A 57,671-nucleotide genomic window follows, 5' to 3' on the forward strand; every position below is an offset into this window, starting at 1 on the left:
TTACATACCTTCTCCCACCGCAGTACCAAAGCGATAGCCTTTACCATAAACAGTGTGAATTAACTGGCTTTCACCAGCTACTTCTATTTTGCGCCGCAATAGCCGGATTAATGCGGCTATCACGTTACTACTTGGTTGTTCGTCATCTGGCCAAAGATGTTGCATAATCTGCCCATGAGTTAGCAATTGGCCGCTGTGTTCCATAAAATACTGCAGCAATTGGCTTTCTTTTTGGGAGAGTTCAATCACTCGTTCTTGACGATAGGCTACTTGATTGTCAACATCGAGTTCTAAATCAGCTACTACCAAGCGTCCTGTAGGGGTGTTGTAAGTCTCCACACCAGAACGACGCAACAAAGCGCGGACTCGTGCTAATAATTCCCGCAATTCAAAGGGTTTAACTAAATAGTCATCTGCACCCGCATCTAACCCTGCAACACGGTCATCTAAAGTATCTTTAGCTGTGAGAAAGAGTACAGGAGTAGTTTTACCTTGACGGCGTAATTCCTGACAAATTTCTAACCCTGTTTTTCCTGGCAGCATCCAATCTAAAATCAGTAAGTCATAACTACTTGCTTGTGCTAATTGACTACCGCTTGTTCCTTCATAAGCAGCATCTACGCTATAACCCTCACGGCTTAAGACGCGGCTTAAGGGGTCAGTTAGTTCTGTTTCGTCATCAACTAATAAAATTCTCATGCTGCTTGTGGTGAGCATATCGAGATATTCTCAATAGTAATAAACTACCAAGACAAGGACACTTGCTGATGGGATTTTGCCAAAACTGCAAAGTGTCCGTAGCTCAAGATATTAAGGACAATAATGCTGACTGTTGCATTGCCAAAAGGGGAATTACTTAAAAATAGCATCCATCTGCTGCAATCTGTAGGTTTGGACTTTAGCGCTTTTTTAGATTCAGGGAACCGCCAACTACAAATTGTTGATGCTAGTGGACAAGCGAAAGGATTGCTAGTTAGGGGCCAGGATGTACCTGTTTATGTGGAATATGGTCAGGCACAAGTGGGTATTATTGGTTATGATGTGCTGCGAGAAAAGCAACCACAAGTTGCACAATTAGTAGATTTGCATTTTGGACATTGTCGGATGTCTGTAGCAGTTCAAGCATCCAGTCCTTATAAATCGCCTTTAGATTTACCCGCACACGGTCGGGTGGCTTCTAAGTATGTCAATTGTGCGCGTGAATATTTTCAAAGTTTGGATTTACCAGTAGAAATCGTACCTTTGTATGGTTCCGTGGAGCTAGGGCCGATTACTGGAATGTCGGAAGCGATTGTGGATTTGGTTTCAACCGGACGAACTTTGCGAGAAAACGGTTTAGTTGAGATTACAACTTTGTATGAAAGTACAGCCAGATTAATTGCCCATCCCTTAAGCTATCGCCTGAATACAGGTAATTTACACCAATTAGTAGAAAAACTGCGATCGCACATTCTCAGTACGGTCTAAGCGACTGGGGATTGGGCATAGGGCATGGGGCATTGGGCATTGATAATTGGTATTTTTCCCCTGCTTCCTCATCCCCCATCCTGCGGGTACTCCTACTCTGCGAGAAGGGCTACGCCCAACGGAGAACTCGCAAAGTGCCGCAAAGCGTCTACATCTCCCTACTTTCCCCAATCCCCAGTCCCCGATCCCCTTACAGATGCATCTCACGGAAGTTACTCAAATATCAAGATCCATAGGAGACTAGAGAAAGAAAAATACAACGTATATAGCGGGTCTTGACGCAGCAAATGCTGCTAATAGTTAAGGAGGATTTATGCGTGCAGTGCTGATGGCAGGCGGTTCGGGAACGCGGCTTCGTCCGTTAACGTGTGATTTGCCCAAACCGATGGTGCCGATTTTAAATCGGCCAATTGCTGAACATATCATCAATCTCCTCAAACGACATCAAGTCACAGAAGTGATTGCTACCTTGCATTATCTGCCTGATGTTCTGCGAGACTACTTTCAAGATGGTAGCGATTTTGGCGTGCAGATGACTTATGCCGTGGAAGAAGACCAACCTCTGGGAACGGCAGGCTGTGTAAAAAATATTGCCGAACTCCTAGATGAAACTTTTATAGTGATTAGCGGCGATAGCATCACAGATTTTGATTTAACAGCAGCAATTGAATTTCACAAACAAAAAAAATCAAAAGCAACTCTTATTTTGACCCGTGTTCCCAATCCCATTGAATTTGGGGTGGTGATTACTGATGAAGATGGCAAGATTAATCGATTTTTAGAAAAACCTTCTACTAGTGAAATTTTCTCTGATACTGTCAACACTGGTACTTATATTCTGGAACCAGAAGTTTTGGAATATTTACCAGACAATACAGAATCGGACTTTTCCAAAGATTTATTCCCCTTGTTATTGGCAAAAAATGAGCCAATGTATGGCTACATTGCCCAAGGTTATTGGTGTGATGTCGGACATTTGGATGCCTATCGTGAAGCTCAGTATGATGCCTTGTATGGCAAGGTAAAACTTGACTTTGCTTATACAGAGATTTCTCAGGGTATCTGGAAGGGTCAAAATACTTATATTGACCATACTGCTGTGATTGAATCTCCAGCTATCATTGGTGATAATTGCCGAATTGGTTCCAGGGTACAAATTGAGGCTGGAACTGTCATTGGCGACAATGTGACTATTGGCGCTGATGCTAACTTAAAGCGTCCGATTGTCTGGAATGGCGCGATTATTGGGGAAGAAGCACAACTTTCAGCTTGTGTAATTTCCCGTGGTACTCGTGTAGACCGCCGCGCTCATGTATTAGAAGCTTCTGTGGTGGGTTCGCTTTCTACGGTGGGTGAAGAAGCGCAAATTAGCCCGGGAGTGAGAGTTTGGCCTAGTAAAAAAATTGAGTCTGGTGCTATTTTAAACATCAACTTGATTTGGGGAAACACCGCCCAAAGGAATTTATTTGGACAACGCGGCGTACAAGGTTTAGCGAATGTTGATATTACTCCAGAATTTGCGGTGAAGTTAGGGGCCGCTTATGGTTCCACTTTGAAACCAGGTTCTCGAGTAACAGTATCCCGCGATCAGCGAAATGTTTCGCGCATGGTAACGCGATCGCTCATTGCGGGTTTAATGTCAGTCGGGACTGATATTCAAAACCTCGATGCAACGGCTGTACCAATAGCCCGGACAGTTATACCCACAATGTCAGTAGTTGGCGGTATTCATGTGCGGGTACATCCTGATCGCCCTGACTATATCCTGATTGAATTCATGGATAACAAGGGGATTAATATCTCCAAAGCCCAAGAAAAGAAAATTGAGGGGGCTTTCTTTAAAGAAGATATGCGGCGGGCGCAATTACACGAAATTGGTGATGTTGCCTATCCTAGCCAAGTTAATGACCTTTACTGCACGGCATTTGAAAAACTGCTGCACGTAGCAACTCTCCGCAACAGTCGCGCCAAAGTAGTAATTGACTATGTTTATTCTGTGACTGGGGCAGTTTTACCCCAAATGTTAGATCAATTTGGTGCAGATGCTGTAGTTTTAAACGCCAGTTTGAATAAACACGCTATTTCCACAACCGAACGTGAAGCTTTGTTAACTCAGCTGGGTCATGTAGTTGAGGCGTTAAAGGCAAATTTTGGTGTCCAAGTCTCTGCGAATGGCGAACAGATGATTTTAGTAGATGAATCTGGGATACCAATTCGCGGGGAAATGTTAACCGCCCTGATGGTGGACATGATTTTAACTTCTAACCCCAGAGGAACGGTAGTTGTACCAGTTCATGCTTCTAGTGCAGTGGAACAAGTCGCCCGTCGCCACGATGGTAAAGTCATCCGCACCAAAGCCAACCCCACAGCTTTAATGGAAGCTTCGCAGAAATACCCCAATGTTGTATTAGCTGGGAGTGGAGATACAGGTTTTATCTTCCCACAACTGCATCCAGGATTTGATGCGATGTTCTGTATTGCCAAGCTAATTGAAATGCTAACAATTCAAGAGCGATCGCTTGCAACTGTCCGCGCTGAATTACCCCGTGTGATTCACAGAAAACATACTGTCCGCTGTCCTTGGAGTGCTAAAGGCGCACTGATGCGTTATTTAGTCGAAACTCACCCTGCCCAAAACCTAGAATTAATCGATGGTGTAAAAATCGGTCAGCCTCATGATGACAGTTGGCTGTTAGTTTTACCCGATGCTAGCGAACCCGTAGTTCACTTGTTTGCTAACAGTAACGAACGCGATTGGGTAGATGAAAACTTAAGAAACTACCGTACCCGTGTACAAACCTTTGTGGAAAGGCAACAAGAACTACATCCCGCAGAAGTTCAATAAGTTCATGCCCAAAAGTCCACAGTCAACTATCCCAGCTAAGTTAACTGTGGACTTTTACGTTTCATTTCAATATTGATCAATTAATATACTGGGTTACAATTTAGGGCGATCGCACCAAGTAAGCATATAGGTGGGCAAAGGGGAAAGGGGAAAGGGAAAATACCAAACCGTTCCTCCTTCTCCCGACTTGTGCCAGAAGTATCATGTAACCCTCTTTTGTTACCTCTAGGAATCCGATTTGATTGCTGAAAAAATCTCAGCTTTGGCACGGATGCGTTACGCTATCGCTAACGCATCCTACGTGAATTGAGGATAAATCTCTTACTTATTGCTGAATATAAATCTCTCTTTTTGAGGAGGAATTAAATATTCTGACAAAATAAGCTTTTTTAAGCACAAATAAGCGCTGAGAATTTTTACTATGTCAAAAGATATATTTGATTTACCTGCTCCACCAATTAACTCTATCGTGGGGCATTTAGTCGAATTGGGACAAGACCCATTAGCATTTCTCACTAGTTGTCGTGATTATGGTGACATTGTTCCTTTACGTTTAGGATTAACACCAACTTGTTTATTAACTAATCCTGAATATATTGAAGAGGTTCTCAAAAATCGCGAGAGTTTTATTAAAAGTCCGGGATTTCGGGTGTTAAAAACCCTGTTAGGTGAAGGTTTATTAACCGCAGAAGGCGAATCTTGGTTATGGCAACGTCGTCTAGCACAACCTGTATTTCACCAAAAGCGAATTAATAACTATGGCGACATTATGGTGAAGTACACTGACCGAATGTTGCAAACCTGGCAAGATGGCGAAGTTCATGACATCCATGCAGATATGATGCGCCTCACCCTGGCTATTGTGATGAAATGTATTTTTAATACTGATGTTGATGCTGGGGAAGCCAAAGTAGTTGCCAATGCTTTAGATGTGACAATGCACTGGTTTGAAAGCAAGCGAAAACAGAACTTTTTATCATGGGAATGGTTTCCCAGACCGGAAAATATTCGCTATCGTCAAGCTGTAGCGGCAATGGATGAGGCTATCTATCAACTAATTCGCGATCGCCGTAATAGTAACGAGAAAAGCAATGATTTACTCTCAATGCTGATGGAAGCGCGGGACGAGGAAACTCAGCAGCAAATGGATGATAAGCTTCTGCGAGACGAAGTAGCCACTTTGATGCTGGCAGGTCATGAAACTACTGCTAATGCTTTATCTTGGACATGGATGCTTATCGCCCAACATCCGGAAGTACAAGAGAAACTCTCTGCCGAATTAAAAGCAGTCCTGCAAGGGAAATTAGCCACAATCGCAGATCTACCGCGCTTAACCTACACCCAACAAGTGATTAAAGAATCAATGCGGTTGTATCCTCCGGTAGCGTTAATAGGCAGAGAAGCGGCGGAAGATACGACAATTGGCGAGTACGAAATCTCCAAAGGCACAGTAATCATGATTAGTCAGTGGGTAATGCATCGCCATCCCAAATATTTTGATCGTGCTGAAGAGTTTCTACCGGAACGCTGGACAGAAGAGTTTGAAAAGCAATTAACTAAAGGCGTATATATTCCTTTTGGTGATGGGCCGCGGATTTGTATTGGTAAAGGCTTTGCCATGATGGAAGCAGCTTTATTATTAGCTACCATTGCCCAACGCTTCCAAATAGAAATAGAGCCTGGGTTCCCGATTGTACCGCAGCCTTCAATTACCCTCCGCCCTGAATATGGGATTAAAGTGCAGGTGAAGGGGATTGGGGATTAGGGATTGGGGACTGGGGATTGGGGACTGGGGATTAGGGATTGGGGACTGGGAGATGAGGGGGATGAGGGAGACAATACCAAATGACAAATGACAAATGACAAATGACAAATGACAAATGACAAATGACAAATGACAAAATTAAGAGGCGTTTACAGGCAACTTGATAATAAATTCTGTGCCTTCTCCGAGAACAGAATCTACAGTGATTGTACCTTCGTGTCGTTCTATGACAATTTGGCGGGCGATCGCTAATCCTAAACCTGTACCTTTACCAACGGGTTTGGTAGTAAATAGGTGATCGAAGACTTTGGCTTTGACTTCTGGTGTCATTCCTGTACCGTTGTCTTTGATGCGAATTTCCACATGGGGAGTAGAGTCACTATCACTCTGGGGAATATATGCAGTTTTAATGGTGATTTGGTGAGAATGGGGGCGAAATTCACCTTGGACGCGTTGCTGGTTAAATTCTTCTAAACTATCAATGGCATTTGCCAAGATATTCATAAACACTTGGTTGAGTTGTCCAGGGAAACATTCGACTTCGGGTAAATTGCCGTAATTTGTGATTACTTCAATTGCAGTTCGGCTTTCGTTAGCTTTGAGGCGATGTTTGAGAATTAAAATTGTACTGTTGAGACCTTCGTGAAGATTAAAGGGAATTTTGTAATCTTTATCAGCGCGAGAAAAGTTTCGCAAGCTAATACTAATACTGCGGATGCGATCGACACCAAGTTTCATGGAGTCAATCAGCTTAGGTAAGTCTTCACGTATATATTCCAAATCAATGGCTTCTATTTCATCGGTAATGACTGCACCAGGATCGGGAAATTGCTGCTGATACAAATCGAGTATTCCTAACACATCATTAACGTAATCTCGCGCAGGTTGCAAGTTACCGACAATAAATCCCACCGGATTATTAATTTCATGAGCAACACCCGCTATCAGGTTCCCCAAAGCAGACATTTTCTCACTTTGCACCATTTGTAGTTGGGTTTGTTGCAAATCTTGCAGGGCTGTTTCTAATTCTTGGGCTTTTTGCTGCGCTTGGGCTTCAGCTTGTTTGCGTTCACGAAGTGCAGCTTGCTGTTCGCTAATATTAATTGCTGTGCCAATTAATTGATGAATTCTTCCAGTGCGATCGCGCAGGGGATTAAAGGTTGTCAGCCACCAAGTTATTTCCTGATCAAAGGTAAGACATTGCTCAACGGCGATGCTAGTTCCTGCGTGAATACAACTGATAAAATGTTGTCTCACCGCAGCGCCTTCTACCTCACCATGAATCTCTTCGGGAGTTTTGCCGATCACTTCCTCTGCTACTACACCTGCAATCCTGGCGGCGGCTGGGTTCCAACTAGCATAGAAAAAGTCTTGCTCTGGTGTGACATTAATGACAAAAATTGGATGATCGACACCATCGTAGATACTGCGGAGAAATTGTTCTTGGGCGCGGATTTTTTCTTCAGCTAAATGGCGATCGCTAACATCGATCACAATCCCATCCCACATAATTGATCCGTCAGCTTGCTGCTGGGGTTGCGCCGCAGATTGAATCCATTTGATGATACCGGAAGGTGTGATAATCCGCCATTCATGTTGAAATGGCGTTAAATTTTCAGCAGAATGAGTTATTAATTCAGCAACCTGTGCCATGTCGTCAGGATAATTCATTTTATACAGGTTTTCTTTACCTGTCATCACATCTTCTGCTAACACCTCATAGATTTCGTAGCAGCCAGAACTGACATAGGGCGTAGATGTAGAACCATCAGCAGCTAAATGAAACTGGTAAATCATCCCCGGGATGTTATTTGCAAGGTTCTGGAAGCGGGTATCACTTACTTTGAGTTCCTCGAGGGATTGCTCTAACTGCTGGCTGTAAAGTTGAGCTTGTTGATAAAGATGGGCATTTTCTAAAGAAATCGCCGCTTGAGTACAAAGTAAATTTAGGAGTTCCACGCGATCGCTAGTAAAGGCGGCTGTGGCTTCTTTATTTTCTAAATATAAAATCCCTAAAAGTTTACCCTGATACATAATTGGTGTACATAATATGCTCTTGGGCTGGTAACGGAAAATATAGGGATCGGCTGTTAATAAAGGATGAGTGATGGCATCAATTAATACCGCAGCTGTCAAGGTTCTTTTGACGGTATTAATCAAGCCCACGGGTACTTCTTGACTGTTTTCTAGGGAAACTGATTGTAGGACTGCTGATTGTTGTCCCAAGGCAATCGTCGCTTCAATAGTTAGCTTGCCCTGTTTTTGTAGCAATAAAACACATTTATCCGCCCCGGCATTTTCTAAGACTACTTGCAATAAAGTAGAGAGTAATTTGTTCAGATGAATTTCGCTGGCTAACATCTGAAAAGATTTGAGGACAGTGGCTAAATCTAAAGCAGCAGATACGCTATTGCTACTATAGTTTGTATTATGACTGTCATTTGCATCAGATACCATTTCTGCTAATGGAATTGTGACATCAGATGAAAAATTGATGCTATCTGGTTGCAAAATGGGAATCAGAAAATGCGGATAGTTTTTTTCTAGTTGTTTAACTTTGGCAGTTGCACCCCAACGCGCATAACCATAGTAAGCGCTTAATAAATATTCTTGAACAATGTTATTTTTGCCCCATGCTAAATAGAATTTGGCTGCGAGTTCGTTGGCTAGGGCTTCTTCGTGGGGGTAATTATTAACTTTGGCTGTGGAAATTGCCAAATCATATAATTCAATAGCTGCAGCTTTGTTATGTAAAATGCGCTGGCGTTCTGCTTCCACTAAATAAAATTTATGCAGATGATTTCCTGGGGACGAATTAGCCCATTTCTGCATTTTTTCTTGGTTGCTGTTGACTCGTTGTTCAATGCGTTGTTTTTCTGCTGAAGAAACTTGGGGATAAATTGCTAGATGTGCCAGAGAATCGTATGTATAAAAGCTAGGAACGATAAATAATCCGGTAGCTGCACCCAAGTAATTTTCTGTAGCGATCGCAGCGTTTACTGCTGGCTGAAACTCCTCAGATAAATAATACAGAAAAAGTTTTTGGTAATGGAAATAGCACAGGGCTGTTTGATCACCTCCCTGTTCCAGAATTGGTAACATTTGGGCTTCATGAAAAGCATCGCCCTCAAATCGCCAAACTTCAGTATTATCTCCTAATAAATTGATCACTGTTTGCTGAAAGATTGTAATTTGATTGACTAGTGCTGGTTGCTGGAGTTGAGTTAATTGGGTACAAAAAGCAGTAGCATCTCGATTGATATCGTTCAACTCTTGACCTGCTAGCCAAGAATGCATAATGTAAATAATGCCGCAAATACTAGTCCAGACTAAATCGCCAGTTTCTAAACCACTTTGATAGCCTGCTTTTAGTAATGGTAAGCTGTTGATTACAGGTTCTCGCCAATGTAATGTACCCAGGCAAACTTCTCCATAAGTTCTAGCTGTTTGTTCTTTGATATGGGAGTTTTCGAGTAACTTCAGTGCTAATTTGCCAAATTGATAGCCCAAGTCAATATCTCCTTGGACTCCACATAATAACTGTCCATAACAGCCATAACTGTAAGGAGAAAATGGCGTATTACCGTAGGTAATTGATAAGTTAACTTGCTCTACAATAATTAACGGAAATAATTGCGGCACTGCAATATAAGTAGAAGAAGAAACCGCCGCCATAATTTTGATGGCAGCTAATTTTTCTGGTTCTGTCATTTGGGGCAGATTGACTAAATCTAAAGGTTGTCTACCTGCTAAAATTTTTTTAGTTTGATGCAGTGCTTGTGTAATATCTAATTCACTGGGGTTTTCTGGAAAATTGATGCCCAAAAGTTGCAGAATTTTGAGAGCAATTTTTACTGCTGCTAAGGGTTGATTTTGTGCTTGTAGCACTTGAATTTGAATTTCATAGGCTTTTATCTTATCTAATAAACTGTTAGCACTTGCTAAAATTACATCTGCCAAATTGTTCATTTGCTCTAAGTTACTACTTAGATACGCAGCTTCGGTTGCTGCTGTATACAGTGCTAAAGTTAATTCATACTGGGTTTGCCATTGATTTTTAGGCAATAAGTTAATGCCTGTAGTGAAATATTCTAAAGCTACTGTATGGGCTGTGGCGGTTCTCGCCTTTTTGCCAGCTTTTAAGTTAAGTTGAGCTAGTTGGGTATAGTGAATATCTTCCCCAATCCAATTTTTACCAATATTAAATTGGTTAACAATCTCAAATAATTTTTCCTCTTGTTCTGCAACAGTAGTTTTATGCAGTAGCAGTTTACCAATGTGGAAGTGAGTCAGTTGTTTTTGTGGTTCGGGAATTAGAGAATAAGCTGCTTGCTGGACGCGATCGTGCAAAAATTTGTAATGGGCTAAGGCATTACCACTAATAGGTAATGGACATGATGCATTTTGACAATCGCAGTCTTGAAAAAATTTATAAACTTCATTAGTAGGTAAAATTAATCCTGCTTGCAGTGCTTGCCATAAATCTGCGGCTGTTTCTGACTCGGATTTTTCGTAAACAATTGCTAAGGTGGATAAATCAAAATTATTACCAATGCAAGCAGCTAGTTTTAACACAGTTTGGGTAGCGGCGGGTAATTTCTGAATCTGCTGTGCCATAAATTCAACAACATCATCAGTCAGTGCTGATTCTCTAATTTCGGCAATATTACCTTGCCAGCAACCAGTATTAATATTAAAGCTAATCAATTTATCTACATATAATGCCTTCAGAAATTGTTTAACAAAAAAAGGATTTCCTTTGGTTTTTTGGTAAACTAAGTCTGCTAGATGTGCAGCAATTCCATCTGGACAACTGAGGGTATCAGCAATCAAATAATTTAAATCACATAATTGCAATGGTGACAGAGTAATGGTGTTAACAATTGCCGGAGATTTGTGAATCTCATCTAATATCAAAATCAGTGGATGAGCAGTTGAGACTTCGTTATTGCGGTAAGCACCAATTAATAGTAGATAACCTGTTTCTGCTTCAGTTATTAACAATTTGATGAGTCTGAGCGATGCTGAGTCTGCCCATTGCAAATCATCTAAGAAAATTACTAAGGGATGGTTGGGAGTAGTAAAAACTCTAATAAACTTTTGAAACAATAAATTGAAGCGAACTTGGGCTGCATCGAAAGCAAGTTCTACATATGGAGGTTGCTTGCCAATAATTTTTTTTAACTCTGGGATCACCTCAATAATTACCTGTGCATTATCTCCCAATGCCGCCAGGATTTTAGTTTGCCATTGCTCTAGTTGGCTATCTGTTTCTGTCAGTAATTGTGCCATTAAATCGCGTAATGCTTGCACAAATGCCGAAAAGGGAATATTCCGTTGGAACTGGTCAAATTTACCTTTAATGAAATAACCCCGTTGCCTGACAATTGGCTTGTGGACTTCATTGACGATCGCAGTTTTGCCAATACCCGAAAAACCTGCGACTAACATCAGTTCGCTTCTGGCATTGGTTTTGTGGGCTACCCGCTCAAATGCATCTAGCAACTGCTGAACTTCGGCTTCCCTACCATAGAGTTTTTCTGGGATGAGAAAGCGATCGCACACATCCCGGCTACCAATGATCAAGTCTACAATCTTACCTGTTTTTTGCAGTTGTTCTAAGCAATTTTCTAAATCAAATTTCAACCCTAAAGCACTCTGATAGCGGTCTTCGGGGTTTTTCGCCATCAGCTTACTTACAATATCGTAAAGTACTTGCGGTCTTCCTTCCCTTTCCCCGTTCCCCTTTCCCCGTTCCCCGTTCCCCAATACCGCAGGTATTTTTGCAATATGACAGTGAATCAACTCCATTGGATCATCAGACTGAAACGGCAATTCACCTGTTAGGAGTTCAAACAAAGTAATCCCCAAAGAATAGAAATCACTGCGATAGTCAATCCGGCGATTCATCCGTCCAGTTTGCTCTGGAGAAATATAATTGAGGGTTCCTTCTAAAACATTGGGATTTTTAATTTCCTGTGTTTCTCTTGGTAGCAAAGAAGCAATACTAAAATCAATCAGCTTCACTTCTTTGGAGGAAGGATTAATCAAAATATTGTCAGGTTTGAGGTCTTTGTGAATAACTCGATGCTGATGTAAATTATGTAAAATTTCAACGATTTGTAGTGCGATCGCTAAATATTCCCCTACTTCTAGTGGCTGTTTTTTGGTATAATCCTGCAGCGGAATACCACCAAAATCTTCCATTACTAATATATAGCTATTGCGATATGCTTCCAGGCTGTAGTGGCGTACCACACCAGGGAAGTCCAAATTTTTGGCGATTGTATATTGATTGCGAAATTGCAACAGTTCGTGAAAACTTGGGTAACTAGATTTAAGATATTTGATGATTACAGGTTGCTGATTGCTAACTCGAATGCCTCGATACACAATTGTCCTGGAACTAAAGTGCAGTTGCTCTAACACTCGATATCCTAAAATTCTGCATTCTAAATCCAGCCCTGCAATCATGCGTATTTACCTCATCTGCAAAGTTGTAATTTTTGATAGCTTTGATAATCTCAGTATTCCCATGAGCTAGCTTTTTCTAACTAGCATGAACCGCGTAAACTCATCATGCATAAAAATGACAATACAGGGTAGGGGCTAATACCACTAAATGAAATGCAAAAGTATTGAATTTCAAGCTTTTACACTGTTTTAAATTTTAGTTTTATTTCTTCCCCTATGTAGTGATCTGTATACTTAATTTGTATGATTTGGTTGCAATCGACTCTAGGCCATCATCCTGAGTCAGCACATTTTTCGGGGGTGAGCGATACCTGTATTTGGCTCTAACCCTGATGATTACGAGTACTCACCCTTCCCTACTGCCACCCCCTAGCTTTTATACCCTATTCCCCAGATCTTATACCTGAAGTCAGAAAAAATCAGAAAAAATCAGGTAAATCCCAATAAAGGCAGTGAAAAAAGTAAATAGCCTTAAAATCAGCTTTATAACTGAAATCCCATCGTCAATAACTGGGGTTATCTATTTCTTACAGCCTTTGGGAGCCATAGATTTGACTTTTGAACAAGCAATGCTAGTTTTAGATCTAGTGTTACAGCACAAGCATTTAAGTGATATTCAAGAGTTAGTCCTCCGCCAGTCTTGGGAAGGTTACACTTATGCAGAGATAGCTCAAAGCTCAGGTTATGATGATGATTACATCCGAGATGTAGGCTTTAGGTTGTGGCAGACTCTCTCTAAAGCTTTGGGAGAGAATGTCAATAAAAGTAATATTAAATCTGTCTTGAGACGGCGTTATACTACGCTTCCGCAAAGCGAATTACAAGTATCTTCCGTAGCTATGGAACAAACACTTCAAACAGGCCCACAACAAGATTGGGGCGAAGCTATTGATGTTTCTATCTTCTATGGACGCATACTAGAACACGTTCAGCTACAGCAATGGATTGTGCAAGAAAAATGCCGTTTAGTAGCTTTGCTAGGTATGGGAGGAGTGGGTAAAACAGCTTTATCTGTAAAATTAGCCCAACAGCTACAAAATGATTTTAATTACGTAATTTGGCGCAGTTTGCGAAATGCGCCACCGATCATGTCTCTGCTGAAAAATATCATTTTATTTCTTTCTCAACAGCAAGAAGTTAATATCCCAGAAACTGTAGAGGGGCATATTGCTTGCTTGATGAAATATCTCCGTTCTCAACGTTGCCTAATAGTTTTAGATAATGCGGAATCAATTTTAGAAGGTGGCAAAGCTTCTGGTTGCTATCGTTCGGGATATGAGGGATATGGGCAGCTTTTACGCAGGGTAGGTGATGAACGCCATCAAAGTTGTTTGATATTTACTAGCCGCGAGAAACCCATTGGTTTTACAGCTAGAGAAGGTGGTAATTTACCAGTGCGATCGCTGCAATTAACTGGTTTGCCTTTGGCAGAAGCCCAGCAAATTCTCAGCATTAAAGGATTAGTCAATGCTACTGATGAACGTGATAGTTTAATTCAGCGCTATACAGGTAATCCTCTAGCTTTAAAAATCGTTGCCACCACAATTCAATATTTATTTGATGGCAACATTTTACAATTTCTGCAGCAAGCTCCAGTGGTTTTTGGTGATATTAGGGAAATATTAGAGCAACAGTTTAATCGCTTGTCACCTCACGAAAAACAAGTGATGTACTGGCTAGCAGTGAAACGAGAATGGGTAACCATCACGGAATTACAAGAAGATATTGTCCCGAGAATCTCGAAGCGGGAATTGCTAGAAGTATTGTTATCTTTGCAAGGGCGATCGCTAATTGAAAAGCACTCAGGTAGTTATACTCAACAACCTGTAGTCATGGAGTATGTTACAGACCAACTGATTAAACAGGTATGTAGTGAAATTAACTCAGGAGAAATCGCATTATTTAATTCCTATGCTTTAATGGCAGCGACAGCTAAAGATTATGTCAGAGAAAGTCAAAGGTGGGTAATTGTTGAACCAATATTGAATCGATTAAAAACTCGTTTCACAACTCCCTCGGCAATTGAAACCCGACTTAAAGAAATTCTTGTCATCTTACAAGAAAATTTTTCTACAACGCCTGGATATGCTGCGGGTAATATTATCAACTTACTGCATCAGCTAAACGTTGATTTTACAGGCTGGAATTTTTCTGGTTTAACTATTTGGCAAGCTTACTTCAAAGATGTAAATTTGCATCAAGTTAACTTGCAAAATACCAATTTAAAAAAATCTGCTTTTAATGAGGCTCTGGTAAAAATTGTCGCAGTAAAATTCAGTCCTCACGGTCAGATTTTAGCATCCGGTGATATTCATGGCAGAGTACACCTGTGGAATATAGAAGATGGTCAACAACTGCGGAGTTTAGAAGGACATACTGCCTGGGTTTGGCAAATTAACTTTACCTCAGATGGTAAAACTATAGCAAGCTGCTGCGATCGCGGCATTATTCAACTTTGGGATGTAGAAACAGGGCAATGCCTGCATACTTTACAGCAAGAGGAAATACGTGGTTGGTTATCCAGCTTTAATCCCGATTGCACCCTACTAGCTTGTAGTAGAACAGAACAAACAATCAAAATTTGGGATATTAGTACTGGTGAGTGCCTAAAAACGCTGGAACAACAGGAAAACAAAATTGGTGGGGTAGCTTTTAGTTCCAATGGGCAAATTCTTGCTAGTGGAAGTGAAGATGCAACAGTGAAACTCTGGGATTTAATGACTGGTGACTGTCTTCATCACCTCAAGGGACACACTCAAGCAGTTTGGTCAGTTAGCTTCAGCCCTAACGGCAAAATTTTAGCTAGTGGTAGCCAAGACAAAACTGTAAAACTTTGGGATGTCAATAAGGGTAGATGCAAGAAAACTTTACAAGGGCCGCATATAGATATCGTATGGTCAATAGCCTTTAGTCCAGATGGGCAAACTTTGGCGATCGCAGGTGAAGCCCCTGTAATTAGTTTATGGGATGTCAACACAGGACAATGTATTAAAACTTTATTAGGTCACACAACTCGTGTTTGGTCAGTTGCCTTTAGCCCTGATGGTCAAATCCTCGCCAGTGGTTCTGAAGACCAAAGTATTAGATTATGGGAAGTATCTACAGGACGATGCATCAAAACTTTACAAGGATATCCCAGTTTAATCGGTTCAGTAGTTTTCCATCCCGATGGTCAATCTTTAGTGAGTAATACAGGAAATACAATTAGATTTTGGGATTTTCCAGATGGGAATTGTTTAAAAAGTTTGTACGATCATTCTCGCGATGTTATGGCCTTAGCTTACAGTAGCGATGGGCAAACATTGGCAAGTAGTAGCGTAGATAGCACAATTCGGATTTGGAATGTCCAAACAGGAGAATGTCTCAAAATCTTAGAAGAACATACTAGTTTTATCTTTGCAGTGTCCTATAGCCATGACGATCAAACTCTGGCTAGCGCAGGCGCAGACAAGATGATCAAAATATGGGATATAAACACAGGACAATGTCTCCAAACTTTAGAAGGACATAACGGCTGGATATTTTCAGTTACCTGGAGTTCTGATGGCAAATTTTTAGCTAGTTTGAGTGAAGATAGCATTCATTTATGGGATGCCAATACAAAGGAACTGATTCAAGTATTAGCAGGAAAATATGGTTTTATTGGGTCAATTGCCTTCAGTCCCAATAGTCAAATTTTAGTTACTGGGGATAGAGAATACAAAATTAAGTTTTGGAATCTTAGTACAGGAAACAGTTGGCAAACATCCCAGGGACATGAAGCTAACATTACCGACGTGAAGTTTAGCCCCAACGGGGAGATGATTGCCAGTGTCAGCCACGATCAAACTGTCAAGCTTTGGGATACCCAGACAGGCGAATGTTTAAAAACACTGCGAGGACATAGTAATTGGATTTGGGCGATCGCATTTCATCCTCATAGACCAATTTTAGCCAGTGGTTCCCAAGATGAAACAATTCGCTTATGGGATATCACTACAGGGGAATGCTTGCAAATTTTGCGATCGCCTCGTCCTTATGAAGGAATGAACATTCAAGGTGTCACAGGTTTAAGTGCTAACCAAAAAGCAACTTTAAAAATTCTCGGTGCAGTTGAGTAGTCAGAAAACATGGATATTTAACCGCAGATAAACGCTGATTATTGATCGGCGTTTATCTATACCTTATCAACGGTTAAAATAATTTGTATTTAAATTACGAATTACGAATTATTATGAGCGTTTCACCGGATTCATCCACGCTTCTAAACGACTAAATGCTTGGGAAGAAAGCAGCGTTAAGCATAGATAAACAACAGCAACAGCTATATAAATTTCAAAAGCGCGATAGTTATTTGCAACAATCAATTGTCCTTTACGGAATAATTCTTCAAAACCAATAACTGCCACTAAACTAGTATCTTTTAATAAACTAATAAATTCATTACCTAAAGGTGGAATCATCCGCCGCAAAGCTTGAGGAAAAATTACATAGCGCATGGTTTGTAGCGCACTCAATCCGAGAGATTGTGCGGCTTCGGCTTGTCCTAGTTCAATTGATTGAATCCCTGCGCGGACAATTTCTGCAATGTAGGCGGCGCTATTTAATGTTAATGCAACTACTCCAGCAGCCAGGCGATCAAATGAGAAAGTAATACCCAATTCTTGCGCGATCGCAGGTATGCCAAAATAAATCATAAAAATCTGCACTAGTAAGGGAGTTCCGCGAAAGAAGTCCACATAGGCCCTTGCTAGCCAGCGCACAGGTTTAATCCGGGAAAGGCGAACAATACCAATAAGGGAACCACCTACTAAACCCAGGACAACAGAAAAGATTGTCAGTTGCAGTGTTACCAAGACTCCTTGTAAAAGAGTGGGCAAAGCCTGCAAAATCACATTAAATGAGGCAAATATTCCTGATGTTGCATTGTTTTGGTTTTTAAAGCTTGTCGTAGCTGGTAAGGTTGGCGGGTCAGCTTTAAACCATTTGCGGTAAATTTGGGCATAAGTGCCATTTTTCAGGATTTTATCAATCCCATCGTTGATTAATACCAGATTGGGTGAGTTTTTTGGTGTGGCAATGCCGTAATATTCTTCTGTGAGCAATTGCTCTACTACTTTCAGTCCTTTAAGATTGCCTGTATTAATTGCGTATAAAGTAACTGGGGCATCGTTAATTACTGCATCGACGTTACCATTAGCTAATTCTTGCAAGGCAAGAGGTGCAGAATCAAAACTGCGAATTTTGGCTCCGGGAATATCCTCAGCTTTTTTTGCACCTGTAGTGCCAATTTGTACAGCAATTCTTTGATCTTTGAGACTATCAAAGTTAGTAATATCTTGATTGTCGGTGCGAATAGCGATCGCTAACCCAGCTTTAAAATAAGGACGAGAAAAGGAAACAGTTTTTGCTCTTTCCTCAGTAATCGTAATTGAACTAATTGCCGCATCTACCGTCTTGGCTTGCAAAGCTGGGATAATGCCATCAAAAGGTATACTCTGAAAATTAATTTTAAAATTAGCCGCAGTTGCGATCGCATTCATCAAATCAATCGAAAAACCTTGCGATTTACCCCCAGTTCCTAGAAACTCAAAAGGTGGAAATGCTGGTTCATTAGCTATCCGCAGAGTTTTTCCTACACTAGGATTAACACTACAGCCTGCAAGTAACAATAAACTTAAAGCTATAGCCACAAACGAATTTAACCAACGCCACCAAGCAAATCCAGCCATATTTATTTTCCTTGACTTTTGATGACAGACGCGATTAATCGCGTCTCTACAATTTTTGACTCTTTATCTTTAACTTTTATGAATAATTCCACACCCGCGATTATTTTTGAAAATATCGAAAAAAGCTTTGGTTCACTAAAAGTCCTCAAAGGAATCTCCGGAGAAATTAACCGGGGAGAAGTGATTGCGGTGATTGGTTCTTCTGGCTGTGGTAAAAGCACTTTACTACGATGTTTCAATCGTTTAGAAAGTATCAATCATGGGCGTTTAGTTGTTAATGGTATCGACTTATCCCACCCTGAAATCAACTACAGTCAATTGCGGGAACTCAGAACCCAAGTAGGGATGGTTTTCCAGCAATTTAACTTATTTCCTCATCTCAGTGTACTGGAGAATTTGACACTCTCCCCCCGCAAAGTTTTAGGTAAAACACCAAAAGAAAGCGCCCAATTAGCAGGATTGTATCTGGAAAAAGTCGGGCTTTTTGATAAAGCATCTGCCTATCCTGAGCAACTATCTGGGGGACAAAAACAACGAGTAGCGATCGCCCGCAGTTTATGTATGAATCCTCAGATTATGCTATTTGATGAACCTACCAGCGCTTTAGATCCAGAATTGGTGGGGGAAGTTTTGCAAGTCATGCAACAATTAGCCGCAGAAGGCATGACAATGGTGGTTGTTACCCACGAAATGCAATTTGCTAAAGAAGTAGCGCATCGGGTGATATTTCTCGATCAAGGGCTGGTGGTAGAACAAGGTATAGCCCATGAAGTTTTGACTCATCCCCAAAGCGATCGCCTGCGTACTTTCCTCAGCCGTCTCAATGCAGGTAAGCTGTAAATTACTGAGTAATGAGCCGCCAGCTAAAAATAAATCGTAAAGAAATGCTGGGATTTTTTGATTTTATTTATCATTACTCAATACTCTATTAAGAATTAAAATAACTAGTACTGTATTGCAGCGATCGCACACTGTAAAAATAGATTTTGGTTTGATTTTTATTAATTACTCAGAACTCAGTAATACTTAAAGATATTCACGTAGAAAGTCAAAAGGATCGTCTCCCCAACAAGGTTCAGGTATCATAAATAGCAAGCTTCTCAGGATATCCGCTTCAATTTCATCACTATCTTCCCTGTCAAACAATTCTGTCATTGCTTTCCAGTCCCGTTCTTCCAAAGAAGCAATCGCTGGGGCATATATATGTACAGTTCCTGGATAATTCACACGCTAAATTTAGAGTAGAATAAAGCGAAAAGATTAGTATATTTTGTTGATAAACAATCATATTCTAACTTGGACATTGAGCCTTAGACGGAAATCATAGCAATCCTCATATCGTCATCCTCCATTATTCTTGAAAAATTAATAATTCTCTAGCAATACCCACTAAAACACATATATGTGAATATTGCCCAGGTGTTCTCCGCAGGAGTACCCGGAGGATGGGAGACTTAATAGGAAATAGTTAGCTGTCTACAAGGTCACTTAGCATATTGAGGCGAACAGGTGGTTTATTTGGAAGCTCAACGGTAATAATGAGACTGCCGCCCATCGCGGCAATATAGTTTTGGAGAGTGGAAAGTAACATATCCGATTCTCTTTCCAGACGTGACACGTTCGACTGTGGCATTTCCAAGTTTCTGGAAATTTCCGCTTGTGTCAATCCTGCGGCTTTTCTTAGCTCCTGCAAGGTGAGATATTCTACTTCTAATTCTTCCGCCTGCGTCTGTATGCGCTCCTTGCGGTCGTCCGGCAAATTATCCCATATACTTTGTAAAATTTTCCCTTTAGTCATTGTTCTTCCTTTTGTAACTGGGTCAAATGATTGTCAAAGCGTTCATCGGCCTTTTTGATCAGTTGCTTGTAAAATCGTTTTTCACTCGTCCCAGATTTATCGCCAGCGACCAGTACAATGGCTTGACGCTGCGGATCGAAGGCAAAGGCCGCGCGCCACACACCATTATCTGCTGTAAATCGCAACTCTTTCATATTTGCGTGTTTAGAACCTTTAAGTGTGTCTACATGGGGTCTACCTAGCAGAGGCCCATACTTTTCCAACAAGACTATTTCGGCTAATAAACCATCTTGCACCGCTTCGTCAAACTCTAAGAATTCCTGTGCAAATAAAGGATGTAATTCAACATTCCAGCACATGCCAATAACTTATCATATATGATATATATCATTAATGATATTATTATTTGTGCTTGTTAATGAGACCAGGATATGAAAGTCAGTAGACCGAAAATAATTCCTTGTCTACGGACTCAACTAATTCCACTGCAAAGACTTCTGCAAAGGACTTTGCTATGTGGGGACGTACTTGTTCACAGGTAATACCAGGAATCCATGCGGCTAAACTGGCTACAGGTTTATCGGCTATACCGCAGGGGACAATTTGACTAAAGCCTGTCATATCAGGACAGACGTTAAAAGCAAAGCCGTGCATTGTAATCCAACGGCTGACTTTAATCCCAATCGCTGCAACTTTACATCCTTCTACCCAAACACCTGTCAAACCGGGAATTCGTTCGCCTTGCAAATTGTAAATAGCTAGTACCCGAATTAAAACTTCTTCTAGTTGGCGTAAGTACCAATGCAAATCTTTTTGATGGCGTTGCAGATTTAAAATTGGATACCCGATGAGTTGACCGGGACAATGGTAAGTAACTTCGCCGCCACGTTCAATTCTATGGACTTCAAATTGAGTTTGGTCAGGGTCAAATTTGAGAAAATCTAATTTAGCGCCTTGTCCCAAAGTATAAACCGGGGGATGCTCTAGCAAAATTAGTGCGTCATCGAGATGGGGATTTTGAATGCGATCGCTCATCAGCGAACGTTGCCATTCTAGCGCCTCAATATAAGGCAGCAACCCCTGGTTATATAACAAACAACGATGACGATACATTTGATTACTACGGATAAGAGCAAAAATCAACTGGTTTTGGGACGAAATATATTTCAAGTAGACGGGTTTGAGTCAACAATTGTCAAGCTATGCAAAGGATTTTAAAGGAACATCAAGGGAATTGGCTTTAGAAAATACAAAGTGCTAGTTTGAATATATAACCTCGAATGGTTCTAGGAGGAATCTTCTGCAATAAGCATCACGCCAACACAAGACGAAGAAATGCACTGGCTGATGACGTCTAAATAAATTGTTTGCATCGACAACAAGAGTATTCTCTATCCCACGTGAGCCAACCACCTGTAATATTAGCGGAACAACTACTTCTATTTATGTAAAGATTGTTTCAAAATTCCCGGCAGGTAAGGGATAAGCTGCTCAGACTACCTCAATACAGGTATCTCGCTTTGGTTAACTAATTGCCTGACAACCAGTTAGAAACTGATGCAGAGATAGAGAAAATCATCAGTGGAACGCGCAGTCATAAATAAAGATACAACAATGATGATGGTAGGCGTACCAGTAGTACATAAAAATGCTTCAAATATTGTTTTGGCGGCAGTGATAGACCTTACCGCAATTTCGTTACTAAACCAAACCAATTCATATTAAATATTGAGCGGGAGAGTTTACATGAAGCTTGTCATCCACGGCAAAAATATTGAGATCACCGATGCGATTCGGGATTATGTGCATCAAAAAATCGAAAAAGCAGTTAGTCACTTTCAGAACATCACCAATGAAGTGGATGTGCATTTAAGCGTAGCTCGCAATCCCCGAATTAACCCCAGACAGGCGGCTGAAGTGACTATTTATGCCAATGGTAACGTCATCCGTGCCGAGGAAAGCAGCGAAAATCTATATGCCAGTATTGACTTGGTAGCAGATAAAATTGCTCGTCAACTGCGTAAGTATAAAGAAAGACGACATGATAAGAAAACTCAGAGTCAACCTACTAATGAGGTAGTAGTTCCCCAACCTGTTGTTGCAGATTTAATTGGCGATCGCACTCCAGAATTACCCAATGAGATTGTCCGCACCAAGTACTTCTCAATGCCGCCCATGACTGTTACAGAAGCGTTGGAACAACTCCAACTGGTAGGACATGACTTTTATATGTTCCTCAATTCTGAAACAGGTGAGATTAACGTCATTTATGAACGTAATCACGGCGGTTATGGTGTAATTCAACCACGCCATAATAACGGCCATACCAACGGTCATAGCAATGGTAAAAATGGCAAGACAGCTAATGCTAATTTTGTCATTTCCGAAAAACCGTTTTTGGCTAAATGAGCAACCAGGGATAGGTTACTAAGAAATATAACAGCAACGTCAGGCACGGAGGATAACAAGACAAGCAATATAAGAAGGACAAGGGAGTGTTTCCCCTTGTCCTTCTCTCTTTTTAAGAATTGTTGACGGTTGACGGTTGACAGTTAACCGTTAACCGTTAACAGTCAAGCTGAATAGCTGAATAATTGATTTTTTGGAGTCGCTTAGACAGCTTGCAGTTGTTGCAGCTTTTTCAAAGCCTCGTCAACATGACCTTGAAAGTTAAACATTGAATCAAAAACATATTGCACAATTCCCTGTTGGTCAATTACATAGGTGACTCGTCCAGGTAATAAACCAAAGGCTGCTGTTGCACCATATTCCTTGCGAACTTTGTCGCCTTTGTCACTCAGTAGAATAAAAGGTAAATTGTACTTGGCAGCAAATTGCTGGTGCGATTGATTAGAATCACCACTCACACCAATCACCTCAGCGCCAGCATTTTTAAACACTTCATAGCGATCGCGAAAAGCACAAGATTCAGCCGTACATCCTGGTGTATCATCCTTGGGATAAAAGTACAGCACAACAGCACTTTTACCACGAAAATCTCTCAGGTTAACGGTTTCACCATTTTGAGCAGGTAAGCTGAAATCAGGAGCAGTATCTCCAACTTTAACTGGCATAGTCTTAAAAAAAATTAATACTCAATTTGCAAACACTATTAGGGATTCTAATTGATTGCAGAGAAATTTGTTTAGTTTTGTAACTTGAGTACAGTTAAATATTTCATTCAAAGCCTTATGGGATATAGACTCTAGCAAACATACTGTGGTCTTGGCTTGACGCTCAATGTTTGCCTGAGAGTGTCTTGGTTGAGTGAAAAATGTAATGCGATCGCAACTTTTACCTGGATGACAAAATCAGGTTGAGTGTATCTGTGCAAAAATCGCGGTATAGCTGAATTTGAGTTTAAAAAATTTTAACTTCTGTGTTTGTCTGAATATTTTCCTTGCTCGTCAGCACTAGCAGGAGTAATGTTAGATCTCTAAAGACAAATTTCTCTTTATGCGCCTGACCTCACTAGATGTTTTTCGTGGCATTACTATCGCCGGAATGATTCTCGTCAATATGGCGGGAGTTGCTGATGATAAATATCCTCCCTTAGACCATGCCGCATGGAACGGCTGCACGCCAACGGATTTGGTGTTTCCCTTCTTCTTATTCATTATTGGTGTGGCGATGACTTTCTCACTGTCAAAGTACACCGAAGGGGACAAACCACAATCGGCTGTTTACTGGCGGATTTTGCGCCGTGCGGTAATTCTCTTCGCTTTAGGTTTATTGCTCAACGGCTTTTGGAATAAGGGTATTTGGACTTTTGATTTCAGCAGCATCCGGTTGATGGGAGTGTTGCAACGCATCGGTCTGGCTTATCTATTTGCTTCCTTAATAGTCCTGAAGTTACCGCGTAAAGCTCAATGGATATTAGCCGCCGCCATACTTATTGGCTATTGGCTAGCGATGATGTATGTACCAGTACCCGGTTATGGTGCTGGCGTTCTCACTAGGGAAGGGAACCTGGGCGCATATATTGACCGCTTAATTATACCGAAAGCCCATCTGTACAAAGGTGATGGCTTCAACTTTATGGGCGACCCAGAAGGAGTTTTCAGCACCATTCCCGCAATTGTTAGTGTCCTAGCTGGCTACTTTGCAGGTAATTGGATACGCTCTCAGACAGTACAATCACGTATAAGTATTGGTTTAGCTTTATTTGGAATTGGTTGCTTAATTGTGGGTTGGGCGTGGGGATGGACATTTCCCATCAACAAAAAAATCTGGACGAGTTCCTATGTTGTCTTTACTAGCGGTTGGGCGTTACTGTTATTAGCCGCCTGTTACGAACTCATCGAAGTCAGGCAGATACGTCGCTGGAGTAAACCATTTGAGATTATGGGACTAAATGCGATCGCGCTTTTCGTTGCTTCAGTCTTACTGATTAAAATCTTCGTGAGAACCAACATCGGTACTGGTGATAATGCTCCTACTACCTACGATTGGATTTACCAAAATGTGTTCGCTTCCTGGGCTGGAACTTTCAACGGTTCACTATTATTTGCCCTTGTCACCGTTTTATTTTGGTGGGTAGTTGCAGCAATTATGTATCGGCAACGCTGGTTTTTGAAAGTGTAAAACTAATTCGTAGTTCGTAATTCGTAATTCGTAATTTTGAAGCACCAAAAACTTTGGGAGAGGTGATTTACGCTGATATACCCTTGTGCATTTCATACCAAGTTCCAATCAAATGTAGTATCTGTCATTGCGACCGGAACGCAGTGAAGGGAAGCAATCTCATTGATTTCAAGCTACTACAACAGACCACAATTTAGTATCAACCATCAAATAACTAAAAAACAAAGCCTGCGATCGCAGGCTTTGTTCGTTTAACTTCACGCGGTTTGAGCTTACAGTTTGATGGTCACTGTTTTAATTTCGGTGTATTGTTGCAAGCCATACTCGCCTAATTCCCGACCAATACCTGACTGCTTAAAGCCACCAAAAGGTGCAGCTGCGTCAAATACGTCGTAGCAGTTTACCCACACAGTACCAGCACGCACATTATTTGCGATCGCATGGGCTTTGCTAATATCCTGAGTCCACACAGCGGCGGCGAGTCCATACATGGTGTTATTTGCCCGTTGAATCACCTCATCAATATCCTTAAATTTGATAATGCTCATCACCGGGCCAAAGATTTCTTCTTGAGCAATCTTCATATCATCGCGAACATCCGCAAAGACTGTCGGTGCAATAAAGAAACCGCGATCGCCTACTTGAGTACCACCACAGAGCATTTGAGCACCTTCGCGCATTCCCGACTCGATGTAACCCATCACCTTGTCGAATTGCTCTTTATCTACCTGTGGCCCTTGTTCTGTATTAGCATCAAAGGGATTACCCACAGTCCGCCGTTTAGCTCTAGCTACAGCCTTAGCCACAAACTCGTCATAGCATTTTTCTTCCACAAACAGCCGCGAACCAGCACAGCAGCACTGACCTTGGTTAAAGAATAGCGCTTGGTGTACACCTTCAATTGCTAAGTCCATATCAGCATCAGCAAAGACGATGTTAGGACTCTTACCGCCTAATTCCAAAGTTACCCGCTTCAAGTTACTCTTGGCAGCAGCTTCCATAATCAAATGTCCAACTTCAGTGGAGCCAGTAAACGCTACTTTGTCCACATCCATGTGACGAGAGATTGCCGCCCCAGCCGTCGGGCCGTATCCTGAGAGAATATTCACTACACCAGGCGGAAAACCAGCTTCAATAATTAACTCACCTACCCGCAGTGCAGATAAAGGTGTTTGTTCAGCCGTCTTCATCACCACAGTGTTACCTGTAGCCAAAGCTGGTGCTAGCTTCCAAGCTTGCATTAATAACGGGAAATTCCAAGGGATAATTTGGCCTACCACACCCACAGGCTCATGGCGTGTATAGCAAAAATAAGGGCCATTAATCGGAATTGTTTTACCCTGAACTTTATCAGCCCAACCTGCATAGTAGCGGTAACAAGCAATAACTAACCCTAAATCACCCAAAGAATCATGTACAGGCTTGCCATTATCTAGAGTTTCCAGCCGCGCTAACTCATCAATATTCTGTTCAATTAAATCAGCTAGCTTATAAAGCAATTCACCGCGCTTAGTGGCAGACATTTTGGGCCATTCTCCACCCTTAAAAGCCGCGCGTGCTGCTTGTACAGCTTTCTCTACATCTGGTGCATCTGCTTCTGCTACTGTACAAATAGTTTCACCTGTAGCCGGATTAATCGTTTCAAATCGGCGACCACTGACACTTTCCACCCACTCATTATTGATCAGCAGTTGGGTTGGGCCGATTTTGACCTGTTGTGCTGGTACCGTTGCTGTAACCATCAGGCCCTCCTGAAGCGAAGAGAAAATTTGCTTAAATCTATTAATTATGTTTTCTCGGATACAGCTAATTTGTAATTTTCTTTATAAGTTCTTCACTTTTGCTTAACACAGTATTTACATACAGCTATCTCTTCAATTTATGACAACTTCCTACGGTAAAAATTGGTCATCAGTAAAAATTCTGTTACCAAAACTGTTACGAGAGCGTTGTGAGCGATCGCCTACTTTATGATGATCTGTAGTTAAACTCCTCACACACACTTACAGCCGTGGAACTTTATGTTTCACGGTCTTTTCCTCTGAGTGACAAATTTTTGTTGTGGTTATTTCACAAAAAGGCGATCGCTCTTTGAGCGTTTAGATATTGTTTTTTGTTTCGTGTACAGTCGTAGCGAAGCGATCGCCTACTCTAAATCTTCTATACTTGTACTATATAAAGGTAATTAAATTCTCTCTGATTACAAACAATAATACCCAAATGACAACCAGTAAATACCCATTTGCTCAAGAATTAATCACAGATACTCAAGGTAATATTCGTAAAGTAATTATAGATTTTCAAGACTATCTACGTCTATTAGAAGCAATTGAAGATGAAGGCTTGATATTAGCAATTAAGGAAGTACAACAAGAAACACCATTAAATATTAATGAAGCATTAGCCGAATTAGAAAAAGAGTGAATACCCAGTATCTACCAAATATTATTAAAAGATTTAAACTTTCTTTTAATCATTCCTCCAAATATAATAAATTGATAATTGTATATTCTGTTTTTTCTTCTCCAGTTGCAGGATTAATAGAAGATATCTCTTGAATTGTCGCAGTGTATAATTTTCCTATAGTTAACTCTATATCTCGGTTATTTACAATATTATTGATAGCTTTACCTATATACCTTTTATTGTCTTTAAAATCTTCTATTTCAAGATTATTTGTGTTTTTATTAGCTGCAATTAACTGTCCATTAACTGTATATTCTGATGGATCTTCAACCTCCATTTTATTTATAAACTCTATAGTGGTAATTACATTATCAAAAGATAATACTGCCTTACCACCTTTTTCAGGATTTACTGAACCCCAATCAAAATAAAAATTAGCTTCTGAGTTTAGTAAAGACATCAAAAACTTACGATATCTAGAAGCAGACCTCTTTCTAAGCCTTAGTAAATATTCTTTCAATCTACCTTTATCAGGATAGTTGCTGAGATGAATAAGTTCAATAAATGTTTCGCTAACTCGTTCTCCTAGAGGTCTCTCAAGAAAATTCAATTGTTGTGGATGTGGAGCTAAAGCTAGTTTTATACCAAAAGATCCTTGAAAAGTTTCAAATACGCAAAGTTCTGTTCTTTCAATAATTTCTTTTTGAATTTTTCCATGTTCTGATATGTGTCCTGATTCCGACTGACCAACAGCATTAAATAACTCTTGGATAGAAGTTAAGACATTACCAATTTTTTTTGCTGGAACTTGCCTTTTACTCTCTTCATATAAAAACTTAAATTTTAAAGTTAGAATTTCACGTTGTTTTTCTATTGCTATATCTTTAACATTCCTGACAGCATTAATAATGTCAGACAATGGTCTTTGTTCAAAAAATTCTAGAGTTTTAAAAACTTCATATATACGATCATAGAAATCAGGAATTTCTGGATCTATAGGCAACAAGATAGAAAATTTTTTACTATTTTTGCGTTTTGCCCATATAGATGCTCTACTATCAATTTTTTCTTCTTCCACCCAACCATTAGTAACAAGATAATCGACCACAGAAATCGGTTCTATAGAGTTTAATACTGCGAGATATTCTTGAGGTAAATTCATAAATCTTCTCCCCGCACTATTTTATCCATAATTAATGAAAGAGCCGATGGAGTAAATAAGTTTATCCGTGGAATATCAATTGTGATTGTACTATTATTGTTAGTTTTTGGTTGTCCTTTAAGAGAAATCCAATAACCACATTTTTTCATTAAAGTTTCGTTCTCTGATATGTTTAGCCATCCATTAATATCATCAGGAACTAAAATAACAATTAATAATTGAGGAGTTAAGGGCTTTTCATGCCTTAATTTAATATAATTTTTGACTTCTAGAGGAAATTTAATAAATTTATTATGAAAAATGCTTTGTGACGAAGTACATTTTACCTGTGCATCAAATTTTGGAAATAATGTTTCACCTATTTCTCCAGGGACTTCAATAGTTACATCTACTCCAGCATTATCCATAGCTCTTCGCTTGAGTTCAACGGTATATCCAGCCACTGAAGCAACGGCTTGTATATATGCATAACTAAATTCCTCTTTTTGTGTATTTCTATCCATTGATAGCGTCATAATTAACACAATAATAACTACAAAAACTACTCTAACTTATGTGTATAATATTTTCCAATGTTTAATATGATGATTATTTTAGGCTGGCAATATTCAGTTATCAAAAAAGATAAAGCTATGAGCCATTCTTTTATTAAGTAAAAAAGCCTGCCTCAGAAGCATCTAACTTCCAAGGCAAGCCACTCTCAAATTCTTTATTTACTTCGCGCTCTTCGCGCCTTTGCGGTTCGTTAAAGCTGTTTCACTTCAGAAACCAATTTCGACACCATATCCTTCGCGCTACCAAAAAGCATTGTGGTTTTATCCTTGTAGAACAACTCATTATCTACACCAGCAAAACCTGTACTCATCCCGCGCTTAATTACAATTGTCTGCTTTGCCCGATCTACTTCCAAAATAGGCATTCCATAAATTGGGCTATTCACATCAGTACGCGCCGCCGGATTGACTACATCATTAGCCCCAATTACTAAAGCTACATCCGCTTGTTCAAATTGGGGGTTAATATCATCCATGTCATACAACTGGGTGTAAGCCACATTCGCTTCCGCCAGCAGTACGTTCATGTGTCCTGGCATTCTACCCGCAACAGGGTGAATGGCATATTTAACATCAACACCCATGCGTTCTAGTTGATCTGCCAACTCGCGGACGCTATGTTGTGCTTGAGCAACCGCCATCCCATAACCAGGCACAATTACTACAGAACGGGCATAACCCAACATCATCGCGCCTTCTTCGGGATCGATGCTGCGAACGGTTTGATCAATTGCACCACCAGCCGCCGCACCAGCAGCAGCGCCGCCTGTACCAAAAGCACTGAACAGAACACTGAAGAGAGAACGGTTCATCGCTTTACACATAATCTCGGTGAGGATCAGCCCTGATGCTCCCACCAAAGCCCCAGCGATGATTAACATATTGTTCATCACTACGAAACCTGCGGCAGATGCTGCTACACCGGATAAGGAGTTTAACAGCGAAATTACCACAGGCATATCGCCCCCACCAATGGGGATGACGAACATAACACCGAGTATTAAAGAAACCGCAACTACTGCTAAGAATATAGGTAGGCTATCTGGTGTAACGATTAAATAGGCACTACCTGCTATATAAAGCCCTAGCAGTAACAGGTTAAATGGTTGCTGGAAAGGAAATGTAATCGGGGAACCGCTAATTAAACCTTGCAATTTGGCGAAGGCGAGAAAACTACCTGTAAAGGTAACACCACCGATTAACACATCCAGCAGCATGGAAATGTTGACATCCAGAGGTATGGGTGCGCCTGAATCCAATAAGCGCCAGAATTCGGCAACAGCAACTAATGCAGAAGCTGCACCGCCCAAACCATTGAGTAAGCCCACCATTTGGGGCATTTCCGTCATTTGAACTTTGTAAGCTGCGATCGCACCAATACCCGAGCCAATCGCCAAGCCTAACAAAATCATCTCGTAGTTCAGCACATGTTGATCCAACATTGTGGCGACAATCGCCAACAACATCCCCACGGCTGCTACAACATTACCGTTCCTAGCTGTTGCAGGTGAACCTAGCTTTTTTAAACCGAGAATAAATAAGGATGCAGCGACTAAATACGTTAACTGAATCCCAGTTGGTAGAAAATCGCTCACGCCTTAATCTCCTTTTTCTTAAACATTTGCAACATTCTGTCTGTCACTAGGAAGCCACCCACAACGTTGACTGTCGCTAGTATTACGGCAATTAAACCGAGAATCACTGACACACTTGTTTCTCTAGCACCAGAAGCCACAATAGCCCCCAGTACTGCAATTCCAGAAATCGCGTTTGATCCCGACATTAGGGGAGTGTGTAAAGTAGGTGGCACTTTGTTGATGACTTCAAACCCAATAAAAGATGCCAAAACAAATACAAACAAAGCAGCAAGTAATGCCTCTGACATGAAATAAAAACTCCTTGTTTAAATGGGCATGGGGCATGGGGCATTGGGCATTGGGTAATTGGTAATTGGTAATTGGTAATTGGGATTTTTTATTTCTCCCCAGTCTCCAATACCTAGTCCCCAGTCCCCAGTCCCTAGTCCCCAATCCCTAACCTCTAACTTTCAACGCTGCTAATTCTTCACTTACTCGTTTATTGCGAATTTCGCCTGCATAGGTAACGCAAGCTGCGTCAACGATGTCATCGGCAAAGTCCACTTGCAAAGCTTTTTCTTTGCTAATCAGCAGTTGCATCAACGATGTCAGGTTTTTGGCATACAGTTGGCTGGCATGAACGGGCATTGACGATGGTAAATTGATCGGCCCGATGATGGTGATACCGTTCCAGACAATGTCTTTACCGGGATCGGTGCAGGCGCAGTTACCACCTTGTTCGGCGGCTAAGTCTACAATCACTGAACCAGGCTTCATCTGTTTCACCATTTCTTCGGTGACTAACAGTGGGGCTTTTTTCCCTGGAACTTGGGCTGTGGTAATTACCACATCGGCATTTTTGACGTGTTCGGTAACAACTTCTTGAGTGCGTTGTTTGCTAGCTTCGGAGATTTCTTTGGCATAGCCACCAGCCGCCACAGTTTCTTCTTCGAGTTGCACTTCGACGAATTTTGCCCCTAAGCTTTGCACTTCTTCTTTCACAGCGGGGCGGATATCAAAGGCTTCTACCACTGCTCCCAAACGTCTAGCGGTGGCGATCGCTTGCAATCCAGCGACACCTGCCCCCATGATGAATATTTTCGCAGGGGCGATCGTGCCTGCGGCTGTGGTGAGCATGGGGAAGTATTTCGGTAATGCAGCAGCAGCTATTAACACAGATTTGTAGCCAGCTAGGGATGCTTGCGAGGACAATGCATCCATGCTTTGCGCCCTGGTGGTTCTGGGGATCAATTCCATACTCAAGGCTGTTACTTGGCGATTTGCCAGTTTTTCCACTATCGCCGGATTTCCTAAAGGATTCAGGAAGCTAATTAATACAGAGCCTGCTTTTAAAAAATCAATTTCTGAGCGTCCATCTTCTCTTTCTTGTGGGGGACTAACCTTCAATAAAATATCTGCTTCGCCCCATAAAGTAGCGGGATCGCCAATAATTTTTGCTCCTGCTGCTTCATAGGCAGAATCACTAAAAAATGAGCGCTCTCCCGCGCCTGTTTCTACCCAAACTTCTAAACCTTGTTTTACCAGTTTGGCAACAACATCTGGAATTAAAGCTACACGACGCTCACCAACTTCTATTTCTTTAGCTACTGCTATTCTCATGAAATCTCCTGGAGATAAATACCTAATCTCTGCAAATTTTGTAGTTTTTTGCTGAATAATTCCCCGCTCTCAATAGCGTATAGGCTGGTTATTTCAGCCATTGCACTACTCTATAAATTGCCGCTTGACCCTTGTTTTTTTACTGAATCGCTGCCTAGGTCAAGATTCAGCTTGCTACTCACAGATGTCAGCAATTCTAGATAATTAATATAGGATTACATACTGCACATCCTAAGTTGATTCCCCAATTGTGCATCTGTCTCTTCAGCTTATTTTAGGGATTTAAAAATTTTGTATTCCTCTATGACATATTGCAATATGCATCCACTTAGAAAAAACTTGATTATGCCCAAAGTAAATTTTGATGGCAACTGCTTAGATTCACGCGTGTTTTTATCAATCTAGCCCAACTTAACAGGCGATCGCTGTTTGTATCTCTCAATTTTTATAACAAGAGCATTACAATTCAGATACATTTATACATATTCAGCAACATAATTGTGATCCCCAGGTGAGGGATTGGGGACTGGGGACTGGGGACTGGGGACTGGGGACTGGGGACTGGGGATTGGGGACTGGGGAAAAGGGAAAAGGGGAAAGGGGAAAAGGGGAAAGGGGAATAACAAACAGCAAATGACAAATGACAAATGACGAATGACAAACCCCAATTACCAATTACCAGTTACCAATTACCAATTACCAATTCTCAATGCCCCATGCCCAATGCCCCAAAACCTTGTGACACTTTTTATTGCCCTTTAACGTCTATTTTTAGAAATTCAGTAGTAAAGTTTAGTTACGAATACTAAATTTTTAGTTATTTAGATAACCAAGCTTACTAGTTGATAGTGAGGAGCCTTAATTATGCGACGTTTACTTTCTACTTTAGCGGTGACTGGCTGCTTGCTGACAGGTTTCCAAGCTGTCAGCTGGGCACAGGGTTTACCAGGATTGACACTATTTAGCGGCATTAAATCTGAAAATCAACTGCCCTATCGTTTAGACTTTGGTGGACAATCTGATGGTTGGGATCGTTATATCTTCAGAATTCCTGCCAACAAAATGAAATTAGCAGTAGCTCAATTTGCTATTACTTACCCTGATTATTACAAAGGAACTTTTGACCCTAAAGAGGTGCAGGTAAAAGTCAAAGGCAAAGCTGTTCGCCTGTCTGAAGTGAAGTGGGATAAGGAAGGACGCGTCATCGAAATTTTTCCTGAAGAGCCAGTACCAGCCGGTAGTAGGGTGGAAGTTGAGTTATCCAACGTGAAAAACCCTACCTTTGGTGGAGTTTACTATTTCAATTGCCAAGTTCTCTCTCCTGGTGATGTACCACTGTTGCGTTATTTAGGTTCTTGGGTGGTGAGTATTAATTAAGTTGGGTAATGGGTAATGGGTAATCGGAAACGCATGACAGTTGACTCTTGACCATGAACCCTTAACCATTTACCGGAATCTCTAACTTTTATCTGTAATAGTGATAAAATAAGAGATTGTGATTTTTTATAAGCATCACCTAAGAGGAGAACTGTATGCAGAGAACGCTGGGCGGTACTAACCGTAAGAGGAAAAGGACTTCTGGGTTTCGCGCCAGAATGCGGACACCAGATGGCAGAAATGTCATTCGCGCCAGAAGACAAAAAGGCCGTCATCGTCTGAGCGTTTAGGGCAAATTAGGCGAAAGAGCATCTGTGGCTTTGCCCAAGGCGAATCGGCTAAAATCCCGAAAAGATTTCCAGGCAGTTTTCCGAGAAGGAATTCGGCGACATGGCGCTTATTTGACATTAAGAGCCTTGAAACCGTCGGCTTCCAAAAAGTCTTCTTTGGATACTGCCCCTGAGACTATACAGCTAACTGATGCTGATGCCACGCATCTAGATAGTACAAAATTTGGTATTTCCATTAGCACAAAAGTCAGCAAGCGTGCAGTAGTCCGCAATCGGATTAAGCGGCAAATAACGGGAGCTTTGTATCAGTTGTTGCCCAGATTGTCACCTGGATGGCGGTTAGTGGTAGTTGTGAAACCAACAGCAGCAGAACGAGAGTGCGTAAGCCAACAATTTCTGCAAGAATTAGAGCAGTTGTTAGCACAAGCCGAGGTACTCAATGGGCATTCGTGAAGAAATTTATTATGAAGGTGGCCCTCACGTTGGGGATTTAATTCTTAACCTGCTGTTTGGGCTAACTGTCATCGGGATTCCATTGACAGTTGGGGCAATTGTCAGAGCTTTGTGGCTACGCTACCGCATCACCGATCGCCGAGTCACTGTGATTGGGGGTTGGATGGGACGCGATCGCACTGACGTAATTTACGCAGAAATTGTCAAAATCGTCAAAGTTCCCCGTGCTATTGGCTTGTGGGGAGATATGGTGGTAACCCTCAGAAATGGTAGCCGTCTAGAAATGCGGGCTATTCCTAATTTTCGGGAAGTTTATGAATATATTAACGAAAGAGTTGTTGCTAAAAATCCCGAATATAGCGCGGCTGCTAAGTAGTTAATTAACTCATAGTGCTGAGTATGAATTTCTGGAGTTCAACGCCTCAAAAAGGCTTGAATCATAGGAATAAAGGATAAAATCAATCACTCAGCTTGTTTAGTCTCAATCATCTTCCCTACTCAGCACTTAAAAAAGCTCGTTGACTTTAACATTCAATTGTTAATATCATGTGCGGCTATCCGTAGTGAATGATAGTCGCAGACCGATCATGATTTAGATAAATTAGATTCAGTTAGTTTACAGTACCTCAGGTTGAATTCAGAATAATGGATTTTGGTATCGGGTTTCTCTCGAACAACGTGATGCTGCCAATCATAGATTTTTTCTATAGCATTGTGCCTAGCTATGGATTGGCGATCGTTGCTTTAACATTGATAATCCGCTTTGCGCTCTATCCCCTGAGTGCTGGTTCCATCCGGAATATGCGGCGGATGCGGATTGTTCAGCCTCTGATGCAAAAGCGGATGGCAGAAATCAAGGAACGTTATAAAGACGATCCGCAAAAGCAGCAAGAGGAAATGGTTAACGTCCAGAAAGAATTTGGTAATCCTCTGGCTGGCTGTTTACCACTGCTGTTGCAAATGCCAGTATTGTTGGCGCTGTTTGCCACTTTGCGGGGTTCGCCCTTTGCTGGAGTCAACTACAGCGTTAACTTACAAGTCTTTCCCTCTGAACAAATCGAACGAATTCAACCCCAAGCTTTTGCTACTCCCCCGCAAAACATCTACATTGCTGATGGGGAACACAGCCGTATTACTGCTATCCTCCCTGGAGGTAATAAATTAGCGGTAGGAGAAAAAACCAAGATTCAATATCAGACTCTTGAAGGCAAACCATTTCAGGTGCTTTTGGCAGAACACCCAGAAAACAATAAATTGACTCCTGAATGGAAAGTAGTCAAAGGTGAAGACAGAATTAAAATTGACGCTGAAGGCAATATCGAAGCCTTACAGCCTGGAGATGTCACCATACAAGGTACCATCCCCGGACTAGCAGCAGATAAAGGATTTCTGTTTATTGATGCTTTAGGTAGAGTCGGCGCAACCGATCCCGACGGCACAATCCACTGGGATATTGTGGCTATGGTAATTTTCTTTGGCATCAGTCTCTACGTCAGCCAAATTCTCTCTGGGCAAAATTCTAGCGGTGGGAACCCACAGCAGGATACAGTCAACAAAATTACTCCAGTGATCTTTTCTGGAATGTTTTTGTTCTTCCCCCTGCCGGCTGGGGTTTTGATGTATATGGTGATTGGGAATATCTTCCAAACTCTGCAAACCTTCATTCTCTCCCGCGAAGCATTACCGGAAGAATTGCAAAAAATCGTAGCAATCCAAGAAAAAGAAGCAGCAGTGGCAGAGCAAAAAGCATTGCCATTTGAGCCAAAAAGTTCTAAGAAAAAGGCTACAAATTGATCATGAGCAACAGTCCCATGCAGCGAGGGCAGCAATGGTTAAAAACATTGCTGCTACTTACTGGGGTATCTGCTGAGGTTGAGGGTAATTTAGAACCAGCTCAACCTCAGGGCGGAGACTCCGAAGAACCAGATAACTACTGGTTGACAATTGATGAAACGCACCTCAAACCTGAGCAAATCAGAACTTTAATTGGTAGCGATGGTTCAGTGCTAGATGCAATCCAATATCTAGCTAATTCAGTATTGAACATTAACCAACCACAAGAAGAGCAAGCTTCTTATACCATTGAGTTGAATGGCTACCGAGTCAAAAGAGAAGCTGAAATTCGTGCATTAGCAGAGGCTGCTTCTGAAGAAGTAAGAACTACAGGCAGAGAAGTAGAAATAAAATCCCTAAGTTCGGCAGAAAGGCGGCAAATTCACACATTTTTAAAAGAATTTGCAGATTTAGAAACCTTTAGTCGCGGCAAAGAACCACATCGTCATCTTGTAGTTCGTCCAGCACTCGAGCCTGAGGGGATTGGGTAATGGGGATCGGGGATTGGGGATTGGGTACTGGGTACGGGGAAAAACCTTGAACTTTGGCCCTTGACCCTTGACCACCGCACTAAAAGCTAAAATAAAGATCTAAATCTCAGCAATTTTGCTGGTAGTTAAACTAAGTTTCGTTTCGTGAGGGTATCTCACAAATCCTATGGACGCAATTTTTATTCCGCAGCTCACCAAAGCCCCGGAGCGGACAGAGGAAATTCAAGTTCAGGATTTTCTACCTGGTTTGGACACTTTGACTCCTGTTCGTGGTGTAATTCGCGTACAGCATCAAGGTAATTACTTAGAAGTGTCCGGTCAGGCAGAAGCAATTATTACTTGTACTTGTAACCGCTGTTTACAGCAATACAATCAGCGTTTAGTAGTTGATACTCAGGAGGTTATTTGGTTAGACGTAACAGCTAATCAAATCAACGACTTGCCATTGGAACGGGAAGTAGCAGTGGAAGATTTGCTGGAAACTCTACCTCCTGATGGCTATTTTTATCCTGGTGAATGGTTGTATGAGCAGATGTGTTTAGAATTACCTCAACGCCAGCTATGTGACCTCAATTGCCCTGGTATTTTGAGTACTGCGGCTGAAAGTTCACAAAAGTCAGTTGATAGCCGTTGGGCTGGTTTAGAGGCTTTGAAAAAGCAACTTCCGGGATAGTTGCTGGAATTGGTAATTACTTTTCTTGTTGATTTTGAGCGCTTGGGCGCTCACTAAAGATATTTTAACTAGCAAAAATAAGCTATTACGCATTGCAGCAGAATATTTGCTAAGTTTCTAGCTGTTGTTGTTTTTAGTTTTTAGTTGTGAGAGACCATACAACCTTTAACAATGGGATTAAGAACTAGTAACACTAACAGCTACTTATGAGCTTTCGTGAAGAGTTTAAACTGCTGCTGCGCGCCCGCTATCCTTTGATTTATATTCCTACATACGAAGAGGAACGGGTAGAAGCTGCAATTCGAGAAGAAGCAGCCAACCAAGGTAATCGCCCTGTATATACTTGGGATTTTGTGGATGGCTACCAGGGAAACCCCAATGATGAGGGTTTTGGGCGACGCAACCCACTGCAAGCTTTGGAATTTATCGAAAAGTTACCAGCTGCAGCACCAGGGGTAATGATTCTGCGGGATTATCATCGCTTTTTAGAAGATGTAGCGATCGCGCGCAAACTTCGCAACCTGGCGAGACTGCTAAAATCGCAACCGAAAAATATTGTCATACTATCCCCTCGGATTGCGATTCCGGACGACTTAAGCGAAGTTCTGACAGTTATGGAATTTCCATTACCAGCCGCCGCCGAAATTCAAAAAGAGGTGGAACGGTTGCTACAAGTGACTGGTAACTCTCTTCCTAGTAAAGTCATAGATGACTTAGTGCGTTCTTGCCAAGGGCTATCAATGGAAAGGATTCGCCGGGTTTTGGCAAAAGCGATCGCCACTCACGGGGAATTGCAACCAGAAGACGTGGATTTGGTTTTGGAAGAAAAGCGGCAAACTATCCGCCAAACCCAAATTTTGGATTTTTACCCCGCCACCGAGCAAATTTCTGACATTGGCGGCTTGGATAACCTCAAAGATTGGTTATTACGGCGGGGTGGTTCATTTACCGAACGAGCGCGACAGTACGGATTACCACATCCCCGTGGTTTAATGTTGGTGGGAATTCAAGGTACAGGGAAATCTTTAACAGCAAAAGCGATCGCTCATCATTGGCATTTACCTTTATTACGCTTAGATGTTGGGCGGTTATTTGGTGGTTTGGTAGGGGAATCAGAATCCCGCACGCGCCAAATGATCCAAGTAGCTGAAGCTTTAGCGCCTTGTGTGCTGTGGATTGATGAAATAGATAAAGCCTTCTCTGGACTGGGTAGTAAAGGCGACGCAGGAACCACTAGCCGGGTATTTGGAACATTTATTACCTGGTTAGCAGAAAAAACCTCACCTGTATTTGTCGTCTCCACCGCTAACGATATCCAAGCCTTACCACCAGAAATGTTGCGGAAAGGGCGATTTGATGAAATTTTCTTTGTCGGGTTACCAACCCAAGAAGAGAGAAAAGCAATTTTTAATGTCCATTTATCCCGACTGCGCCCCCATAACTTGAAAAGTTATGACATCGATAGGCTAGCATATGAAACACCCGATTTTTCTGGAGCAGAGATTGAGCAAACTTTAATTGAAGCGATGCATATTGGATTTAGCCAAAATCGCGACTTTACCAACGACGATATTCTAGAAGCTGCCAGTCAGATCATACCCCTGGCACGAACGGCCGTAGAACAAATTCAGCAACTACAAGAATGGGCGGCGGCTGGACGAGCGCGATTAGCATCAAAACAAACACCTTTAAGCGATACCTTCGGTAAGCTACGCTAACGCCAGCTGCAATAATAGTTGAGTCAATCGATTTTAGATTTTGCGGAAAGTTGCGTGCGGGGGTTCCCCCCGTTGAGCAAACTTTCCAAGACAGATTGTAGATTGACCCCGACAACATTTAGTACTTGGCTCAAGGATTGTAAATTTTAGATCTCCGGATTTGTTTCGCCCTAACTTGACGGGGTATATAAGTTACTGGTGTGCAGGGTCGCCCAAAAGTCTAAAATTGGCAATCTAAAATCTAAAATTTGCATTGTCCAGAGTCTAGATTCATTCACACTTGACCGTTGACCCTTGACTCTGGACAATTGACGATTGGTAATGAGGTTATAAAATATGTTTTCTAACTTACTTAAATTTATACTTGGGTTTCTATTGGCGATCGCTATTTTAATAGGTACTGGTGTTGCTACTGCACTCTATTTCATGAATAGAACCGCTATACCACCTACCAAACCAATTTTTGCCAACGATCATCCTTCACAGCGAACCCAATCTCCCAAAGCAACCGAAGCAGCAGCTACCAAAACTGAATCTCAACCAAAAGCAACTCCAACTCCAACTCCAACTCCTACAACTACAGAAACACCCAAAGCAGAAGAATCACCCAAACCATTACCACCAGGAGCTTACCAAGGAAAAGTTACTTGGAACCAAGGCTTGAGTTTGCGAGCCGAACCAAAACAAGATGCTGAACGTGTGGGTGGGGTTGGTTTTAATCAAAAAGTGATAATTTTAGAGGAAAGTGACGATAAATTGTGGCAAAAAATTCGCCAGGAAGATACCAATCAAGAAGGCTGGGTGAAAGCAGGTAATACTGAAAAATTAGAAGGTAACGAAGAAGTACAACAGCCAGAAAAGCCACAACAAGACCAGTAGATACGCAAAGTAGGCTGCTAAATATCTACATCGTAAATGAAATTAATTTATCGCAATTAAAATTAATAGAGTGATTCCATTGATGAACCTGGCTAAGTTTTTCTTGCCAGGTCTCTTTTTTTGATGATGTATTAATTTATTTTCTAGTCTTCGTTATCCTATAGTATACTGGTAGCAAAAATTCCTCATGGACTCGGGAAGAGGGGCGCATAGGCTAGGGACAAGGGGCTAGAGAAGCAAAATTTTCATTCTAGGTAATCCCCAAACACAAGTAATGGACTGACTTAAAAATGGCATTTGGCGTTTGGTGTTTCTATTACCAATTACCAATTACCAATTACCAATTACCAATCCCCAATCCCCAGTCCTCAATACCCAATACCCAATACCAAACCCTCGATTTTATGGAAGTCATTGGTGATCTACATAGCTCCACAGTCTACGAAGCATCCGCAACCCTAGAAATTGTTCCTGTCCCAGCTAATTTGAGAATCTGGAATTGGACAAAGCTTTCTAGCACCTTGGCGATGCGTTTTCTATCTGTAGCATTAACCTTGTCACTTCTCAGTATCGCTGGGCAAACTTTAGCAGTACAGAAAGTAGGAAGTAATGGCGCTGAAGTTACAAACATACAGCAGTGCTTGCAAAAGTTAGGTTTCTTTCGTGGCCCAGTTAGCGGTAAGTTTGGTTCTATAACTCAGCAAGCAGTGATTGCATTCCAGCAGGCGAATAAACTACCTGCTGATGGAGTTGTAGGTGATAGCACTGCGCGATCGCTCCAACAAGCCTGTCGAGGTAGAATCGCCACTAATACTAGTAATACTACCAGTGGTAATCTGCGACTAGGTAGCAGAGGCCCAGAAGTTGTGAAGCTACAACAACGTTTGCAACGCCAAGGCTATTTCCAAGGGCCAATCACAGGCTATTTTGGCCCGCAAACTCAACAAGCCTTAACTCGCTCTCAGCAAGGTGGGCGCAACTCTACCAAAATTTCCCAAGCACCCTCAAATATCCCCAGCGCCGGAGGGGAATATCCTATTTTGTTGGAAGGTAGCCAAGGCCCGGCAGTAACTAGGTTACAACAGAGGTTACAACAACTGGGTTATTTTAAAGCTACTCCGACAGGTAAGTTTGGCCCTGTTACCAAAGATGCGGTGATTGCTTTTCAGCGCTATGCTGGGTTACCTGCTGATGGAATTACAAATCGACAAACTTGGAACCGACTTTTAGCTCCTACTATTAGTCCTTCTAATCCAGTTATACCCAACACAACTAGTCTTGCGCCGCAACAAATTCGAGAACTACAAGAAGGTTTACGGCAGTTAGGATACTTGCAAGCTAATCCTACAGGTAATTTTGGCCCTTTAACTAGAGATGCACTACTGCGATTCCAGCGAGATTACCAATTAGCTATTGATGGTGTAGCTGATACACAAGCCTTGCAAGCAGTACGTGGCGTTTTGCAAAATAGACAAGCTTATCAAGCTCCTCAAGTTCCTCAAGCTCCTCCACAGACTAGAAATTATCTCACAGTTGGCGATAGTGGCGATAATGTGAAAGCTGTGCAACAGCGTTTATTGCAATTAGGATTTTTTAATACAAATCCTGATGGTTATTATGGTGAAAATACTAGGTCTTATGTGTATGCATTCCAGCAGCATTCTGGTATTGCTCCAACTGGCAATGTAGATGCACAAACCTGGCAAGCATTAGGTTTAAATACCTCTCCTGTGAATACTAATGCTAATAACAATCAAAATCGCTATGTAGTTGTGGTTCCAATTCATAATGCCGATACTCTCAACAAAGTACGACAATATATAGCTAATCCAGTTGTCGAAAAATCTGGTTTAGGAGATTATGTGAATGCAGGTAGATTTGGGAATAGAACAGAAGCAGAAAATTTATCTAAACTGTTACGCTCTTATGGTTTAGATGCTAGGGTAGAGTATTTTTAAGAGTCAATCAATTTTAGATTTTAGATTGACTGTACCCACAAGCAGATACAGCTTGGAGATTTGAGATTTGTTCTAACCACGGCTGTACTTTTACTGAATAAATAATCCAAAATCCAAAATTTAAAATCTCAAATTGGAACGGTCAATATCAAAGGTGGAATGAAGGGAAAAATCTAACTCCAAATGACCAATTACCAATGATAAATTAATTTAAGCTACTAAAAATGAAGGATTCATCCGACGGGATTTAGTTTTTTTTAGTAATCTCGTTGTGTCTTCTGCCGATAAAGGGCGACTAAAGAGATAGCCTTGCATGAGTTCGCAATCTAGCAGTCGTAAAAAATTCCGCTGTTCTTCAGTTTCTACGCCTTCGGCAACAACTGCAAGCTTTAATCCATGTGCTAAAGCAATAATTGCAGTTGTGATGGCAGCATCATGATTATCATCAGATAAATCTCTCACGAAAGACCTATCAATTTTTAAGCAATGGATCGGAAAATTTTTCAGATAACTGAGAGAACAATATCCTGTACCAAAATCGTCCATAGAAATAGAAACACCTAAAGCGTGTAATTCACTTAAAATTCTTTTAGTGAACTCAACATTTTTCATAGCAATACTTTCGGTAATTTCTAGCTCTAAACATTTATGGTTTAATTGCGTTTCTGACAATATCTGCTGCACCATATTTACTAAGTTTGGTTGCTGAAATTGGCGCGCAGAAAGATTCACAGCTACTGAAAGCGAGGGCAAATTAAGTGCATCTTGCCAAGCTTTATTTTGAGCGCAAGCAGTTCTTAACACCCATTCTCCAATTGGAATAATTAATCCAGTTTCTTCAGCCAGGGGAATAAACTTTTGGGGTGGAATTAAGCCTAATTCTAAGTGTCGCCAACGTAGTAATGCTTCTATTTTGGTAATTTCACCCGTGGTAATATTGACCTGTGGTTGATAGTAAACTTCAAATTCTTGGCGTTCTAAGGCAGAGTGCAAGCTATTTTCTAAAGTTAGCAATTCTGAAGAACCAGAATTAATGGCTGAATTATAGAACTGATAATGATTTCGTCCTTGAGACTTGACGCGATATAGTGCCACATCAGCGTGTTTAATTAAAGTTTCGGCATCTTGTCCATGCATCGGATAAAGGGCAATACCAATACTGACGCTGATATGTAATTGGTAATTTTCGATTTCAAATACTGGTTTAAAAGCTGCTAAGATGCTTTCTACAATCTGGGTAACTTCTTGATTATCGTTAATTTCTGGCAAAATTAGCGTGAATTCATCGCCTCCCCACCGCGCTATGGTGTCAATCTCCCGCAGACATTCGATCAGACGTTGAGCCACAATTTGCAGTAATTGATCGCCAATGGCATGACTTAATGTATCGTTGATCACTTTGAAGCGGTCTAAGTCTAAAAAACACACTGCTAGTTTGGTATTGTGTTTCTGCGATTGTGCTAAAGCTTCTGAAAGTCGCTCATTAAATAGTACGCGGTTAGGTAAATCGGTTAACAGGTCGTGTAAAGCTTGATGACGGATTGTGGCTTCTGCTAATTTATGGGCTGTAATGTCGCGAAAACTCCAGACTCTACCGACTATTTTGCCGTTAATCCTCTGGGGTTGGGAATAACGCTCTAAAACTCTGCCGTCTTTAAAGGCGATCGCATCATAAAGCTGTGTATCTGGATTAAAGTATAATTCTCTAATCGTAGCAAAATACTGTTCTGGCGCTTCTAGCTGTTTCATCGCCAATCTCAGCACTTCTTTATAATTTCCGGAGGTGATTAATGACTCCGGAATGCGCCACATTTGCAGAAACTTTTGATTAAAGCCTGCAATCTTACCTTGATTATCTATTACTAAGATGCCGTCGGCAGTAGATTCTAAGGTCGCCCATTGCAAAGACAGTGATTTTTCTAGTTCTGTTTGTATCCGCTTGCGCTCCGCAATTTCTCTGTGCAACTCTGCTGTGCGTTCTTGTACTACATTTTCTAACTGATAAGCAGAATCTTGGGTTTCTAAAATTACTGTCTTGAGAGCATTATCTGCTAATAAGCGATCATGTACTAGAGAAAGTACACCTGCTACCGCTTGCAAAAATGCTGTTTCTTTGGCTTCCCAAATTTGTGCTTCTTTGCAGTTATCAAATCCAATAAAACCGACAAAATTACCTTTGGCGATGATTGGTAAAATCAATATTGTCAAAACATCCTCTAGGCCTAAAGCCTGAATTTCTGTTTTGTTCAAATCTGTGATTGTCTCAGCAACGATATCACCTCGCGCTAATAACTTTAACCAGCGTGGGCAGAATTTTGTATAAGATAGTTTGTGCCAAGAATGCTTTTCATTTTTGGATGTGATACCTTCAGCGCACCATGTAGCTTGCAGATGCATGATTAAGTCATCATCATTAACATAATTTTCAAATATGTATACACGACTAACCTGACAAACTTTTCCCAGAGTTTGCAGAATTTCTGTATAACATCTGAGTCGGTTATCGAAATTCAGTAACGACTGTTCAATAGCAGCAAGAGCTTCTAAATAAAAAGTGCCACAATTAGAAGCCAATTCTTTGACAGACTGGCTCAATTGATTAGCTTCATCACTTTCGGCTGCTGGAGATTGGTTATTTATTAGGAATAAATTAGGGTTTTCCTCCTTAGTGAATAAGATTTCTGGAGTATTGGCTCTGAAAACTTTTCTGGAGGAAGTTTTTCGTTGATTTTCAACTTTTGATGAACGATAATTTGCCCTATATAAGGCAATTATTCTGACTCCTAAGTAGATACATAAACCAACCATCAAGACAAGCATAGTAGTTTCTTTTATGGTAGATGGCGCATTTTTAGCTTGTAGTAATACCCTGGTAATTTGCATAATCAATAACCTGATTTAATATATAACCAATCAGCATGATTTTTCTTTCTAAGTATTTTAATTTATTTTTATGTTGATATTTTACGTACTTAAATTTGCTGTAACATTTTGATTTTTGTAATTACCAATATTTTTAGTAGTAAGTCATAATTTCTTGACTTTAGAGATATTTAGCTAAATATCTCTAAAGTTAGGTCGATAGATATTAATAAACATGAAAAACATCCCCGTGAATTAATGGGATATTAATTAAAAGAGAGTTGGACTAAATATGACAGATAAAACAACACTTAAATAGTGACTATCATATCAAATTTAGACATTTTGAATTTCCCTCTGCATAGTGAATCACATTAAAAAATATACTGTAAACACTATGTATTTGTGAATAATCAAATATTATATGATTCTCTGCAAATTGCATAGTTGTACCGGAAATTAACTATTATAGAAATTTACATTTAGTGAATCTTTTATATTAAATCTCTGTTTTTCTAATCTTATAAACTTAATATTAAATTAATATTTACTTTCGTTAATAAAACTTTAACAATTATTTAAAAATCCAATTTCTCTAGCAATATAAGAGATTTAATCGGGATTTTGGGCTTTTATCTGAAGATAAAACTCTTGATAAATAGATTGTTATTGAAACTTCAAGCAATCAAGGTTTATCTCATTGAAGATTTCAAATATAAATAATTAAAGCCGACAAATACCCATGAGATAAAATTTTCCTATATAGTATAAAAACAGACAAATCTATAGGACAATTTAGACATGGTCTCTGTTTAAAAAGGAACAGCGAAGAATTTTATAGCTGAGAATCTGTTCCTCTTTGAAACTGCTAAGTGCTGAGTCAGGGACTGCCAGAAAATAAATTATCCAATTTACAAGAGATCAGATTTTGATTTCTCCCCTGCTTGTTGAGACGCAATTAATCGCGTCTTGGCCGTAGCCTATACTTGCTAAAGCGATTGATTATTTTTTGAATTGGAAGTTTCTTATCTACCCAACTCGGCAAGTAAGCGGCGAATGGCTCCGGAATCTTCGGCATCAGGAACTTTTTCTAGATAAGTTTGCAAATCGTCAGCTGCTTGGGGGTAGTAACCGAGTTGATAGTAAATTAAACCGCGATCGCGTAATTCTAAACTCACACCAGGAAACAATAGTAAAATGCGCTCAACTGCAGCCAGGCTTTTTTCTAAGTCTTGCTGTTTGAGGTAAATAAATTTGAGATTTGTGAGTATCCGGGCCAATAACTGCCGATGGCTAACTGTTGCTAAATATTCTGGCTTGAGTTCCACAGGTTGCTGGAACATCTGAGACAATCTTTCCTGGCAATCTTGGGCAAATAAAATTTCCCCATCATTGAATGCATCGACAAAAACCTCCATCTCTGCAATATTGGGGCGGATGAGGAAATGTCCAGGCATTCCTACACCCAGCATAGGGAAATCAATTCGGCGGGATACTTCCATGTAAACCAATGCCAAGGTGATCGGTATCCCTAGCCGTCGCTCAATCACATCATTTAAAAAGCTATTACGCGGATCGTAGTAGTCTGCTTTATTGCCCCCAAATCCTAAATCATTGTAGAGATATTGATTAATACTTTGAATGATCCGCAGGGGATATGGTGAATCGGGTAAGCGCTCTCGCAACTCCAATGCCATTGTCTCAAAGGCATTGAAGTATTCTTCTAAGTCAAGCTGAGGATATTCTTCCTGGGCAATATATAAAGCTGCCTTTACCAGGTCGATATGCTCGTCAGGCTGCTGAATCTCCTGGTAAAAATATTGTCGTGCTGACGAGAAATTCATAAGCAATTACTCGGTGGAGGTATGAAGTTGAAGCGGGCGAACTGACAGCAGTTTTCCTTACCTATATTTATCTTAGGGATATTCACAAAATTTGAAAACGGAATTTATTACCAAGGTCAAAACTCATAAAGACGCGATTAATCGCGTCTGTACTCAAGGGTCAAAGGTCAAAATTAGTTTATCCTCCAATGCCCAATGCCCAATGCCCCATGCCCAATGCCCGATCCCCAATTCCCAACTCCAAGTCTTAACAATCAATTTATGGCGGATAAGGGGGTCGTTCAGTGTTAATCTGAAAAGTGACATTACTTCATATTATGTCGTCTACGACCCTATCTGAAATATAGCTTCAATCATTAGGCTCAGCATGGTCACCACCGCAGAAAAAACAAACATCGGTTACATTACCCAAATCATTGGTCCTGTTGTAGACGTTAAATTTCCCGGCGGGAAATTGCCGCAAATCTACAACGCCTTGACCATCAACGGCAGCAACGAAGCGGGTCAGGCAATCAGCCTGACCGTCGAAGTACAGCAACTGCTAGGCGACAACCAGGTGCGGGCTGTTGCTATGAGCACCACCGATGGCTTAGTGCGTGGTTTGGAAGTGGTAGATACTGGCGCTCCCATTCGCGTGCCAGTTGGTAAAGCCACCTTGGGTCGAATTTTCAACGTCCTTGGCGATCCTGTAGATAATCAGGGGCCTGTAAATCCTGAGGCAACATTGCCTATCCACCGCGAGGCTCCCAAATTCACCGATCTGGAAACCAAACCTTCAGTGTTTGAGACCGGAATTAAAGTTGTCGATCTACTAACTCCTTACCGACGTGGCGGTAAGATTGGTCTATTTGGCGGTGCGGGTGTTGGTAAGACCGTGATCATGATGGAGTTGATCAACAACATCGCTACTCAGCACGGTGGCGTATCCGTTTTCGCTGGCGTGGGTGAGCGCACTCGCGAAGGTAATGACCTCTACAATGAAATGATTGAATCTGGGGTAATCAACAAAGATAACCTCAACGAATCAAAAATTGCTCTAGTTTACGGTCAGATGAACGAACCACCTGGAGCAAGAATGCGGGTAGGTCTGTCTGGCTTGACAATGGCCGAATATTTCCGCGACGTTAACAAACAAGACGTATTGCTGTTTGTTGACAACATCTTCCGGTTCGTACAAGCAGGTTCTGAAGTATCTGCGCTGTTGGGACGGATGCCTTCTGCGGTAGGATATCAGCCTACTCTGGGTACTGACGTTGGTGCATTACAAGAGCGGATTACCTCAACTACAGAAGGTTCTATTACCTCTATTCAAGCTGTATACGTACCTGCGGACGACTTAACTGACCCCGCACCTGCAACCACCTTCGCTCACTTGGACGGAACAACCGTACTGTCTCGTGGTTTGGCTTCTAAGGGCATTTATCCAGCAGTAGACCCCTTAGGCTCTACTTCCACTATGCTTCAGCCAGAAATCGTTGGTGATGAACATTACAGCACTGCCCGTGCGGTACAAGCAACATTGCAGCGCTATAAAGAACTGCAAGACATCATCGCCATTCTCGGTTTGGATGAATTGTCTGAAGAAGACCGTCTGACTGTAGCACGCGCTCGGAAGGTTGAGCGCTTCTTATCTCAGCCATTCTTCGTAGCAGAAGTATTTACTGGTTCTCCTGGTAAGTATGTGAAGTTGGAAGATACCATCAAAGGATTCCAGAAGATTCTTTCTGGCGAATTGGACGATCTGCCAGAACAAGCCTTCTACTTGGTGGGCGACATTAACGAAGCGATCGCCAAAGGCCAAAAGCTCAAAGGTTAGTCATTGGTCATTGGTCATTAGTCATTAGCGTCAGTCCTAGTGACTAATGGCAAATTACGCAAGACAGAAGACAAAGGACAACAGACAAATGACATTAACCGTTCGTGTAATTTCCCCAGATAAAACTGTGTGGGATGCCGAAGCTGAAGAAGTAATTCTACCCAGCACCACTGGTCAGCTAGGTATCTTGAGTGGACACGCACCGCTGTTGACCGCCCTAGATACAGGCGTAATGCGTGTACGTGCTAACAAAAATCAAGATTGGCAAGCGATCGCCCTTTTGGGTGGCTTTGCCGAAATTGAAGAAAATGAAGTCACCATTCTGGTAAATGGTGCTGAACGTGGCAACGCTATTGACCTAGAAGAAGCCCGGACTGCTTATAATCAAGCACAAACCAAGCTGAATCAGGTAACAGCAGGCGATCGCCAAGCTCAAATTCAAGCAACCCAAGCCTTCAAACGCGCCCGCGCTCGGTTTCAAGCAGCTGGCGGCTTGGTCTAAAATTTTACTCAATATTTCAACTTTTGGGGGTGGGCTATTTGTCCACCCTTAATTTTTTAGGAAGTAGGGACTAGGGGGATGTCTTATACCAATTCAAATAATCTTTGCGACACATCAAAATATTCTAGCGGGCATGGCAGTGCCAGTGCCCGTACAATCTGTCGCATTCTTTTTTCCAATTGGTATTATTCATCCTGATAAACTTCTCTACGATGCCCTATTTTTACAACCGTAACTATTAATAAATCATCTATAATTTCATACAATACCCGGTAATCACCAACACGAATACGATATCTGTTATTGCTATTTTCAAGCTTGACAACTCCACTAGGGCGGGGATTTTCAGCTATCTCTTCAACTTTAATTTTGATTCTTTGTTGTACGTTTTCTGGTAATTTTGCTAGTTGTTTAGATGCCTTCCTCGTAAATTCTACTTGATAAGTCACAACCCTATTTCCCGTTTTACTTCTTCCCAAGGTATTCGGGGTTCATTTTTTGCCTCTTCAAAAGCTTGAATATCTTCTTTATCTTCTTTTTGACGAATATCTAGTAGTTCTATAACATCTTCTAAAGTATCTTCATAAGCTTGTTCTAGTTTTGCGTAGATAATTTTGAGTAACTGTTGTTTTCTAGTCGTAGTTTCCATAGTTAATTTTCCTACTTGTAAGCTATGACTGTTGCACTCTGCTTAAGTCTTAGTTTCCTTTCTCGCCTCTTTACAATCAATAATAATGCTTGCACTTGAAATTATAAAGAAAACAGTTGAAAACCTCCCAAATTAAAGGGTGAATCAGGAACCTTTTCATTATTTCACGTTCATTGATTCTACCTTTATTACTGAGGCGGTGGCGGACTGCGGAATTGCTGAATTGTTCTTAAATAAGAACGCAAAACCTTTCTTATATACTCAAACTCTTCTTCTGTTGATAACTCGCCTTGTAAAAAGTAAGCCAGTGCTATAAGTTCTTTTTTTCGGTTCCTTTTAATATCATTTATATCTTCATTAATCTTAAATTTAGTCCCATTGGGCAACTTGAGTTCCACAAGTTCTTTTTTGAAAGATTCTGAACCATGCTTAAGATACTTCTCTACTTCGTTCAATATTTGAGTTGTAAGTTTTGAGGTTTGATTTGTGTCAATTCGTATCCAAGCCTGAATTAAAAAAGAAAGTTTATCAATATCTTTTGGAAGCAAGTGCTGGATTGCGTGACGCACATCAGTGGAAATATTACCCGTTAAGCGTTCGGCGATGGAGACCCAGAATTCTGGGGGTGAATAGAACTCTGAGGGCTGGTTTTGTTGATAGCTGGCTTCTTGTTGGGTATTGTGGTTGGAGTTGGGCTGGGGATTGGTGTGATGACTGGGGTTAATGCTTTTTGCGGTTGAGCTAGTACCAAAATAGCTATCAGTATCAGGATCAGAATAATCCTGACGATCACTATCAGACTGGTGAGAGATGGTGGGGGTGGTGGGGGTAGTGGGGGTAGGGGTGGTGGTAGCGGGGGTACTGGATCTGGAGTCGATACTGGTGTTTTTTTTTCTTGCCAGACATTACCCTTGTAAATAATCCATTGGCGATCGCCTATTTCTTCTTTTTTGAACTCAGCGACAACAACTACAGGTTGCTCAGTATTAGGTAATGAGGTTTGACTAATTTGGTTTACCAGATCGTACAATTGGCTCTCAATATCAATTGTTTTTGGAGTTAACCAAATTGATTCAGAAGTATTAATATTATTTGCAGCGACTTCTGATAGGAGGCGATTTAAATTTGTGCCAGCGTCAGTGTATAATTGCTCAATTTGTTGGGCATTAACTTTAAAACTATTCAGTCCATCAAAGTCAATTGCACTGCGAATTGTGGTGAGAAAAGTTGAATCTTTTTGCCAAAAACTCAGCAATGCACAAGCAGCTAGTTTTCTCAGTTGAATCTCTACTTCTGGCGTTTCATCGCCAACCCACAAAACGATTTCAGAAATTCTCCGGTTCACTCTTTTCAACCTATGTTCTGCCGCATCAAGACCTGTAAGTTCTAGAAGTACTTTATTCTCATATCGAGCCAAAATTAGAGACGGTTTAGTATCAGTGATTAGAGCATTAATTGTTACCAATTTACCGTCATCTCTAGCAACAACTCTTTGCTTTAGCACAACTGGCTCTTCGTTAGGTTTTTCGGCTTTGCTTATATTACGCCAATGAATTCCCACTTCTTCACCTAATGGAGAACTTCTAACGTAAATTTCTACCTGACTATTACTCATAGAAGCCTCATCCGCTTATTTAGGAACTGGTAACCATTTGGCTCTACCTTGCAAAATTGCAAAACCACGGTCTTGTTTACAATCAATTGCAAATTTAGAAATAGCTGTGTTAAAAGCTTGGATCTGGGCTGCTGTGGCATCTACCTGCCCTTGAACCGCAAACTTTTGATTTTCTGTATCTTTTAAATCAGATTCTTTTTCTGTATAACTATTATTAGCGCCACTATAACTTGTATGAACGTCATCAAAAATGTTGGCAATCAGCCTGATGGGTAGCCAAAGTTGATTACGCTGATTAACACGTTGCTCTGCTAGATGCAGTCTGCGTCTAGCGCTATTTAGTTGATCGGCTTTAACACCAACTTCTTTTTCCAGTTGCTCAATATTTTTTCTAGCTGTTTCCAATTCTAACTTGCGGCTTTCATTATAAACATTCAATAAAAACCGCAATACATAACGCAGTGGTTGGTCTCCATCTTTAGGCGCATAAGGTGCATCTAGTGGTACTTTATTGTAAAAGAATTGAGTGTAACCATCAATAGTTTCAGCATGGGAGAAAGTAATATGTCCAATGGTTTGCACAGGTGTTACAACTACTGCAACTTTGTGATACTGCTCGTCTTCTTTGACGAACTCTAGTAATTCTCGATAGCCAATTTTAATGTGATCCAGCAAATCGTTGGCATCTTTATCAGTTTTCATGTAACTTTCGCACTTTAATGGTGCTAAGACAACTAATCTGGGTTTTGTTAAACTTTCATAGGCATCTTTTAATAGTTTAGTAATCCGAGCCGGATCGTTTTTTTGTTCATGCCAAGGGCTAATTTCTGTACTCTTTGTTCTGCCTATTTTCTTTTCCATTAAAGCAGTTGCATCAATGGGAATAATCACTGCATCACATTGATTTAACTGTTGCTTGATATACTCTTTTTGATCTAAGCTAGCAGCTGGTTTGAAATACTCTCCAGAAGGATCGGTAAAGCGAACTTTCATGAACTTTTTGCCTCCACTTCCGACTTCAAATACAAATCCTTCGTCTTCCCAGGGATCGAGTAAGGCTGAAGTTTGGACAACGCGCTTTTGTAACCGATAGTCCATATTTCGTAGCATACGTTTACATTCTACGATCGCATCTAATGTTCTACTATCGCTTGTCCACGTTGTTAACCCTGCACTTTCAAAGGTTTTATCAAATTCTTCGTGGATGGCAGCTAACAAACTGGTTTTGCCAACTCCTCGAGGCGCAACCATAATAATATTTAATTCTTGCAAGCTATTCATGAAATAAATCCCGGCTGAAAAATCAATTTTAGTCGATGCTCAAGAAGTTGCTATTAATCTCTTATTAGCTTAAAAAATTAAGTCAGAAATTGTACGGTTTCTACCAGATTAGCCTCTTCTAATCCCTTAACAATATTCAACCAGTCTTGTTGAATTTGTTGTTCTTGCTCAAGCTTACCAATTTCCTCAGCCCAGACTTTAGCTCTCACTCGCCGGAGAAACTTTTTCCAGTCTTTTTGAGCTTCTTCATGGTAGATTATATTGTCAATAAACTTCTCAATCCGTGCATAAGCAGCAATGCTTGGCTGATAAGTTAGCTCTTCTAAAGCTGCCTTAATTTTGGCAACTGTGCGATCGTAGTCAATTTGTAGAGCGTTCAAAATTAAATCAGCTTTTGTAGCCGGCCCGACTTTTAAAGTTGTCTCTTGAGATTCGTCATTAGGCAGTTGAATATTGCTCAGTGCAACCAAATGTTGATAAATTTGCGGTTCGATTAAGCTACTGTAGGAAAGTTCAAAACTATCAATAATTTGTAACCCTAGCTGGAGTCTTTTTAAATCTGAATGTTCTTGTTCTAGCAATTCTCTAAAAGCCTTGATAAATTCTGCACCTGCTAAAGACTGAGAAAATATATCTAATCTTCCTAATGTAATTAAAATTTCTGCTATTCGTGCTTTTACTTCTTCAGTTGTTTCTTTTAGTCCCTCATCTAAATTACTAAAGCGATCGGAAAGTAGAGTACGCAATAAATCGCGGTAATCACCGTAAGCTTTCATGGGGTTGCTACCTATAATCTGCACCTCAATGTCTTCTTCTGGTTTATTAGCCGTTAAAATTCCAGCATTTTCTTTACAATCTTTGTATACTTTCTCAATACTGGATTCTAGGCTATGAGATGGTAATTGACAGCGTTTAGCAAATTCAAGTCTTAACTCTTGGAAAGCAATGGTAATTTCTCGCCACCATCCATATCTATCAGTCCCGAATAACTCGTCATACTTATCATCAATAACTCTAGATAAATTGCTGTCAGTACCGCTAAAAACTTTTCGGGCAGACTGGATAATTAAATTGATATCTTGCTGAATTTTCAGTATACGTTCTTGACTTTGCCGAGCATATTCTTCATCAATTTCTAAAATATGATCTGCTAAGTAATTCAGGATACGATTAAAAACTTGATTAGCATCATCAGGGTTGGAGCAATCAGCAATTTCACAACTGACTACTTTCAATTGCAAAGTATCTTTAAGAGCTTGACAGGCATTCATGTTTTGCGTTCTTTGACTGTGGTTAATCACCATAAATGCTCTGCCTGCAAGGTTATTCAACTCTTGAGCAGCGATATCGTAAATATCTGTGTCAACCTTACGCCATTGGTAGCGTTGGGGGTCTGGGCGAGTTATAAACAGGACAACATCCACTGCTGTACCCAGAGTTTCTAACATAACTGTTTCATCGCCGAGTTTAGAGTCTCCCAAACCTGGAATATCAACTAGAGCAATTTTCCCAACATCAGGATTTTTAAAATGGCAAAATATATTAACCTCACGCACAGCCAGGTGTTTAAAGGTAATTAATTCTCCTTGGGTATTGCGTTCTTGTCTGACATATTCAGCTACTTCCTCTACAGGTACAACTTTCTGCTGAGGTTCTATTTCCGGAACAATCAGATGCCGATATTTTTCTAGGTTTTGGAAATAATCAGATCGCAGGTGCTTATAAACTGCTTCATCGGTTGCTCCAGTCGGCATTTGATCTGGTAAAGATGTTTGTGCAAATTCATCCAATGTACGTGGTTCCGGCTGGAGTTTCAGGGATTTGTAGTAAGGAAGAATGACTTCTTCTAAAAAAGTTTTTTCTGAATGAAGAACAACTTTAACTTCAATAGCACCTTCCTGATTGCAAACCACACTACGAACAGCAGTACAAGCTGCACCTTCATATGCTGGAATTTCGCGATCGCTCAGTCCACTTAAACTCTTGAGTAAGGTACTCTTCCCTTGTCCCATCAACCCCATCACGCCAATATTCAAACTATTTCGGGAAAAGCGAGTCCTGAGTTTAGATAATACCAGCAGTTCAGAGCTAATGCGCTGTTGAATATCCGCAAAATTTATTGCCTTTATTGGCTCCCAAATTTGGAGATTGACATTGTTTTGAAGTAACGCTTCTCGATGATTTTCCAGATTATATAAAGCAGATGCTCTTGCCTGAAGCTCTTTTTCAACTGTGGCGATTTTTTTTGGAAGATAAGCCGATCTCTGCTCAATAATCTTGGCAACTCTTTCTGCTCTAGAAATCATATTACTTTAATTATGTAAAGCTTTGTCATGCTAAATAAATAGCATTTTTAATAAGGTAGATACAAAAACACTGAAAATTGGCTTTCTGTTACATGATTTAATAATTTTTTGACCGTAAAGACTCGACAAACGCTAAAAACAGAGTTTTGCGCCTATTACCTGGAAAATTTTCTTATAACATGAGCTTTGATGCCAAAACCATATTCAAGTTATGCATTTTAATCTTGTTGGAGTAAGGAACTTAGGGAGATTGTGGGGAGAAGAGGACAAATGACTATTTACTTCTTATAAAAAAATTACACCAAGTTTAAGAAATATCGCCCCGCCCCCGTGAAGTGATACGTTAGATAATTAGTTGCCCAGAAGGGCACACATTATGAACAGCTTTCAATCTTCTTTTGGTAAGCGGAAACAAAATAAATTAGCTCGTTTTGCTGGATCTGTTGTCGCATCTTTAGCGATCGCTGGCAGTGTGAATTATGCCAATATTGCTAAGGCAACACCCACAAAAACATTTACAACCAACGATATCGTCTCAGTTTCAGTCAAACCTACACAGCAACAGCCCCTCGTTGCCCAGTTACCGAGTAGCAATACTCAATACCAGGCAATGCAATTATCGTCTGGGGTGCTAGTCCCAGTTATTGTTTTGGGAGGTGTGATTGTATTTGTCCCCTTGTTCTTTGGCGGCTTGGTGGTGATTGGCGAACGGGAAGTTGGCATTGTCGTCAGGAAGTTTACCTTATCTGGACGTGGACTCCCCGCAGGGCGGTTAATTGCGCTCAATGGTGAAGCTGGTTTGCAAGCAGATACCTTAGCACCTGGTTGGCATTGGGGTTATTGGCCTTGGCAATATTCTGTGCGGAAAGAATCGGTGGTAGTTGTACCTCAAGGTGAAATCGCCTTGATTGTAGCGGCAGACGGTGCATCTAACCCCCCAGAACGCATTTTAGGTAAAATTGTCGATTGCGATAACTTTCAAGATGCGCGGAAATTCCTCACCCACGGTGGCGAGAAAGGTCGTCAAATGGGCTTTTTGACGGCAGGTACTTACCGCATCAACACCGCTTTGTTTAAAGTGATCATGGCATCGAACGCTTCTGCTCATGGCATGAATCCCGAACATTTGCGGGTTTATAGTGTGTCATCTGATAAAGTTGGCATTGTCACTACTTTAGATGGTGTACCAATTGCTGGTGGAGAAATAGCAGGGCCAACAATTGCGGGACACGATAACTTCCAAAACGGACAGAAATTCATTGATGCAGGTGGACGCAGAGGCTTGCAAGAGCAGATTCTGCTTTCTGGTTCGTGGAACTTGAATCCTTGGTTTGTGCAAGTTGAACAAGTACCAATGACGGAAATTCCCATCGGCTATGTGGGCGTGGTAATTTCTTTCGTAGGTCAAGCTCAAGAAGACGTGAGTGGTGCAGCCTTCACCCACGGTAACTTAGTGAATCAGGGACATAAAGGTGTGTGGGTTGAACCACTTTATCCTGGTAAGCACCCGCTTAATTCCCGGATCATGAAGATTGAATTGGTGCCCACGACCAACATTGTTTTAAACTGGTCAGGTCGCACCGAACGTCATAGCTATGATGCTAAACTAGCTTCCCTGACTGTGCGATCGCGTGATGGGTTCGCCTTCGATTTAGAAGTAGCGCAAATTATCCACGTTGGTGCTTTAGATGCGCCTAAGGTAATTTCCCGCGTTGGTTCCATGCAAAATCTTGTAGACCATGTTTTGGAACCCACTATCGGTAACTATTTCCGTAACTCTGCTCAAAACTGTACAGTCCTTGACTTTCTGACTGCGAGAAGTGAACGTCAAGCCGAAGCTGCTGAGTATATTAAAGTAGCAATTCGCGCTTATGACGTGCAGGCCATAGACACCTTAATTGGTGATATTCAGCCGCCAGCAACCTTAATGCAAACTCAGACAGACCGGAAAATTGCCGAAGAACAGCGCAAGACCTACGAAGTGCAGCAAGCAGCGCAAACCCAAAGACAACAACTCGTCCGGGAAACAGCACTCGCTGATATCCAACAAGAAATGGTGAAATCAGAGCAGAGTGTCCACATTGCCGATTTGAAAGCGCAAGCGCAAATTAAGCAAGCTAATGGTGAAGCCGAGGGTACAAAACTCCGCGCAATGGCTGATGCTGAAGGAATCCGCGCCACAGGTAATGCTAAAGCTGAAACCTACCGCTCTGGTGTGGAAGCCTTGGGGCCACAAGGTTATACAGCTATGCAACTAATGCAAATTATTGGCGATCGCAATGTTCGCCTCATCCCAGATATCCTGGTTGGTGGTAGTAATGGCGGCACCAACGGTTTAGTTGATGGTTTACTCTCACTGATTTTGTGGAATCAAACCGCCAAGCCAGGTGAAGCTTTACCCACCCCATTAAATCCGCAGCCAATAGTCAAACCCCAAACAACCGCCAACGGACAAAGTAACATCCCACCCATAGTGGTTGATTTTATTGGCGATAAGTAGGAGGTTCGCCAAGGTAACTTAGCAGGATAAAGGTTAAGGGGTAAGGGGGAAAGGTTTTTTAGCCCTTACCCTTTTACCTTTCCCCAGACTTCACCCAATATTTTTAGGTTGGCAGACAACTTAAAAAGCTCTAATACCTACGATAGATATACATCTTTGAAGTAACTTTCTTTTGATAGAGTAAATAACCCTAGTTCTTGCAACATAATTAGTTTGTGTGTAATACATCATCTTAGGGCTTGAGGTCACTCCAAACACTCCTTGGGGTGGCATTTTTATTTAAGTGATTTTTATAAAAAAATAGCATTTTATGCTACTAGGAAAAACACTGTGGCAGATAGGTAGTAAGCTAACAATTTTGTGCCTTTATTAAGTATTTATCTATTGCGAAATTTCTGCAAATGAGTATGATAAAAAACTCCACCTACAAGGAGATGGAGTTTTTCGCCTTTCAAGAAAAAATACTCAAAAGCTCATTTATTCTTCTTAGAGTGAGCAAGGCAATTGTGTATGATACTCAACATCATCAAAATATAACTGCCGACAATAGCTATAGTTAAAGTTGTAAATGTAGGTATTTTAAGAGATTTAACTATAGCATCGAGAAGAATTGCTGCTCCAATACTAAAAATCAAACTAGCTATAAAAGCTATTAAGTTTT

The 57,671-nt window shown here is 41.0% G+C and carries 43 protein-coding genes; 21 read left to right on the forward strand and 22 right to left on the reverse strand.

All coding sequences use genetic code 11. The features are described from left to right. Nucleotides 1-699, reverse strand: coding sequence for a two-component system response regulator RppA (rppA, locus tag AACU25_RS00005; protein WP_096573331.1), 699 nt, complete (start codon nucleotides 697-699; stop codon nucleotides 1-3). 123 nt (nucleotides 700-822) lie between these two features. Here rppA and hisG point away from each other — a divergent pair, with 123 nt between their 5' ends. The 3 genes from hisG to AACU25_RS00020 all read left to right on the forward strand — a co-directional run bounded on the left by hisG (nucleotide 823) and on the right by AACU25_RS00020 (nucleotide 6,077). Beyond that, nucleotides 823-1,467, forward strand: a complete 645-nt coding sequence (gene hisG / locus AACU25_RS00010; protein WP_096573332.1) for an ATP phosphoribosyltransferase — start codon at nucleotides 823-825, stop codon at nucleotides 1,465-1,467. Nucleotides 1,468-1,780: 313 nt separating this feature from the next. Continuing rightward, nucleotides 1,781-4,312 (forward strand): mannose-1-phosphate guanyltransferase, encoded by a 2,532-nt coding sequence (locus tag AACU25_RS00015; RefSeq protein ID WP_096573333.1) that lies wholly within the window; start codon nucleotides 1,781-1,783, stop codon nucleotides 4,310-4,312. Between the two features lie 421 nt (nucleotides 4,313-4,733). Beyond that, nucleotides 4,734-6,077, forward strand: coding sequence for a cytochrome P450 (locus AACU25_RS00020; RefSeq protein ID WP_096573334.1), 1,344 nt, complete (start codon nucleotides 4,734-4,736; stop codon nucleotides 6,075-6,077). 138 nt (nucleotides 6,078-6,215) lie between these two features. On the opposite strand, the gene AACU25_RS00025 is transcribed toward AACU25_RS00020, so the two are convergent. Next, entirely contained in the window at nucleotides 6,216-12,551 is a 6,336-nt protein-coding gene (locus AACU25_RS00025; RefSeq protein WP_096573335.1) for an ATP-binding sensor histidine kinase, read from the reverse strand. 551 nt (nucleotides 12,552-13,102) lie between these two features. Here AACU25_RS00025 and AACU25_RS00030 point away from each other — a divergent pair. After that, nucleotides 13,103-16,651 carry a WD40 domain-containing protein gene (locus tag AACU25_RS00030; protein WP_096583389.1) on the forward strand — a complete coding sequence of 1,183 codons (3,549 nt, stop codon included), beginning with the start codon at nucleotides 13,103-13,105 and terminating at the stop codon, nucleotides 16,649-16,651. A gap of 111 nt (nucleotides 16,652-16,762) precedes the next feature. On the opposite strand, the gene AACU25_RS00035 is transcribed toward AACU25_RS00030, so the two are convergent. Next, a complete protein-coding gene (locus AACU25_RS00035; protein ID WP_096573336.1) occupies nucleotides 16,763-18,262 on the reverse strand; it encodes an ABC transporter permease subunit in 1,500 nt (499 codons plus the stop codon). Between the two features lie 78 nt (nucleotides 18,263-18,340). Between AACU25_RS00035 and AACU25_RS00040 the strand changes: the two genes are divergently transcribed. Further along, complete coding sequence (locus tag AACU25_RS00040; protein WP_096583391.1) at nucleotides 18,341-19,102, forward strand: ATP-binding cassette domain-containing protein; 762 nt, start codon at nucleotides 18,341-18,343, stop codon at nucleotides 19,100-19,102. A gap of 186 nt (nucleotides 19,103-19,288) precedes the next feature. Here AACU25_RS00040 and AACU25_RS00045 read toward each other — a convergent pair whose 3' ends face one another. From AACU25_RS00045 to lipB, 4 genes are all read right to left on the reverse strand, one after another. Beyond that, complete coding sequence (locus AACU25_RS00045) at nucleotides 19,289-19,489, reverse strand: hypothetical protein (RefSeq protein ID WP_096573337.1); 201 nt, start codon at nucleotides 19,487-19,489, stop codon at nucleotides 19,289-19,291. Between the two features lie 241 nt (nucleotides 19,490-19,730). Continuing rightward, nucleotides 19,731-20,060 (reverse strand): XRE family transcriptional regulator, encoded by a 330-nt coding sequence (locus AACU25_RS00050; protein WP_096573338.1) that lies wholly within the window; start codon nucleotides 20,058-20,060, stop codon nucleotides 19,731-19,733. After that, nucleotides 20,057-20,419, reverse strand: a complete 363-nt coding sequence (locus AACU25_RS00055; RefSeq protein WP_096573339.1) for a type II toxin-antitoxin system RelE/ParE family toxin — start codon at nucleotides 20,417-20,419, stop codon at nucleotides 20,057-20,059. Before AACU25_RS00055 ends, AACU25_RS00050 begins: the two co-directional genes overlap by 4 nt. A gap of 79 nt (nucleotides 20,420-20,498) precedes the next feature. Continuing rightward, nucleotides 20,499-21,173: a lipoyl(octanoyl) transferase LipB gene (lipB, locus tag AACU25_RS00060; RefSeq protein ID WP_096573340.1), complete on the reverse strand. Its 675-nt coding sequence runs from the start codon at nucleotides 21,171-21,173 to the stop codon at nucleotides 20,499-20,501. Between the two features lie 633 nt (nucleotides 21,174-21,806). On the opposite strand from lipB, the gene hpf reads away from it, so the two are divergent. Then, nucleotides 21,807-22,469: a ribosome hibernation-promoting factor, HPF/YfiA family gene (gene hpf, locus AACU25_RS00065; protein WP_096573341.1), complete on the forward strand. Its 663-nt coding sequence runs from the start codon at nucleotides 21,807-21,809 to the stop codon at nucleotides 22,467-22,469. Between the two features lie 203 nt (nucleotides 22,470-22,672). On the opposite strand, the gene AACU25_RS00070 is transcribed toward hpf, so the two are convergent. Continuing rightward, nucleotides 22,673-23,134 carry a peroxiredoxin gene (locus AACU25_RS00070; RefSeq protein ID WP_096573342.1) on the reverse strand — a complete coding sequence of 154 codons (462 nt, stop codon included), beginning with the start codon at nucleotides 23,132-23,134 and terminating at the stop codon, nucleotides 22,673-22,675. A 382-nt stretch (nucleotides 23,135-23,516) separates the two neighbouring features. Here AACU25_RS00070 and AACU25_RS00075 point away from each other — a divergent pair, with 382 nt between their 5' ends. Further along, nucleotides 23,517-24,644, forward strand: coding sequence for an acyltransferase family protein (locus AACU25_RS00075; RefSeq protein WP_096573343.1), 1,128 nt, complete (start codon nucleotides 23,517-23,519; stop codon nucleotides 24,642-24,644). Between the two features lie 272 nt (nucleotides 24,645-24,916). On the opposite strand, the gene AACU25_RS00080 is transcribed toward AACU25_RS00075, so the two are convergent. Beyond that, nucleotides 24,917-26,386 carry an aldehyde dehydrogenase family protein gene (locus AACU25_RS00080; protein WP_096573344.1) on the reverse strand — a complete coding sequence of 490 codons (1,470 nt, stop codon included), beginning with the start codon at nucleotides 26,384-26,386 and terminating at the stop codon, nucleotides 24,917-24,919. 478 nt (nucleotides 26,387-26,864) lie between these two features. On the opposite strand from AACU25_RS00080, the gene AACU25_RS00085 reads away from it, so the two are divergent. Then, the gene (locus tag AACU25_RS00085; protein WP_096573345.1) at nucleotides 26,865-27,068 is read left to right on the forward strand and encodes a hypothetical protein; all 204 of its coding nucleotides are present in this window, start codon (nucleotides 26,865-26,867) and stop codon (nucleotides 27,066-27,068) included. Between the two features lie 49 nt (nucleotides 27,069-27,117). On the opposite strand, the gene AACU25_RS00090 is transcribed toward AACU25_RS00085, so the two are convergent. The 5 genes from AACU25_RS00090 to AACU25_RS00110 form a co-directional block, all read right to left on the reverse strand. After that, entirely contained in the window at nucleotides 27,118-28,212 is a 1,095-nt protein-coding gene (locus tag AACU25_RS00090; RefSeq protein WP_096573346.1) for a hypothetical protein, read from the reverse strand. Next, nucleotides 28,209-28,715 carry a DUF4365 domain-containing protein gene (locus AACU25_RS00095; protein ID WP_096573347.1) on the reverse strand — a complete coding sequence of 169 codons (507 nt, stop codon included), beginning with the start codon at nucleotides 28,713-28,715 and terminating at the stop codon, nucleotides 28,209-28,211. The genes AACU25_RS00090 and AACU25_RS00095 overlap by 4 nt, the downstream gene beginning before the upstream one ends. A gap of 242 nt (nucleotides 28,716-28,957) precedes the next feature. Next, nucleotides 28,958-30,361, reverse strand: a complete 1,404-nt coding sequence (locus AACU25_RS00100; protein ID WP_096573348.1) for an NAD(P)(+) transhydrogenase (Re/Si-specific) subunit beta — start codon at nucleotides 30,359-30,361, stop codon at nucleotides 28,958-28,960. Further along, nucleotides 30,358-30,651 carry an NAD(P) transhydrogenase subunit alpha part 2 gene (locus AACU25_RS00105; protein ID WP_096573349.1) on the reverse strand — a complete coding sequence of 98 codons (294 nt, stop codon included), beginning with the start codon at nucleotides 30,649-30,651 and terminating at the stop codon, nucleotides 30,358-30,360. Before AACU25_RS00105 ends, AACU25_RS00100 begins: the two co-directional genes overlap by 4 nt. 148 nt (nucleotides 30,652-30,799) lie before the next feature. Then, nucleotides 30,800-31,963 carry a Re/Si-specific NAD(P)(+) transhydrogenase subunit alpha gene (locus AACU25_RS00110; protein WP_096573350.1) on the reverse strand — a complete coding sequence of 388 codons (1,164 nt, stop codon included), beginning with the start codon at nucleotides 31,961-31,963 and terminating at the stop codon, nucleotides 30,800-30,802. Between the two features lie 864 nt (nucleotides 31,964-32,827). On the opposite strand from AACU25_RS00110, the gene AACU25_RS00115 reads away from it, so the two are divergent. The 10 genes from AACU25_RS00115 to AACU25_RS00160 all read left to right on the forward strand — a co-directional run bounded on the left by AACU25_RS00115 (nucleotide 32,828) and on the right by AACU25_RS00160 (nucleotide 41,635). Continuing rightward, nucleotides 32,828-33,340: a DUF2808 domain-containing protein gene (locus AACU25_RS00115; RefSeq protein WP_096573351.1), complete on the forward strand. Its 513-nt coding sequence runs from the start codon at nucleotides 32,828-32,830 to the stop codon at nucleotides 33,338-33,340. A 155-nt stretch (nucleotides 33,341-33,495) separates the two neighbouring features. Further along, the gene (gene rpmH, locus AACU25_RS00120) at nucleotides 33,496-33,630 is read left to right on the forward strand and encodes a 50S ribosomal protein L34 (RefSeq protein ID WP_096573352.1); all 135 of its coding nucleotides are present in this window, start codon (nucleotides 33,496-33,498) and stop codon (nucleotides 33,628-33,630) included. Between the two features lie 24 nt (nucleotides 33,631-33,654). Further along, nucleotides 33,655-34,083 (forward strand): ribonuclease P protein component, encoded by a 429-nt coding sequence (gene rnpA, locus AACU25_RS00125; RefSeq protein WP_096573353.1) that lies wholly within the window; start codon nucleotides 33,655-33,657, stop codon nucleotides 34,081-34,083. Further along, nucleotides 34,070-34,459 carry a PH domain-containing protein gene (locus AACU25_RS00130; RefSeq protein WP_096573354.1) on the forward strand — a complete coding sequence of 130 codons (390 nt, stop codon included), beginning with the start codon at nucleotides 34,070-34,072 and terminating at the stop codon, nucleotides 34,457-34,459. The genes rnpA and AACU25_RS00130 overlap by 14 nt, the downstream gene beginning before the upstream one ends. Nucleotides 34,460-34,728: 269 nt before the next feature. Continuing rightward, nucleotides 34,729-35,877: a membrane protein insertase YidC gene (gene yidC / locus AACU25_RS00135; protein WP_096573355.1), complete on the forward strand. Its 1,149-nt coding sequence runs from the start codon at nucleotides 34,729-34,731 to the stop codon at nucleotides 35,875-35,877. A gap of 2 nt (nucleotides 35,878-35,879) precedes the next feature. Next, entirely contained in the window at nucleotides 35,880-36,407 is a 528-nt protein-coding gene (locus AACU25_RS00140; RefSeq protein ID WP_096573356.1) for a R3H domain-containing nucleic acid-binding protein, read from the forward strand. A 166-nt stretch (nucleotides 36,408-36,573) separates the two neighbouring features. Then, nucleotides 36,574-37,080, forward strand: a complete 507-nt coding sequence (locus AACU25_RS00145; RefSeq protein WP_096573357.1) for a YceD family protein — start codon at nucleotides 36,574-36,576, stop codon at nucleotides 37,078-37,080. 206 nt (nucleotides 37,081-37,286) lie between these two features. Beyond that, nucleotides 37,287-38,798 (forward strand): AAA family ATPase, encoded by a 1,512-nt coding sequence (locus AACU25_RS00150; RefSeq protein WP_096573358.1) that lies wholly within the window; start codon nucleotides 37,287-37,289, stop codon nucleotides 38,796-38,798. 336 nt (nucleotides 38,799-39,134) lie between these two features. Then, a complete protein-coding gene (locus tag AACU25_RS00155; RefSeq protein WP_096573359.1) occupies nucleotides 39,135-39,677 on the forward strand; it encodes an SH3 domain-containing protein in 543 nt (180 codons plus the stop codon). Between the two features lie 290 nt (nucleotides 39,678-39,967). Beyond that, entirely contained in the window at nucleotides 39,968-41,635 is a 1,668-nt protein-coding gene (locus AACU25_RS00160; RefSeq protein ID WP_321206832.1) for a peptidoglycan-binding domain-containing protein, read from the forward strand. A gap of 210 nt (nucleotides 41,636-41,845) precedes the next feature. On the opposite strand, the gene AACU25_RS00165 is transcribed toward AACU25_RS00160, so the two are convergent. Together AACU25_RS00165 and AACU25_RS00170 are read right to left on the reverse strand one after the other, a co-directional pair. Further along, entirely contained in the window at nucleotides 41,846-44,518 is a 2,673-nt protein-coding gene (locus tag AACU25_RS00165; protein ID WP_321206833.1) for a bifunctional diguanylate cyclase/phosphodiesterase, read from the reverse strand. A gap of 1,004 nt (nucleotides 44,519-45,522) precedes the next feature. Further along, entirely contained in the window at nucleotides 45,523-46,341 is an 819-nt protein-coding gene (locus tag AACU25_RS00170) for a SirB1 family protein (protein ID WP_096573360.1), read from the reverse strand. Between the two features lie 367 nt (nucleotides 46,342-46,708). On the opposite strand from AACU25_RS00170, the gene atpD reads away from it, so the two are divergent. Continuing rightward, nucleotides 46,709-48,157, forward strand: coding sequence for a F0F1 ATP synthase subunit beta (atpD, locus tag AACU25_RS00175; RefSeq protein WP_096573361.1), 1,449 nt, complete (start codon nucleotides 46,709-46,711; stop codon nucleotides 48,155-48,157). An 88-nt stretch (nucleotides 48,158-48,245) separates the two neighbouring features. After that, nucleotides 48,246-48,659, forward strand: a complete 414-nt coding sequence (atpC, locus tag AACU25_RS00180) for an ATP synthase F1 subunit epsilon (protein WP_096573362.1) — start codon at nucleotides 48,246-48,248, stop codon at nucleotides 48,657-48,659. 185 nt (nucleotides 48,660-48,844) lie between these two features. Here the strand turns inward: atpC and AACU25_RS00185 are convergent, their stop codons facing one another. The 6 genes from AACU25_RS00185 to AACU25_RS00210 form a co-directional block, all read right to left on the reverse strand. Next, nucleotides 48,845-49,108, reverse strand: coding sequence for a type II toxin-antitoxin system RelE family toxin (locus AACU25_RS00185; protein ID WP_096573363.1), 264 nt, complete (start codon nucleotides 49,106-49,108; stop codon nucleotides 48,845-48,847). Continuing rightward, nucleotides 49,105-49,308: a hypothetical protein gene (locus AACU25_RS00190; RefSeq protein ID WP_096573364.1), complete on the reverse strand. Its 204-nt coding sequence runs from the start codon at nucleotides 49,306-49,308 to the stop codon at nucleotides 49,105-49,107. Before AACU25_RS00190 ends, AACU25_RS00185 begins: the two co-directional genes overlap by 4 nt. Nucleotides 49,309-49,496: 188 nt before the next feature. Beyond that, nucleotides 49,497-49,856, reverse strand: coding sequence for a hypothetical protein (locus AACU25_RS00195; protein ID WP_096573365.1), 360 nt, complete (start codon nucleotides 49,854-49,856; stop codon nucleotides 49,497-49,499). A 41-nt stretch (nucleotides 49,857-49,897) separates the two neighbouring features. Next, a complete protein-coding gene (locus AACU25_RS00200; RefSeq protein WP_096573366.1) occupies nucleotides 49,898-50,923 on the reverse strand; it encodes a hypothetical protein in 1,026 nt (341 codons plus the stop codon). 15 nt (nucleotides 50,924-50,938) lie between these two features. Next, entirely contained in the window at nucleotides 50,939-52,204 is a 1,266-nt protein-coding gene (locus tag AACU25_RS00205; RefSeq protein WP_096573367.1) for a TRAFAC clade GTPase domain-containing protein, read from the reverse strand. 77 nt (nucleotides 52,205-52,281) lie between these two features. Further along, the gene (locus tag AACU25_RS00210) at nucleotides 52,282-54,510 is read right to left on the reverse strand and encodes a dynamin family protein (protein ID WP_096573368.1); all 2,229 of its coding nucleotides are present in this window, start codon (nucleotides 54,508-54,510) and stop codon (nucleotides 52,282-52,284) included. Between the two features lie 376 nt (nucleotides 54,511-54,886). Between AACU25_RS00210 and AACU25_RS00215 the strand changes: the two genes are divergently transcribed. Continuing rightward, the gene (locus AACU25_RS00215; protein WP_096573369.1) at nucleotides 54,887-57,010 is read left to right on the forward strand and encodes a flotillin family protein; all 2,124 of its coding nucleotides are present in this window, start codon (nucleotides 54,887-54,889) and stop codon (nucleotides 57,008-57,010) included. The last annotated feature ends 661 nt before the right edge of the window (nucleotides 57,011-57,671 follow it).

It is taken from the genome of Tolypothrix tenuis PCC 7101 (assembly GCF_963874875.1).
Taxonomy (GTDB): Bacteria; Cyanobacteriota; Cyanobacteriia; order Cyanobacteriales; family Nostocaceae; genus Aulosira; species Aulosira tenue.

What these genes read in the sequence shown, in the direction of transcription:
- AACU25_RS00150 (WP_096573358.1), top strand. Translation starts at nt 37,287, where the DNA reads ATGAGCTTTCGTGAAGAGTTTAAACTGCTGCTGCGCGCCCGCTATCCT.
- AACU25_RS00200 (WP_096573366.1), bottom strand. Translation starts at nt 50,923, where the DNA reads ATGAGTAATAGTCAGGTAGAAATTTACGTTAGAAGTTCTCCATTAGGT.
- AACU25_RS00130 (WP_096573354.1), top strand. Translation starts at nt 34,070, where the DNA reads ATGGGCATTCGTGAAGAAATTTATTATGAAGGTGGCCCTCACGTTGGG.
- AACU25_RS00165 (WP_321206833.1), bottom strand. Translation starts at nt 44,518, where the DNA reads ATGCAAATTACCAGGGTATTACTACAAGCTAAAAATGCGCCATCTACC.
- AACU25_RS00160 (WP_321206832.1), top strand. Translation starts at nt 39,968, where the DNA reads ATGGCATTTGGCGTTTGGTGTTTCTATTACCAATTACCAATTACCAAT.
- AACU25_RS00095 (WP_096573347.1), bottom strand. Translation starts at nt 28,715, where the DNA reads ATGGATAGAAATACACAAAAAGAGGAATTTAGTTATGCATATATACAA.
- AACU25_RS00110 (WP_096573350.1), bottom strand. Translation starts at nt 31,963, where the DNA reads ATGAGAATAGCAGTAGCTAAAGAAATAGAAGTTGGTGAGCGTCGTGTA.
- AACU25_RS00190 (WP_096573364.1), bottom strand. Translation starts at nt 49,308, where the DNA reads ATGGAAACTACGACTAGAAAACAACAGTTACTCAAAATTATCTACGCA.
- AACU25_RS00040 (WP_096583391.1), top strand. Translation starts at nt 18,341, where the DNA reads ATGAATAATTCCACACCCGCGATTATTTTTGAAAATATCGAAAAAAGC.
- AACU25_RS00090 (WP_096573346.1), bottom strand. Translation starts at nt 28,212, where the DNA reads ATGAATTTACCTCAAGAATATCTCGCAGTATTAAACTCTATAGAACCG.
- AACU25_RS00205 (WP_096573367.1), bottom strand. Translation starts at nt 52,204, where the DNA reads ATGAATAGCTTGCAAGAATTAAATATTATTATGGTTGCGCCTCGAGGA.
- AACU25_RS00025 (WP_096573335.1), bottom strand. Translation starts at nt 12,551, where the DNA reads ATGATTGCAGGGCTGGATTTAGAATGCAGAATTTTAGGATATCGAGTG.
- hpf (WP_096573341.1), top strand. Translation starts at nt 21,807, where the DNA reads ATGAAGCTTGTCATCCACGGCAAAAATATTGAGATCACCGATGCGATT.
- AACU25_RS00075 (WP_096573343.1), top strand. Translation starts at nt 23,517, where the DNA reads ATGCGCCTGACCTCACTAGATGTTTTTCGTGGCATTACTATCGCCGGA.
- AACU25_RS00145 (WP_096573357.1), top strand. Translation starts at nt 36,574, where the DNA reads ATGGACGCAATTTTTATTCCGCAGCTCACCAAAGCCCCGGAGCGGACA.
- AACU25_RS00140 (WP_096573356.1), top strand. Translation starts at nt 35,880, where the DNA reads ATGAGCAACAGTCCCATGCAGCGAGGGCAGCAATGGTTAAAAACATTG.
- lipB (WP_096573340.1), bottom strand. Translation starts at nt 21,173, where the DNA reads ATGTATCGTCATCGTTGTTTGTTATATAACCAGGGGTTGCTGCCTTAT.
- AACU25_RS00085 (WP_096573345.1), top strand. Translation starts at nt 26,865, where the DNA reads ATGACAACCAGTAAATACCCATTTGCTCAAGAATTAATCACAGATACT.
- AACU25_RS00070 (WP_096573342.1), bottom strand. Translation starts at nt 23,134, where the DNA reads ATGCCAGTTAAAGTTGGAGATACTGCTCCTGATTTCAGCTTACCTGCT.
- yidC (WP_096573355.1), top strand. Translation starts at nt 34,729, where the DNA reads ATGGATTTTGGTATCGGGTTTCTCTCGAACAACGTGATGCTGCCAATC.
- rppA (WP_096573331.1), bottom strand. Translation starts at nt 699, where the DNA reads ATGAGAATTTTATTAGTTGATGACGAAACAGAACTAACTGACCCCTTA.
- AACU25_RS00035 (WP_096573336.1), bottom strand. Translation starts at nt 18,262, where the DNA reads ATGGCTGGATTTGCTTGGTGGCGTTGGTTAAATTCGTTTGTGGCTATA.
- atpD (WP_096573361.1), top strand. Translation starts at nt 46,709, where the DNA reads ATGGTCACCACCGCAGAAAAAACAAACATCGGTTACATTACCCAAATC.
- AACU25_RS00050 (WP_096573338.1), bottom strand. Translation starts at nt 20,060, where the DNA reads ATGACTAAAGGGAAAATTTTACAAAGTATATGGGATAATTTGCCGGAC.
- AACU25_RS00020 (WP_096573334.1), top strand. Translation starts at nt 4,734, where the DNA reads ATGTCAAAAGATATATTTGATTTACCTGCTCCACCAATTAACTCTATC.
- atpC (WP_096573362.1), top strand. Translation starts at nt 48,246, where the DNA reads ATGACATTAACCGTTCGTGTAATTTCCCCAGATAAAACTGTGTGGGAT.
- rpmH (WP_096573352.1), top strand. Translation starts at nt 33,496, where the DNA reads ATGCAGAGAACGCTGGGCGGTACTAACCGTAAGAGGAAAAGGACTTCT.
- hisG (WP_096573332.1), top strand. Translation starts at nt 823, where the DNA reads ATGCTGACTGTTGCATTGCCAAAAGGGGAATTACTTAAAAATAGCATC.
- AACU25_RS00080 (WP_096573344.1), bottom strand. Translation starts at nt 26,386, where the DNA reads ATGGTTACAGCAACGGTACCAGCACAACAGGTCAAAATCGGCCCAACC.
- AACU25_RS00210 (WP_096573368.1), bottom strand. Translation starts at nt 54,510, where the DNA reads ATGATTTCTAGAGCAGAAAGAGTTGCCAAGATTATTGAGCAGAGATCG.
- AACU25_RS00105 (WP_096573349.1), bottom strand. Translation starts at nt 30,651, where the DNA reads ATGTCAGAGGCATTACTTGCTGCTTTGTTTGTATTTGTTTTGGCATCT.
- AACU25_RS00015 (WP_096573333.1), top strand. Translation starts at nt 1,781, where the DNA reads ATGCGTGCAGTGCTGATGGCAGGCGGTTCGGGAACGCGGCTTCGTCCG.
- AACU25_RS00155 (WP_096573359.1), top strand. Translation starts at nt 39,135, where the DNA reads ATGTTTTCTAACTTACTTAAATTTATACTTGGGTTTCTATTGGCGATC.
- AACU25_RS00215 (WP_096573369.1), top strand. Translation starts at nt 54,887, where the DNA reads ATGAACAGCTTTCAATCTTCTTTTGGTAAGCGGAAACAAAATAAATTA.
- AACU25_RS00055 (WP_096573339.1), bottom strand. Translation starts at nt 20,419, where the DNA reads ATGTGCTGGAATGTTGAATTACATCCTTTATTTGCACAGGAATTCTTA.
- AACU25_RS00115 (WP_096573351.1), top strand. Translation starts at nt 32,828, where the DNA reads ATGCGACGTTTACTTTCTACTTTAGCGGTGACTGGCTGCTTGCTGACA.
- AACU25_RS00170 (WP_096573360.1), bottom strand. Translation starts at nt 46,341, where the DNA reads ATGAATTTCTCGTCAGCACGACAATATTTTTACCAGGAGATTCAGCAG.